This window comes from Pseudomonas sp. LARHCG127 (assembly GCF_052871455.1).
Genome location: NZ_JBIXJT010000004.1, coordinates 112,942 through 169,423, shown reverse-complemented (window position 1 = coordinate 169,423; position 56,482 = coordinate 112,942). Strand labels below are relative to the sequence as shown.

Genomic DNA, 56,482 nt, shown 5'->3' with positions numbered 1-56,482 from the left:
ACGCCCAGGATGGCGATGAAGACGATGACGGCGTGTTCGACCGCCGTGACCGTTGTCCCGATACCCCAGCCAATACACCGGTCGAGCATCACGGTTGCCCGGTGCCGCAATACCCGGCCAGCGTGCCACCGGTCGAACCGCAAGCGCCGACTAGCGAGGTCATTACCCTCAACGACGCGGGCAAGGTGCTGTTCGATTTCGACAAATCCGATCTCACCGCAGAGGCTCGAAGCCAGCTCGATGGGCTGATGGGCAAGCTCAGCCATGCCAATGTCGCCAGCATCCGGGTGGTGGGCCATACCGACAGCGTCGGCAGCGACGCCTATAACCAAGGGCTGTCCGAACGTCGCGCCAGTAGCGTCGTGGAGTATTTGCTGACCCAGGGGCTCGCCCCCGACAAACTCACCAGCGAAGGCAAGGGCGAAAGCGAGCCGGTGGCCGACAATGAGACCGACGAAGGGCGCGCGCAGAATCGCCGGGTCGAATTGCATCTCCAGCGCTGAGCGGCGGGCCAGAGCAGCCGGATCGTCGGGAGGGCGATCCGGCCGGCCGGGGCTTGGGTTGGATTAAATTTGCCTGGCCCTCTGGCTTATCCGGCGCGCAAGCCGTTACTGTGCGCGCAAAGAATAATTCTCCATCAGGGGGGCGTATGAAGGTGTTTTGGGGGCTGGGGCGCTTGCTGACCCTGCTGTTCTGGCTGGTGGTGCTGGTCAATCTGGTCGTGCCGTTCGTCCATCCGCTGCATCTGCTGGTCAATTTCGCCGGTGCTTTTTTGCTGGTGCTGCATGTGCTGGAACTGCTGTTGTTCCGGGCCAGTTTCCGTGGCCGCGCCGCCCCCGGCCGTGACCGCCTCAGAGTGCTGCTGTTCGGCATCTTCCATCTGCAAACCCTCCCGACCGCGCCAGAGGCTTCCCATGCGTAAATTGTGTCTGCTTGCCGCACTTGTATGCCCGTGGGCTTCGGCCCAGGTGCTCCAGGTCGAAAGCCATTCGTTGATGCGCCTGCCCAACACCACCAGCACACTGACCCTGGAACGTCTGGAGGTGGCCGATTACGGCACGCTGCTGGTGCCGTCCAATGTCGCTGAACTGTCCATCGACCAATTGCACCTGGGGCGTGAAGCGCGGATCGCCATCGTGCCGGCGCAGCAGGCATTGGAAATGAAAGTGGCCCGGGCTGAATTGGCTGAGGGCAGCCAGATCACTTCACGGGGCGCACCGGGTACCTACACCAAGGCCGCGCGGCCTGGGCGCGATCTCAACCTGCGTTTCAATGTGTTGAATGGGCCGTTGTTGTCGGTGGATGCCCGTGGCGGCACCGGTGCACCGGGTTTCGTGGGGCTCGACGGTGCCAATGGCCAGGCGCCGGGTTGCACCTGGGGCTCGGCCGGTCGCGGTGCCGACGGCAGCAGTGGCAGCGATGGCCAGCCGGGCGCCGCCGGTGCGCAGGTGCGCCTCGAACTGCCCCGGGCCTATCCTGCCGAGCAGATCAAGGTCACGGTGGATGGCGGTGCCGGTGGCCCGGCGGGACACGGCGGCAAGCCTGGGGCGGGCGGCAAGGCCAAGGGCTGCGTGGTCTATACCGCGGATGGCGGCAAGAGCGGTCGCCCTGGCGCCGACGGCCAGCCCGGGCCTGCCGGAGCGGCGGGGACGGTGACGGTGCAGCGGTTCTGAACCTGCCCCGAATCTAACCCGTGGGAGCGAGCCTGCTCGCGATGGGGGTGGATCAGTCGACCTTACTATGACTGACACACCGCTATCGCGAGCAGGCTCGCTCCCACAGGTGCTGGGTCCAACTGGAGATTTCTTCAGAACATCGGCCGCGCCGCGCCAAGCGCCACCACCAGCAACCCGATCAACAAATTGATCCCCACCAACCGCCGAATCTTGCCCAGTACCGCGGCACCCGCCGGCCAGTCCTGCGCCGTTACGGCGTTACGCAATGCCGGCAGTTGCAAGCCCTGGATGCGGATAAACAGTGCTGTCATCACTATGTACAGCCCCATCATTATCTGCACATAACGCGGCGCGGTTTCGAAGCCGGCGAAGCGCAGATGGATCAGGCCGACGCCGCTGATCGGCAAAAGCACCACCGCCACCCAGACCCAGACGAAAAAACGCTGAAACACTTCTACCCATAACTTGAGCCGGGTAGGGCCCTCAAGCGCCGTCATTGCGGCGGGTCGCAGGATCATCCAGGCGAAGAACATGCCGCCGACCCAGATCAGGGCCGCCAGTAAATGCAGGGTGTAGACGAGGGCAAAGGGTGTCATTGGGTTACTCCGTTCTGCGCAGGATTCATTAGCGGGGTATGATAGCCGCCGATCCGAACCACTGAAAATTTATCCAGCGTTTTTAGCGCCCGACCATCCATGATCAGCACCGAACTCAAAACCACGATCCAGGGCGCCTATTCGCGTTTTCTCGAAGCCAAGAGCCTCAAGCCGCGATATGGCCAGCGCCTGATGATTGCCGAAGTGGCAAAAGTCCTGGGTGACATCGACACCGACGACGAAGGCCGGCGCAGCGGCGAGCCTGCCATCGTGGCGGTGGAGGCCGGCACCGGTACCGGCAAGACCGTGGCCTACAGCCTGGCGGCGATTCCGACTGCCAAGGCCGCTGGCAAACGCCTGGTGATCGCCACGGCCACCGTCGCCCTGCAGGAGCAGATTGTCTACAAGGACCTGCCCGACCTGATGCGCAACAGCGGGCTGAACTTCACGTTCGCCCTGGCCAAGGGCCGCGGGCGCTACATGTGCCTGTCCAAGCTCGACATGTTGCTCCAGGAAGGCCACGCCCAGACCGCCACGGCCCAGTTGTTCGAAGAAGAAGGTTTCAAGATCGAGGTGGATGAAGCCAGCCAGAAGCTGTTTACCAGCATGATCGAAAAGCTGGCCGGCAATAAATGGGACGGCGACCGCGACAGCTGGTCCACGGCCCTGGAAGACGCCGACTGGTCTCGCCTGACGACCGACCATAGCCAGTGCACCAACCGCCATTGCCCGAACTTCGGCCAGTGCGCCTTCTACAAGGCCCGGGAAGGCATGGGCAAGGTCGACGTCATCGTCACCAACCACGACATGGTCCTGGCCGACCTGGCCCTGGGCGGCGGTGCGGTGCTGCCGGACCCGCGCGACACGATCTACGTGTTCGACGAAGGCCATCATCTGCCGGACAAGGCCATCGGCCATTTCGCCCATTACACCCGGCTGCGCTCCACCGCCGATTGGCTGGAAACCACCGCCAAGAACCTCACCAAGCTCTTGGCCCAGCATCCATTGCCGGGCGACCTGGGCAAGTTCATCGAGCAAGTGCCGGAGCTGGCGCGGGAAATCAAGACGAACCAGCAGTTCATGTTCACCGCGTGCGAGCAAGTGGCCGATTTCAAGCCCGGCGAAGACGTCGAGGGCCGCGAGCGGCCACGCCACCGGTTTGTCGGCGGGGTGATTCCTGAGCACATGCGCGAAATGGGCATCGAGCTCAAGAAAGGTTTCGCGCGCCTGACGGATCTGTTCACGCGGCTGACCGACCTGCTCAAGGAGGGCATGGATGGCGAGGTCAACATTGGTATCGCCAGTAACCAGGCCGAGGAGTGGTATCCGCTGTTCGGCAGCCTGCTGTCCCGCTCCCAAGGCAACTGGGAGCTGTGGACGGCCTTCACCGCCGAAGACCCGGAAGACAACCCGCCGATGGCGCGGTGGCTGACCCTGGCCGAAAGCGGTTCGCTGTTCGACATCGAGGTCAATGCCAGCCCGATCCTGGCGGCGGAAATGCTGCGGCGCAACCTGTGGAACGTGGCCTACGGCGCGCTGGTGACCTCCGCCACCCTGACCGCCCTCGGCACGTTCGACCGCTTCCGCATGCGCGCCGGCCTGCCGAAGAAGGCCGTGACCGCCGTGGTGCCAAGCCCCTTCCATCACGCCGACGCCGGTGTGCTGCGGGTGCCGGACCTCAAGGCCGACCCACGGGATGCGGCCGGCCATACCGCGGCGATCATCCGCGACCTGCCAGAATTGGTGGAAGGCTCACGGGGCACCCTGGTGCTGTTTTCCTCGCGCAAGCAGATGCAGGACGTATTCGATGGCCTGGACCGTGACTGGCGCAAGCAGGTGTTCATCCAGGGCAACCTGTCGAAGCAGGAAACCCTGAACAAGCACAAGGCACGAGTCGACGGTGGCGATTCCAGCGTGTTGTTCGGCCTGGCGAGCTTCGCTGAAGGCGTGGACTTGCCCGGTGCCTATTGCGAGCACGTGGTGATCGCCAAGATCCCCTTCTCGGTTCCCGACGATCCGGTAGAGGCCGCGCTGGCCGAGTGGATCGAAGCCCGCGGTGGCAATGCATTCATGGAAATCTCCGTGCCGGACGCTTCGCTGAAGCTGGTCCAGGCATGTGGCCGCTTGCTGCGCACCGAAGAAGACCGCGGCACCATCACCTTGCTCGACCGCAGGTTGGTGACCCAGCGCTATGGCAAGGCGATCCTCAATGCATTGCCGCCGTTTCGGCGGGAGATTTCCTGATACGTGTTGCTGTGGCAAGGGCGCTTTTGTGGCAAATGGACGCTTTTGTGGCGAGGGAGCTTGCTCCCGCTGGGGTCTGTAGGAGCTGCCGAAGGCTGCGATCTTTTGATTTTTGTCTTTCGCTTGAGATTTAAGTGTCTGGGGAAAGATCGCAGCCTCGTTTCACTCGGCAGCTCCTACATAGCTCCTACCACGCACCCCAGCGGGAGCAAGCTCCCTCGCCACAAAGGCCAGAACCAGTCCGGTCAGCCGTCTTGCGGCGGTTCCCAAAAGCCTGAATGGCTGAAACAATGCCAGCCACCTTAAAAGTGTTTGTTTCAAGGGAGTTACGGGTGCAAATTCAAGGCCATTACGAGCTTCAGTTCGAAGCGGTGCGTGAAGCGTTCGCGGCATTGTTCGATGACCCCCAGGAGCGCGGCGCGGCGTTGTGCATCCAGGTGGGGGGCCGTACGGTGATCGACCTGTGGGCCGGTACCGCCGACAAGGATGGCCATGAAGCCTGGCACAGCGACACCATCGCCAACCTGTTCTCCTGCACCAAGACGTTCACCGCCGTCACCGCCTTGCAACTGGTGGCCGAAGGCAAGTTGCAACTGGACGCCCCGGTGGCCCGCTATTGGCCTGAGTTCGCGGTGGCGGGCAAAGCTGGCATTACCCTGCGCCAACTGCTCTGCCATCAGGCCGGGCTTCCGGCGTTGCGTGAGCTATTGCCGCCCGAAGCACTGTATGACTGGCAAACCATGGTTGACGCCCTGGCGGCCGAAACGCCTTGGTGGACGCCGGGCGAGGGCCACGGTTATGCCGCGATCACTTACGGCTGGCTGGTAGGCGAGCTGTTGCGCCGGGCCGACGGGCGAGGCCCGGGGGAGTCCATCGTGGCCCGCGTCGCCAAGCCGTTGGGCCTGGATTTTCACGTGGGCCTGGTCGACGAGGAATTTCATCGCGTGGCCCACATCGCCCGTGGCAAAGGCAACGTCGGCGATGCGGCGGCCCAGCGCCTGTTGCAGGTGACGATGCGCGAGCCCACGGCCATGACCACCCGGGCGTTTATCAATCCGCCGTCGATCATGACCAGCACCAACAAACCGGAATGGCGACGCATGCAGCAACCGGCGGCCAACGGCCACGGCAATGCCCGTAGCCTGGCCGGGTTCTACGCGGGACTGCTCGATGGCAGCCTGCTGGAAGGTGAAATGCTCGACGAACTGACTCGCCAGCACAGCCTCGGCGAGGATAAGACGTTGTTGACCCAGACCCGTTTCGGCCTGGGCTGCATGCTTGACCAGCCGGAGGTGCCGAATGCGACCTACGGCCTCGGCCCGCGGGCGTTCGGTCATCCGGGGGCAGGGGGCTCCATCGGGTTTGCCGATCCCGAACATGATGTCGCGTTCGGCTTCGTGACCAACACGCTTGGACCTTACGTGTTGATGGACCCACGCGCGCAGAACCTTGCGCGGGTGCTTGCCACTTGTCTATAAAACGCCATTGAAGGCCATGGACACAGGAACCTCGTGTCCTTTTCAGTTTCCAAGCGTCTGTTTATGCGGCCAAAACATGGCCTTGTTTTTCATCTAGATCATTTTGTGGATATCCAATGTCATCGAATAAAACCCTCGCTCTGGCGCTGTGCTTCGCTATCACCGGTTGCGCACAAACCCCACAAAATGATGCCGAGGGCAGCAGTGGCTGGTGGCCATTCGGTTCTTCCGACAAGGTAGCGGCCAAGGAAGCGGCGCCCGTGGCGCCCGTGGCGCCCGTGGCGCCCCTGAAGCCGGCCGCCGTCGCACCGCAAGCCAAGGCTGAGGGCGCCAGCCATTGGTGGTGGCCGTTCTCTTCCGAGGAAACCGCCGCAGACGCCGCCAGAAAAGCCGAAGCAAAGGCCGAAGCCAAGGCCGAAGCCAAGCCTGAGGCCAAGGCGCCAACAGCGGTTGCCAAGGCCGAAGCCGAAAGCAACGGCAAGTGGTGGTGGCCGTTCGGCGGCAAGGATCAGGAAACCGCCAAGGCGGTGCCGATGCCCGATCCGAAAGTTACCCAGGCCTGGCTCGACGACTACGAGCCGAAGCTGCGCACCGCCATCAAGGACAGCAAGCTCGAACTTGAGCGCCGTGACAACGTGCTGGTGGTCACCGCGCCTGTGGACGGCTCGTTCAACCCGGATCGCCCGGCCATGCTGTTGCCTGTGACGCTCGGCCCGTTCACCCGCGTGGCGAAGATCCTCGAGGCCGATCCGAAGACCGCCGTGCTGATTCTCGGCCATGCCGATACCTCGGGCGCCGCCCCGGCCAACCTCAAGCTCAGCCAGGAGCGTGCCCAGTCCGTGGCGGCGATTTTCCGCCTCAGCGGCCTGCAACGCGATCGCCTGATGCTGCGCGGCATGGGCGCAGTGGCGCCACGTGCGGCCAACGACAGCGTCGAGGGTCGCGCCTTGAACCGTCGTGTGGAACTGCTGGTCACGCCGGCCAACACCATGGTTGCGCTGCTGAGCAAATACAACATGCCGGCGCCGGCCCCGGTGACCATGGTAGCCGCCCAGGATGTGAAGCCTGCTGCCCCGGCCCCTGCGCCTGCGGCTAAAAAAGCGGTGGCTTCGACCAAGAAAGCCTCGGCCAAGAAAGCGCCGGCCAAAAAAGCCGCGGCCAAGGCGCCTGCAAAGAAAGCCCCGGCCAAGCCCGCCACCCCGGCGAAGAAACCCCAACCGGCCAAAGCCGCCACCGATACCAAGAAAGTCGCGGCCGCCGAGACTCCGAAGCAGTGATGGGCTAACCATAAGGAATGCGCCATGACCCAACCGCTGGCTGATATGCGCCGCGACTACACCCGCGACGGCTTGACCGAGGCACAGGCCCCGGCCGAGCCGTTTGCATTGTTCCACCAATGGTTCGCTGACGCGGTGAAAACCGAACAGGCCCCGGTGGAGGCCAACGCCATGACCCTGGCGACGGTGGATGCAGACGGGCGCCCGCATTGCCGGATCCTGCTGCTCAAGGGGCTGGATGCCCTGGGCTTTACGTTCTTCACCAACTACGACAGCGCCAAGGGCCAACAACTGGCCGCGAATCCATTCGCGGCCATGACGTTTTTCTGGCCGGCCCTGGAACGCCAGGTGCGCATCGAAGGCAAAGTGGTCAAGGTCACGGCGCAAGAGTCGGACGCCTATTACCAGGTTCGCCCGCTGGGCAGCCGTCTCGGCGCCTGGGCTTCACCCCAGAGCCGGGTGATTTCAGGGCGCGCGGAGTTGGACGATTTGCTCAAGGCCACCGAGCAACGTTTCAGTGACAGCCAACCCCATTGCCCGGAGCATTGGGGCGGTTACCGCTTGCTGCCCGAGCGCATCGAGTTCTGGCAGGGCCGCCCGAGCCGCCTGCATGATCGCCTCAACTACCGCCTGCAAGGGGCGAACTGGACTCGCGAGCGCCTGGCGCCTTAGGCGGATAACCTGCCGCAGCGGTTTGCAACCATTGCGGCAGGTCTCGGCGCTTGATGCCTTGCTCCCGGGCGCGGGCCAATTGTTGCAGCATATAGGTCTTTTTCTGCTCGTCCTGCCCCGCCAACGACAGCGCCAGGTCGCGGTCCATCCAGCGTTTGATCCGCACGTACAGCCACCCGTGGAAGTACAGGCCGGCCACGGTGGTCACGACGATAATGAAATAATCCATGAAAAAATCCCTGGGTTGATGACGCAGGTTTCGTAAATTGGCGCTACTGTTTGGTGAATTTTTCCGGTGCGCCTGTATCCCACCTGAATGAAAACAATTTTATCCCGGCAAGGCCGTGACAGGCGTCAAGCCGGGGAGTTTAATGAATCCCTGTCTTTTGGAGTTGATGCTATGCGTAAGTCTGTTTTGCTGGTTGCTTCCTTTTCCACGATGGCGATGTTGCTCACTGGCTGTCAGTCGAGCCTGACCGGTGACTCCTACTCCCGTGACGAAGCGCGTCGCGTGCAGACGATTCGCATGGGGACCATCGAGTCCCTGCGTCCGGTCAAGATCGAAGGCACCAAGACCCCGATCGGCGGTGCGGCGGGTGCCGTGGTCGGTGGTGTGGGCGGCAGCGCCATTGGTGGTGGCCGTGGCAGCATCGTCGCTGCTGTGATCGGTGCCGTGGCCGGTGGCCTGATCGGTTCCGCCACTGAAGAAGGCCTGACCCGTACCCAGGGTGTGGAAATCACTGTGCGTGAAGATGACGGCAGTATGCGTGCCTATGTGCAGCAGGTTCAGGAGAACGAGGTGTTCCGTGTGGGTGAGCGGGTTCGTATTTCCACTGTGGATGGCACGAGTCGCGTATCGCACTAAGCGGAGTCAGGTCAGAAAAAACGGCGCTCATTCCTGGGAGGGAAGGCGCCGTTTTTTTATGGTTTTGTTTTGAGTGGTGGTGTGTATATCCGTTGCTGCGGTAACGGCGGCTTAGGGTTTCGCCTTACGGCGGGTCGCTTTTTTCAGACGCCACGAAGGCAGCGTGGTTAACGGGGCGCCCCAGATCAAAATCAAAAGCCGAGCGAGGCGGCCTTATAGCCGACCTGGTTCATGCTGGTGACCGCGTTCCTCCTGTGGGAGCGGGCTTGCTCGCGAAGGCGATGTCACAGTCGATGAAGATGCTGGATGGGCTGGCCTCTTCGCGAGCAAGCTCGCTCCCACAGTGGTTCTGTGTCGGACATGAGTTTTGTATTCACCGCAGATCCAGTGTGGGAGCGAGCTTGCTCGCGATAGCGGTGGCTCAGCCATATAAGTGCCGGCCTATGCCCCGCTTGCTCTTGCTCTTGCTCTTGCTCTTGCTCTTGCTCTTGCTCTTGCTTTGGATCTTGATTTTGATCTGGGCGCCCGGTTAAACCACGCTGGCCGAACGCAGGCATTGCGCAGTGGGCAACCCGGCATGGATGCCGGGTTAGCCGCGCTGGGCCATGGATGGCCCTTCGCGGCGGCCCACGGAGCAATGCCGGAGTGAGGGCACACCGAGCCTAGGCGAGGTGCCGAGTGGTGGGGCAAAGCGCTTTTGGTTACTTTTGGCTGGTCCGGCTCCCGGCTTTTCCAAAAGTGACCCGCTGTAAAAGCGGAACCGCCAGTGGCCGTTACCGCAGCAACGGATATACACACCGTCCGGAATGGCTTTAAAAAAGCTAGATCAGCTTGGCAATGCAGGCTTACGACTAGCCGCCGCCGTCACCGCATACCCCAACAACGCCGCCAGAATCGAACCCGTAAGAATCCCCATCCGATCCATGCCGGCGTAGTCACTCACACCCGGCTCGAACGCGAGGGAGCCAACGAACAGGCTCATGGTAAAGCCGATCCCGCAAAGGATCGCCACCCCCAGGATCTGCCCCCAATTGGCCCCGGCGGGCAGGCTGGCGATGCCGATTTTCACCGCCAGCCAGGTCAGGCCGAAGACGCCGACGGCCTTGCCCAGCAACAGGCCGATGGCGATACCCATCGGCACGTGATGGGTGAAGCTTTCGACGGTGACGCCGCTCAGGGACAGGCCAGCATTGGCGAAAGCGAACAGCGGCAGGATGCCGTAGGCCACCCAGGGATGCAGGGCATGTTCCAGGGTCAGCAGCGGCGAGGTCTCGGCGTTTCTCGTGCGCAACGGGATGCAGAACGCCAGGGTTACCCCGGCCAGGGTGGCATGGACACCGCTCTTGAGTACGCAGATCCAGAGGATCAGGCCCACGACCATGTAGGGCCCGAGCTTGACCACCCCCATCCGGTTCATCGCCACCAACGCGGCGATGCAGGCGGCCGCGAGCATGAGCGACAAGGTCGACAGGGCGCCGGAGTAGAAGATGGCGATGATGATAATGGCGCCCAGGTCGTCGATGATCGCCAGGGTCATCAGGAACAGCTTGAGCGACACCGGCACCCGCTTGCCAAGCAAGGCCAGCACACCGAGGGCGAACGCGATGTCGGTGGCGGTGGGAATTGCCCAGCCAGCGAGGGCGGGAGGATTGTCGCGGTTGAGAAACCAATAAATCAGGGCGGGCACCACCATACCGCCAATCGCCGCCGCCCCTGGCAGGACGATTTGCGAAGGTTTCGACAACTGCCCATCGAGGACCTCACGCTTGACCTCGAGACCGATGAGCAGGAAGAACATCGCCATCAGGCCATCGTTGATCCACAGCAGCAAGGGTTTGGCGATCTTCAGCGCGCCGACTTGGGCAACCACCGGCGTGTCGAGCAGGCCGTTGTACAGCCAGGACAGCGGCGAATTGTTGATGACCAGGGCCAGCACGGCGGCAGCGATCAGCAGCAGGCCGCTGGCAGCCTCCAATTGAAAAAAACGTGTCAGAGAATTGCGTAGAGCCACGATCGCTCTCCATTCATTGAATCAAAAAGATGGCACACCCTAACCGGTACTGTTAGTTGTTAAAACAAAAGTTATATTCTTTTTTGTTATATGCCGTTACAAGGCCTGCGCCACGCAGTCGGCAGTTACGGGCCATATTGGACCTTAGCTGTACCTGTGCGCGATGTCGGTTTTTTCCTAAGCTGGCGTCTGGTTTTTCCGAACGCCAGCCTTTGCCTGCACGACCGCGTGATTTCCCCGCGTCGAACCGATCAGTGAGAAAACACCATGAACGACCATCGCCAGTGGGCCCGCGAAGCGATCCGCATCATTGAGGCTGACTTCCAGCGCAGCGCCGATACCCACCTGATTCCGCTGCCGCTGCCTGGCCTGCCGGGCATCGAACTGTATTTCAAGGATGAGTCCAGCCATCCCACCGGCAGCCTCAAGCATCGGCTGGCGCGCTCGCTGTTTCTCTATGCGTTGTGTAACGGCTGGCTCAAGCCCGGTGCGCCAGTGATCGAGGCCTCCAGCGGTTCGACGGCGATTTCCGAGGCTTACTTCGCCAGGTTGCTGGGCCTGCCGTTCATTGCGGTGATGCCGGCGACCACCTCCAGGGAAAAAATCGCACAGATTGCGTTCTATGGCGGCCAGAGCCACCTGGTGGACGACCCTACGCAGATCTACGCCGAATCCGAACGCTTGGCCCGCGAGCATGATGGGCACTTCATCGACCAGTTCACCTATGCCGAGCGCGCCACGGACTGGCGGGCCAATAACAACATTGCCGAATCGATCTTCCAGCAGATGCGCTTCGAGCGGCATCCGGAGCCCGCTTGGCTGATTTCCAGTCCTGGCACCGGCGGCACCACGGCGACCCTGGGACGTTATGTCCGTTACCGCCAGCACGGCACCCGCGTGTTATGCGCCGACGCCGAGCGTTCCGTGTTCTTCGACTACTACCGCAGTGGCGATGCGAGCCTGCACCTGGACTGCGGTTCACGCATCGAGGGCATCGGCCGGCCGCGGGTCGAGGCGTCGTTCCTGCCGAAAGTCATCGATGCGATGGTCAAGGTTCCGGATGCCTTGTCACTGGCGGCCATGCACTACCTGGCCGAGCGCTTGGGACGACGGGTCGGTGGGTCCAGCGGCACCAACCTGATCGGCGCACTCATGGCGGCCCGGCAGATGGCAGATGCCGGGGAATCGGGATCGATCGTGGCGATCTTGTGTGACGGTGGCGAGCGTTATGCCACGACCTATTACGACCCGGCGTGGCTCAAGGCCCAGGGTTATGAGTTGAATGGGCTGATGGACATCGTGGCGGCGAGTGTGGAGCGGGGCGAGGCGCTGCCGGAGAGTATGTTGCGGGCGAATATCTGAATCTGAAAGCCCCCGAGATCCCTTGTGGGAGCGAGCTTGCTCGCGATAGCGGTGGATCAGTCAACAGCTGTGTTGAATGCCAGGCCGCCATCGCGAGCAAGCTCGTCCCACAGGGTGATGCTGTCTATTTAGGCAAGACGCTGCCTTGAGTGAACAGCATTGGCCCCTCAGCCCTCGAGACCCAGGATATCCCGCGCCACCGCCTCGGCAATCCGAATCCCGTCCACCCCCGCCGACAGGATCCCGCCCGCGTAGCCGGCGCCTTCACCCGCCGGGAACAGGCCCTTGACGTTCAGGCTCTGCAGCGACTCGTTTCGGGTGATGCGCAGGGGCGATGAGGTGCGGGTTTCGATGCCGGTCAGCACGGCGTCATGCAGCGAGTAGCCGCGGATCTGTTTCTCGAACGCCGGCAGGGCCTCGCGGATAGCTTCGATGGCGAAATCCGGCAGGGCCAAGGCCAAGTCACCGAGGGACACCCCTGGTTTGTAGGAAGGTTCGACGCTGCCCAGGGCTGTAGACGGCTTGCCGGCGATGAAGTCGCCCACCAGTTGCGCCGGAGCCTCGTAGTTGCTGCCGCCGAGCACGAACGCATGGGATTCCAGGCGTTCCTGCAATTCGATCCCGGCCAGTGGGCCACCTGGATAATCCACTTCCGGGGTAATGCCGACGACGATGCCGGAGTTGGCGTTGCGCTCATTGCGCGAATACTGGCTCATGCCGTTGGTCACGACGCGGTTCGGCTCGGACGTTGCCGCCACCACGGTGCCGCCCGGGCACATGCAGAAGCTGTACACCGAGCGACCATTCTTGGCGTGGTGCACCAGTTTGTAGTCGGCGGCGCCGAGTTTCGGATGGCCGGCGTATTTGCCCAGGCGCGCATTGTCGATCAGCGATTGCGGGTGTTCGATACGGAAACCCACCGAGAACGGCTTGGCTTCCATGTACACGCCCCGACCGTGGAGCATGCGGAACGTGTCCCGGGCGCTGTGGCCCAAGGCCAGGATTACGTGTTTGGAATGGATCTGCTCACCGCTGGCCAGCTCGACGCCAACCAGCTGACCGTCTTCGATCAAAACGTCAGTGACCCGCTGCCCGAAGCGCACTTCACCGCCCAGGGCGCGAATCTGCTCGCGCATGGTTTCCACCACGCCTGTCAGGCGGAAGGTGCCGATGTGCGGTTTGCTGACGTAGAGGATTTCTTCCGGCGCACCGGCCTTGACGAATTCGTGCAGGACCTTGCGACCGAGGAATTTCGGATCCTTGATCTGGCTGTAGAGCTTGCCGTCGGAAAACGTCCCCGCGCCACCTTCACCGAACTGCACGTTGGACTCGGGGTTGAGCACGCTTTTGCGCCACAGGCCCCAGGTGTCCTTGGTGCGCTGGCGCACTTCCGGGCCACGCTCGAGGATGATCGGCTTGAAGCCCATCTGTGCCAGCAACAGGGCGGCGAAGATCCCGCACGGGCCGAAGCCGACTACGATCGGCCGTTCGCTCAGGTCGGTCGGCGCCTGGCCCACCACTTTGTAACTGACATCCGGCGCTTCGTTGACGTTACGGTCATCGGCGAACTTGCGCAGCAGGCTGGCTTCATCGCGCACCGTCAGGTCGAGGGTGTAGATGAAGCACAGTTCCGAGGATTTCTTGCGCGCGTCGTAGCTGCGCTTGAACAAGGTGAAGTCGAGCAGGTCATCGCTGGCGATGCCCAGGCGCTGCAGGATGGCAGGGCGCAGGTCGTCTTCGGGGTGATCGATTGGCAGCTTGAGTTCGGTGATTCGTAACATGGCGGGGTCCGGTTCGCGGGATGCACAACTGCACCAGGGCGTGAACCGGCGATTATAAGCCAAAAGCGGTGAATCAGTCGTCGCGCGCGCCACCGAAGTAGGCGCAGCCGCGCTGGACTTGGCCGTTGACCCGCAATTCGGCGCTCATGTGCTGCACGCTGCCAGTGGCGCTGTCGACACAGCGTGCTGGTGTCACCCAGAGTTCGACCTTCTCGCCGTTGGCTTCGGTGCCGAGGTTGAAGCGGCCATCGCCCAATTGCTCTTCGACATAAGGCACTGCCAGTGGCGGCTGACCTACGCGATCCAGTACCAGGCCCTTGCCGCTGGCCGTGAGGGTCCATTCCGGACTGTGGCCCGTTGCGCGCAGAATCATGCGTTTGAAGTCAATGTTGTCGCAAATGGTCCCCGAAGGTTCCAGGCGATACAGTTGCTCGACGTCCAACTGGCTGTCGGTACCGGCCGATGCGCTGGAAACGATGCGGCCACGCAGGTCGGCAAACAATTTGCCGCTGTCGTCCGCCAGGGTGGCGGCTTGCTGCAGGACGCTGGTGCCGCCGGCGTCATTGACGATGTAGCGGCGCTGTTCCTGGCAGGGCTGGAACATCAGCTTGCCATCCGCCGCCGTCAGTTCGCCTTGCATACGCGTTTGCCCGGCATGGGACGCGCTCTGGCGCGGCGCTTCGAGCAACTGGCAGCCGGCGAAAAGCGGGAGGAGGGCGACAAACAACAGGGAACGAGCGGCACGCATCATTGGGTCTCCAGACAAGTGTCGCCACGTTACTCAGACTGATCCCACATCACAACCCATAGGAGCGGTGTAGGAGCGGTGTAGGAGCTGTGTAGGAGCTGTCGAGTGCAACGAGGCTGCGATCTTTCCCCCGGCAATTGAGTCTTGATTGAAAGACCAAAGATCAAAAGATCAAAAGATCGCAGCCTTCGGCAGCTCCTACACGAGTAGGTGATCGGTCAACCCACGTGAAACGTCTGACCGGTTTGCAAGCCTTCGACACTCTTGGCGTAGGCCAATGCCACATCCGCTGCGGGAACGGGTTTGAAGCCGCGGAAATAAGGCGCGTATTTGTCCATGGCTTCCAGTAGCACGTTCGGGCTCACCGAGTTGACCCGCATGCCCTGTGGCAACTCGATTGCCGCGGCGCGCACGAAGCTGTCCAGGGCCCCGTTGACCAGGGCCGCCGACGCACCACTCTTGATCGGATCGTGGCTGAGCACGCCGGTGGTGAAGGTGAAGGATGCGCCATCATTGGCGAATTCGCGGCCGATCAGCAGCAGGTTGACCTGGCCCATCAGTTTGTCTTTCAAACCCAGGGCAAAGCTGTCTTCGGTCATCTCGGCCAGGGGCGCAAAGGTGACGTTGCCGGCGGCGCAGACCAAGGCATCGAAACGGCCGGTCTTCTCGAACATAGCGCGAATCGAGGCGCTGTCGCTGATATCCACTTGCAGTTCACCGCTGTGACGGCCGATCCGAATGATTTCGTGGCGGGGCGACAGTTCGTTATCGATGGCCGAACCGATGGTGCCGTTGGCGCCGATCAACAGGATTTTCATGAGCTGTTCCTCAATGGGTTGAATGAGTTTTCAGTCTAGAGGGGTTCTTTCCATTGATAATCATGCTAATAGGCAACCTTTGGTTTTCATTTGGAAACAATCCAATGAGCGAAATGGATGACCTGGCGGCATTTGCCGTGTTGATAGAGGCCGGCAGTTTCACCTTGGCGGCCCAGCAGTTGGGGTGCAGCAAGGGCCAGTTGTCCAAGCGTATCAGCCTGTTGGAGAAGCGCTTTTCAGTGGTGCTGCTGCAACGCACCACTCGGCGCTTGAGCCTCACGGCGGCAGGGGCGGCGTTGTTGCCCCAGGCCCAGGCATTGTTGGTGCAGGTAGAAAGGGCGCGTCAGGCATTGGCGCGGTTGAAGGATGACATCTCCGGGCCGGTGCGTATGACGGTGCCGGTTTCGTTGGGCGAAACGTTCTTCGAGGGTTTGTTGACGGAGTTCGCTCGCACCTATCCCGACGTGCAGATCGAACTGGAGCTCAACAACGGTTACCGTGACTTGAGCCGCGATGGTTTCGACCTGGCGATCCGTTCCGACGCTGCCATCGATGAACGGCTGGTGGCCCGGCCACTGCTGGCGTGGCACGAAATGACCTGCGCCAGCCCGGCCTACTTGGAGCGTTACGGCGCACCCGGGACGCCCCAGGCCCTGGCCGAGCACCGTTGCTTGCTCAACAGCCACTACAGCGGTCGGGAAGAATGGCTTTACCACCAGCAACACGAATTGCTGAGGGTCCGCGTCTCGGGGCCGTTCGCCAGCAATCATTACAGCCTGCTGAAAAAAGCCGCCCTGGCTGATGCCGGAATCGCCCGGCTGCCGTCGTACCTGCTGCATGAAGAGTTGGCTGACGGACGCCTGCATTGGCTGCTGCGCGATTACCAGACCCGGCGCATGCCGATGTACCTGGTGCACCCGTACCAGGGCGGCCTGCCCAAACGCACCCAGGTGCTGGCCGACTACTTGATCGACTGGTTCAAGCGCAGCGGCGAGGCGTTGGATCGACTGCAGCGATAGTCCAGCCATTGGTCAGTCCCGGTGGGATGCCTGGATTTTTCGACCTGTCTAGTTCCCCTGTGGGAGCGAGCTTGCTCGCGATGGCGGTGGCCCATCCGGCATTTGTGCAAGCTGACCCACCGCTATCGCGAGCAAGCTCGCTCCCACAGGGGGGCTTCGACAGGGTCAGGCGTGGGCGTAGCGCTTGGCAATCAAGTGATCGATCGACAGCAGCCCCGGCCCACGGGCCATCAGGTAGAGCAAGACTGCTGCCCAGGTGCCATGGGTCGGGTAGGCGTCCGGGTAGACGAACAGCTGGATGGTCACGGTCATGCCGAGCAAGGCCAGCGCCGAAAAGCGTGTCGCCAGGCCAAGCAGGATCAGGATCGGGAACACATGCTCGGCTGAGGCCGCCAGGTACGCGGCCAGTTCCGGCGACAGCAGCGGCAGGGCGTATTCGCTTTTGAACAGGGGAATGGTCGAGTCCGCCAGGTGCGGCAGGCCGATCTGGAAGGTGCCATCGAGCAGGTCGATGGCCAGGCCTTCGATTTTGGTCTGGCCGGATTTCCAGAACACCGCGGCAATCGAGAAACGTGCAACGAAGGCGATCAGGCTGTGGGGGATTTTCTCCAGCCATTGAATGAAACCGGCAATCAGGGCGTTCATGGAGACACCTGTTCGGCGAGGAGGTGAGTGATGGCCTGGTGACGGATGAGGCCCGCCAGGGTGTGTTCCAGGTCGAGGTCGTTTGAGGCTTCAATGGCTGCAATCAGGGACACCCCCTGTTGCAGGGCCGTGATAAAGCCATGGGCAGCGTGACTGATCGCAAACACCTTCACGTCCAGGCCGTGGCGCAGCACCAAGGCGTTTTGCGCGGGGAACGCTTCGAACGGCACCGGCGTCTGGTGCTGATGGGCGGCCCAGATCGTCACCACGGCGAAGGGCGATTGCAGCAGGCGCAGTGACGGGTGGAGCCCAATCTTCAGGTGCCCCGCCAGCGTGGGGGACGACAGCGCCTTTACAATTTGTTCTTCCGCCATGGGCTCGGCGTCGGCGGCATGCCAAGCTTGTAGATGCAGTCGCTCCAGGCGAGCGACGTCCGTCAGGTACGGCACGCTGGCGGCGGGTTCGAAGTGTTTGATGAACTCGGCAAAGTCGTCCCCGTAGTCGCTCATCACCGGGCTTCGCGGCGCTGTCGATTGGACGTAGACCCCGGCCATGGCCCGAAAGAATTCCTCTCCCACCAGATGCACCACCACCGGATAGTTGTCGGCCAGGGCGTTGATCAATGAACCGAGCACGTTATTGCGGTACACCGCGAAACGGCTTTCCGGGGCCGCGCCGTTGGCGCTGACCAAGCCGGGCGGACACGCTTTGCGCGGGTCGAGCAGGGCGGCGGTGAAGGCGTGTTGGTTGCTCATGACCGCGCTCCTGCGGCGCTCAACAGACGATCGGCCTGGCGCGCTTCGGCCAGCAGCACCTCCCACGCAGGAACGTGATTGTCGCGCTCGATCAAGGTGGCCACCGGCCCGATCCGCTCCAGCACCTTGAGATACAGTTGCCAGACGGCGTGGTCGATGGGGGCGCCGTGATCATCTATCAGCAGGCGCTCGCCGAGGCTGTCGGTGTCTTCGGCAAAGCCTGCAAGGTGAATTTCGCCGGTCGCGTGCAAGGGCAGGGCATCGAGGTAGGCCAAGGGATCGCGGCAGTGGTTGATGCACGAAACGTAGACGTTGTTCACATCCAGCAGCAGGCCGCAGCCAGTACGGCGGATCACTTCGCTGATGAAGTGTGGCTCGTCGAGGGTCGAGGCTTCGAAGGCCAGGTAGGTGGCCGGGTTTTCCAGCAACAGCACGCGTTTGAGGCTGCTCTGGACCTGATCGATGTGCTGGCAGACGCGGTCGAGGGTTGCTTCGTCGTAGGCCAGGGGGAGCAGGTCATTGAGGAACACCGGGCCGTGGCTGGACCAGGCCAGGTGTTCGGAAAAAGACTGGGGCTGATAGCGTTCGATCAATGCGGCCAGGCGCTGCAGATGCGCAACATCCAGCGGCCCCTCCCCACCGATCGACAGACCGACACCATGCAATGACAGCGGGTACTGCTCGCGTATCCGCCCCAGGAAGTGATGAAGCGGCCCGCCCGCCACCATGTAGTTTTCCGCGTGCACTTCGAAAAAGCCCAGATCCGGTCGGGTCTGGAGCACTTCACGAAAATGCTCACTCTTGAGCCCCAGCCCCGCCCTGGGCGGCAGCCAGCTATCAGGGACGAGGGAAGGGGTCTTCAACATGGTGACGGGCCTCAGGCTGATGCGATCAGGATTTGGCTTTGAACGCTTCGAGCTGGCCGAAACCGGTCGGGGAAGTTTTGCTCTCCAGGGTGGTGCAAGTGCCTTTGGGCACCGATTTCCAGGCGTTGGCCTGATAGTCCATTTTTGCCGTACCGGCGCAGGTGGTGCCGGCACCGGCGGCGCAATCGTTCTTGCCTTTTAGGGCAACGCCGAAGCATTTCTCCATGGTGTCGTCGGCTGCGTGGACGGTCGAGACGGCTGTCATGCTCAGGGCAGAACCCAGGGCCAGGACCAGGGCGGTGGCGGACAGGGTGCGGGTCGAAGCAGTCATGGTGATTCTCCAGTCTTCAGGGAAATGAACCGGCGTTAGTGCCGGTCTACTGAACTAGAGGAGGGAGAGGGGAAAGCGTTACAGCGTCTGCAGATTTTTTTCGGTTTGCCCCACACCGGTGGGGCGGGTGGTGGCGCCCGCGGGGCTGCGCAGCGGCCCCAAGGTGTTGCGGTCGCTGCGCAACCGAGCGGGAGCAAGCTCCCTCGCCACAAAGGCACTCATTTTACGAAGGGCAAAAAAAAACGGCCCGAAGGCCGTTTTTTTCATTGCGCAGACTTAACCGCCCAAGTACGCCTCGCGCACTTTCGGGTCGGTCAGCAAGGCTTCACCGGTGCCTTGCATCACCACGCGACCATTCTCCAGCACGTACGCCCGGTCGGCGATTTTCAGCGCCTGGTTGGCGTTCTGCTCCACCAGGAACACCGTCACGCCATCCTTGCGCAGCTGTTCGATGATGTCGAAGATCTGCTGGATGATGATCGGTGCCAGGCCCAGGGACGGCTCGTCGAGCAGCAGAAGCTTGGGCTTGCTCATCAGCGCACGGCCGATGGCGAGCATTTGCTGTTCGCCGCCGGACATGGTGCCGCCGCGCTGGGTAAAGCGTTCTTTCAGGCGTGGGAAAAGGTGCAAGACCTTGTCCATCTGTTCCTGATAGTCGCCCTTGTCAGTGAAAAAACCGCCCATGGCGAGGTTTTCTTCCACGGTCAATCGGGCAAATACCCGACGGCCCTCAGGCACCACGGCGATGCTCTTGCGCATGATCTGCGCCGAGTCCTGGCCCACCAATTCCTCACCCATGTAGCGGATGCTGCCGCTGTGGGCCTGGGGCGAACCGCAGAGCGTCATCAACAACGTTGATTTGCCGGCGCCGTTGGCACCGATCAGCGTGACGATTTCGCCCTGGCGGACCTCGACGTTGACGCTGTGCAGGGCCTGGATCTTGCCGTAGAAGGTGGAAACGTTTTCGAACTGCAGCATTTACGCTTCCCCCAGGTAGGCTTTGATCACTTCAGGATTGTCGCGGATCTGCTCCGGCGTGCCGTCGGCCAGGGGCGTGCCCTGGTTGATCACGACGATGTGGTCGGAAATGCTCATGACCAGCTTCATGTCGTGCTCGATCAGCAGCACGGTGACGTTGTGCTCCTCGCGCAGCACGCCGATCAGCGCCTTGAGGTCTTCGGTTTCCTTCGGGTTCAGGCCGGCGGCCGGTTCGTCGAGCATGAGGATCCGCGGGCGGGTCATCATGCAGCGGGCGATTTCCAGGCGCCGTTGTTGACCGTAGGCCAGGGTCCCGGCGGTACGGTTGGCAAACTCGGTGAGGTTGACCTTGTCCAGCCAGTACTCGGCGTATTCCATGGCCTCGCGTTCGCTCTTGCGGAACGCCGGGGTCTTGAACAGGCCGGCAAAGAAGTTGGTGTTCAAGTGACGGTGCTGGGCGATCAACAGGTTCTCGACCGCTGTCATGTCCTTGAACAGCCGCACGTTCTGGAAGGTGCGCACCACGCCCTTGCGGGCGATGTGGTGACCGGGCAGGCCCTGGATGGGCTCGCCGTCCAGCAGGATGGTGCCGCCAGTTGGCTGGTAGAAGCCGGTCAGGCAGTTGAACACGGTGGTCTTGCCCGCGCCGTTCGGCCCGATGAGGGCAACCACTTGCTTCTCTTGCACGGTCAGGGCTACGCCGTTGACCGCCAGCAAACCGCCGAAGCGCATGCTCAGGTTTTCGACTTTCAGGATCTCGCGGCTCATTTGCGCAGCTCCATGTGGGGGCGTTGCATAGGCAGCAGACCTTGAGGACGCCAGATCATCATCAGCACCATCAAGGCGCCGAACATCAACATGCGGTATTCACTGAATTCACGCATCATTTCCGGCAGCAGGATCATCACGATTGCCGCCAGGATCACGCCCAGTTGCGAGCCCATCCCGCCCAGCACCACGATGGCGAGGATGATCGCCGACTCGATGAAGGTGAAGGATTCCGGCGTCACCAGGCCCTGGCGAGCAGCGAAGAAGCTGCCGGCAAAACCGGCGAACGCAGCGCCGAGGGTAAAGGCCGACAGTTTGATCACGGTGGGGTTGAGACCCAGGGCACGGCAGGCGATTTCGTCTTCACGCAGCGCTTCCCACGCACGGCCGATCGGCATGCGCAGCAGGCGGTTGATGACGAACAACGCGGCCAGGGCCAGCAACAGAGCAACCAGGTAGAGGAAGATCACCTTGTTGATCGAGCTGTATTCCAGGCCGAAGTACTCGTGGAAGGTCTGCAAGCCTTCGGCGGCTTTACGTTCGAAGGTCAGGCCGAAGAACGTCGGTTTCTCGATGTTGCTGATGCCGTTCGGGCCACCGGTGATGTCGGTCAGGTTGCGCAGGAACAGGCGGATGATCTCGCCAAAACCCAGGGTCACGATCGCCAGGTAGTCGCCGCGCAAGCGCAGGACCGGGAAACCCAGCAGGAAACCGAAGGTGGCGGCCATCATCCCGGCAATCGGCAGGCAGATCCAGAAGCTCAGGCCGAAGTAATGGGACAGCAGCGCATAGCTGTAGGCACCGACGGCGTAGAAACCGACGTAACCCAGGTCCAGCAGGCCGGCCAGGCCTACGACGATGTTCAGGCCCAGGCCCAGCATCACGTAGATCAGGATCAGCGTGGCGATGTCCACCGCGCCGCGCGAACCGAAGAACGGCCACACCAGGGCCACGACGATCAAGCCCAGCACGATCCAGCGCTGGGTGCTCGGCAGGGTCAGGAAGTTGCTGGCCTTGGCTGGCATCACCGGCAGGCCGGGCGAAGACTTCCACGCCGCGCTGATCTGCGTGCTGAACAACACGCGCACGAACATCAGCAGCGAGCACACGGCGATGGTCGCCAGGATGGCCGGGCTGGTGCCGTGCACCTCCAGGTTGATGCCGACGATGGTCAGTTTAAGACCCAGTACCGGGTAGGCCACGGCCCAGACCAGCAGGGCGCTGAAAAGCGCCGATTTGAGATGCCTAGTCATACTTTCTCAACCTCCGGGCGGCCCAGGATGCCGGTCGGCCGGAATAACAGAACCAGAACCAACAAGCCGAATGCCACGACGTCCTTGTACTGGTCGCCGAAGATGTCGGCGCCAAAGGCTTCGGCCACGCCCAGCACCAGCCCGCCGAGCATGGCGCCGGGGATGCTGCCGATGCCGCCCAGTACCGCGGCGGTGAAGGCTTTCAGGCCCACCAGGAAGCCGGCGTTGGGGTTGATCACGCCGTATTGCATGCTCAACAGCACCGCGGCGATGGCGGCCAGGGCCGCACCGATGACGAAGGTCAGCGCGATGATGTTGTTGGTGTTGATGCCCAGCAGGTTGGCCATCTTGATGTCCTCGGCACAGGCGCGGCAGGCGCGGCCCAGACGGGAACGGGAGATGAACAGCGTGAGGCCGAGCATGGCGACCAGGGTCACCACGAACACCACGATTTGCATGTAGGAAATCAGCACTTCATGTGCCCCGCCTGGCCCGATGGCGAAGTTGCCCGGGATCAGGTTGGGAATGGATTTGTCCTTGGAGTCTTGCGAAAGCAGTACCGTGTTCTGCAGGAAGATCGACATACCGATGGCGGAAATCAACGGGATCAGACGGTTGCTGCCGCGCAGGGGGCGGTAGGCGATCCGTTCGATGCTGTAGCCATAGGAACTGGTGACCACGATGCTCGCGATGAAAGCCGCGGTCATCAACAGCGGGACACTGTCGAGTCCCATCATGGCCAGCCCGGCGATGGCGATGAACGCCACGTAGGAGCCGATCATGTAGACCTCGCCGTGGGCGAAGTTGATCATTCCAATGATGCCGTAGACCATCGTATAGCCGATGGCGATCAGGGCATACGTGCTGCCAACGGTCAGGCCGTTAACCAGCTGCTGGAAGAAGTGATAGATGTCAGGCATTACAGCGCTCCTAAAAACCTGATACGCATTTCACTGGTGGAGTCATTTTCCCGCCCGGGCCCCATGGATCTGCATCCACTTCGGACTCGAGGTTTGCCAGCGAACCGCTGATGACGGTTTTGAGATTTTCAGGTGGGGAGACTGGCGGATCACGCCAGCGCGGCCCAATACATTTAAAACAAAGCCCACGGCACGCCGTGGGCTTTATTGGCAGTCAGTCAGGCCAGGCCTTACTGAGGCGAAGCTTCGGTTTTAGGTTTGCCGAAATGCCACTCGTAGACCACGAACTTGAAGTCCTTCAGGTCGCCGTTCTTGTCGAAGCTCAAGTCACCGGTAGGCGTCTTGAAGGTGCCGGCGTGGATGGCTTCAGCCACTTTGGTCGCGTCTTCGCTCTTGGCAGCCTTGATCGCGTCGGCGATCACGGTCACAGCGGAGTAGGACGGGAATACGAACGGACCGCTCGGGTCTTCTTTCTTGGCCTTGAACGCATCAGCCAGGGCAACGTTGGCCGGATCCTGGTCGAAGGATTTCGGCAGGGTCACCAGCAGGCCTTCGGAAGATTCCTTGGCGATTTGCGAGATGGAGTCGTTACCCACGCCTTCCGGACCCATGAACTTGGCCTTCAGGCCTTTTTCCTGGGATTGACGCAGGATCAGGCCCAGCTCCGGGTGGTAGCCGCCGTAGTAGACGAAGTCGACGTTGGCTTGCTTGAGCTTGGCGATCATCGAGGAGAAGTCTTTGTCGCCGGCGTTCACGCCTTCGAAGACGGCCACTTTCACGCCTTTGCCTTCGAGGGTTTTCTTCACGGCGCTGGCGATGCCTTCACCGTACTGCTGCTTGTCGTGCAGGACCGCAACGATCTTCGGCTTGACGTGGTCGGCGATGTAGTTGCCGGCCGCTGGGCCTTGGGCGCTGTCCAGGCCGATGGTACGGAAGATCATCTTGTAGCCGCGAGCGGTGATGTCCGGGCTGGTGGCCGCCGGAGTGATCATGATCACGCCTTCGTCTTCGTAGATGTCGGAAGCTGGCTGGGTGGAGCTGGAGCACAGGTGGCCGACCACGAACTTGATGCCGTCGTTGACGACTTTGTTCGCGACCGCGACCGCTTGTTTTGGATCACAGGCGTCATCGTATTCAACGGCGACCAGTTGCTTGCCGTCGACGCCGCCCTTGGCGTTGATCTGTTCGATGGCCATTTTCGCGCCACTGAACTGCATGTCGCCGTATTGGGCTACAGGGCCGGTTTTCGGGCCGGCGATGCCGATCTTGATGGTGTCGGCGGCAAACGAATGGCTGGCAACCCCGGCCAGAACCATAGCGGCAAACAGTTTGGAAATCTGCTTAGTAGCCTTAGTCATAGTGCTCCACTCATGCTGTTGTAGTTTTTATAGTCCTGGCGCCGTAGCAGCAGAACCGGGTCAGATATCTTGGATACCCTCGCGGAAAATGCCCCCGGCAACTGTACCGGTACAGTGTAGAGCGCCGATTGTTGGCAAGGGAAGCTGGCGCTTGGGGGCAAAACCTGGGGGTGTCGCTTAATTGAAAGAAAAAGACAGAATAGCGGCGGGGGTTGTCCGGTCGTTTCGGCAATCCTTGGCTTTCCTGCGCTTTTCAATCGGTGCTGCAATTGCTACCGGGTTTTTCTGCCAGACCACCGACGTTATCATTCGCGCCGATTTCTTTTCCGGACAGTTCCCATGAATCAAGAACCTAGCACCCTCTATGCCAAGCTGCTTGGTGAAACCGCATCCATCACTTGGAAAGAGCTGGAGCCGTTCTTTGCCAAGGGTGCCCTATTGTGGGTCGATCCGGCACTGGATCTGATCGCCGCCGCCGAGGCCGTTGCCCAGGACGAAGGTACCAAAGTCGCCGCCTGGCTGGCCGCCGACCAGCTCGCCAAGCTGTCTGAAACGCGGGCGCTGGATTTTTTGGAGCGTGATCCGCCGCTCTGGGCGGTAGTGGTTTCGCCCTGGATTATGATCCAGGAAAGGGCGTCGAATTGATCGATGCACCAAGTTGGTTCGCTCGTTGGCCTGATGGAAAGTGTGTAGGTGAGTAGCGTGATGCCAGCCTGCCGTGGCGAAACGCCACAGGGCAGGGTGACGTATACGTAACGGGAACAGTTCATTGAGCAGCCTTTGGGCTGCTTAATTGTTTCTGGATGTTGTTCAAGGTAGAGATTCAAGACCGCTATCGCGAGCAAGCTCGCTCCCACAATGAGCCTGTGCACAAAACCTGTGGGAGCGAGCTTGCTCGCGATTTGGGGCGAAACGGTTTCAAGCCAGCCTCAATAAGACCTGCCCGTATGGTTATTCAGGGAAATAACCTTGGTCTTGCCAATCCGGTGACGGTAAATCTCGCGCAGGTACTTGATCGACTTCTTAACGCAGTCCCGGGACAGGCGGATGTCGTTGATCGAGACAAACTTGTCCTTGTCGTTGATCAGCTCACGGTACTTCTTCTCATACATCGGCTTGATCGCGTACCAGTTGGTGTCGAGGATCTTCGCCGGGTTCTCGAACTCATTGAGCAACTCGTCGATGCGGGCTTCGTCGAAGTCTTCATTGATGATGAAGTCCAGGATCGAGTTGTCCAGGGTCTCGTCGAAGCGGTACGGGGTGCGGGCGAAGCAGCGCTTGATGAACGCCACGATCAGGGTCAGGAAGTCATCCGACAGGCACGGGCTCTTGGCGATCAGGGTGGTCAGCGACAGGTTGGCCGAGGCGCCGATCACCAGCGCGTAGCGCTTGAGCGTGGTATTGGGAAACAGGCTGTTGAGGTGGGTCTTGAGCCGGTTCAGGTCCATGTAGGACAGCTTGTAGTCCTTGGGCAAGGAGACAATGGACACCACCGACGAGCAATTCTTGAAGAAATGCAGGTCGTGCAACGCGGCGGCGTCGTAGCCGGAGTTCTTGTACTGCTCCAACGAGGCACGGTAGCGCTTGGATTCGATGGGCAACAGGCTGATGCCTTCGATGGCCTGGGTGACTTTGTTGAAGTGCGGCAAGTCGATGGAGCGGAAAAACAGGTCATCAATGTTCAGGCGTGGTGGCTCTTTCTCGAACACCTTGAACTTGTCGCCGCTCGGCGCCGGGGTTTCCGGGACGACGGACTCGGCGTAGGCAATCGCCACCGGGCCGGCCAGGCTCATGAACAGGTCGTTGGCGTCCAGGCGAATGGTTTCGCCGATGTCGATGCCGGCGCGACGGAAGTAGTTCTGGTCGTAGTCGGTGGTGACGGCCTGGGCCGTCAGGATGTTGAAGATCTGCTGGGAGATGTACTGGTTGGCGTGCTTCTCCATGGCATTGACATCAATGTTCTGGATGTTGCCGTCATCGCTTTCTTCGGCGTAGCGCATGATGTCGTTGGAGATCAGCATCATCGCGTTCCACGGGCGAATGCGCCCCATGACGCTGGCTTCGCTGCTGTCTTCGTTGGCGAAGTTGTACGAGAAATCCCATTCTTCCGACAGGTACTTGCACAGCAGGCGTCCGGCGTTGATGTGCAGCGCCTCGGACATTTCGCTGCGATGGTCGGAAATGTTCGGCAGCACGCAGATGCCGCTGGTGAAGATCGGCTCGAAGACGAAGGAATGACCGCTCTTGCTGTCGTGCTCGTCCATCGGTTTTGTGTCGAACGTCTTGTTCATGTACGAATATTGCTGGGCCAGGCCGAACTCCGAGGCCATGCCCGAACCGGTACCGCCGCCGGCGCTGAAGATCGAGAAATACAGGCGCGACTGGTTGGCCTTGATGCCGCAGCTGTCGATCAGGTACGAGTGGATCATTTTCCAGTCGGGGCTGGAGAAACGCTGGGTGTCCTTGTTCAGGATGATCTTGGCCAGGTACTGGCCGAGGATCGGCGCGTTACCGGCGCCACCGGCGTGGACTTCCGACAGGTCCATGATTTTCATTTTGCTGTAGTCGCGCAAAAAGCCGCTTTTCTCGCCCTTGCGCGAGAAACGGATGCGCCCGGCGATGTCCTTGTCCAAGTCGCCGAGCATGACCAGCGGTTCCACCAGGAATACCGGTTTGCTGGCCTTGCTGGTGCCCAGGCGCAGGTTGTTGCGGATCCACTGTGCGGGGCTGTAGCCCTTGTCGCTGTAGCCTTTGTCTTCGGCGTTGAACTCGTTGAGGTAGAACTTGCGGGCGTTGTACACCAGCTCGGCCACGTCCAGGGCGATGTTGGAGCCGCAGCGACCCAGGCCGATCAGGCACACCGACGGGAACTCCTGCTGGGCACGGTCGAATTCGTCGTCCACCAGGTGCGGTGGGCGCGGGAACACGGTGTCACGCAGACCATCGAGGTTGTCGAGGATACGGTCGGTATTGGTTTCGGTGAAATACAGGTACTGCTGGGTCGACAGAGGGCGCGGAGGGGGCGATGGCTTCGAGACTTCAGGGCCGTTGGCGGCCGGGCTCAAGGTCAGATCGGATACCGCAGTGGCTGTTTTTTTTGAGGTCATTGTGCGCCGTATGCCTGTAGTGGTCGGCTCGGCGACAAGCTGTCATCGAGTCATCACGGAATGGGATCGCGTCTTCCTGCTGCGCGAATGTGGCCCCAGCGTCAGGGGCTGGCCTGAACGTCCCTGGGGAGTCCTTCAATCATGTTGAATCGGCCAACATTCGTTGTTCTTTAATCAATGAAGGCTAAATGATGGCGGTGACGTTGTTCATGTGCGTGCGTTGATTGATTTCGGTCACCACTGCCGGCAATTCAGCCAGCGGTACCGGGCGGCTGAGCAGGTAGCCTTGAATGAAGTCACAGCCATGGCCTTCGAGAAAGTCATACTGCTCGAAGGTTTCGACGCCATCGGTGGCGACTTGTAAATGCAGGGCATGGGCCATGACGATAATAGCCTGGACGATTTCCATGTCCTGGGGCGTCGTGGCAATGTCCTGGATGAATGAACGGTCGATCTTCAACGTGTCCAGTGGCAGGCGCCTGAGGTAGGACAGGGATGAATAGCCGGTGCCGAAGTCGTCGATCGACAATGAGACCCCAAGGGCTCGAATCTGCCGCAGCAGAATGAGGGTCTTGGGAAGATCCCCCATCAGCGCGCTTTCGGTCACTTCCAATTCCAGTCGCTGTGGCGCCACCCCGCTGACGCGAAGGGTGTGTTCGATTTCGTCAGCCAGTTCTTCTCGCGCCAGGTTCAGGGGCGAGCAGTTCACGGCGATTCTGAGCGTTGCGCAATCGCAGTGGGACAATGCGCCCAAGTCTTCGCAGGCCTTGCGCAGCACCCAGTTGTCCAGTTCGGTCATCAGGTCGTTGGCTTGCGCGATGCCAACGAACCGATCCGGCGTCAGCAATCCATGTACCGGGTGCTGCCAGCGAACCAGTGCTTCAAGTTTGGTAACACGACCGACTCTCAAGTCATAGATCGGTTGGTAATACAGCATCAACCCGGTGCCTTTGCGCAGGGCGTAACGCAACTCTTCTTCGAGCTGCAGTTCCAGAGTGGCGCGGGTCGTAAGGTGTGGACTGAAAAAATGCAGCCCGTTACGGCCGCTGTCCTTGGACTGGTACAGCGCCAGGTCGGCATTCTTCAGCAGTTCTTCGCATGTCTTGCCATCTTCCGGAAACAGGCTGATGCCGATGCTGGTGGTCATGACCACGCGCCGTCCGGACAATTCGATGGGCTCTTTCATTTTGGACATGATTCGCTGAGCCATCAGCCGCGCTTCTTCACGGTCCTGCAAGCTGGTGAGGAGGCAGAATTCGTCGCCTCCGAAACGCGCCACCACGTCATCCTGGCTGCGCACCGAGGCCTTGATGTAGCTGGCCAGGGCTTTGAGCAGTTCATCGCCGGCATCATGGCCCAGGCTGTCATTGATTCGTTTAAAGTGGTCGATATCGAGAAACATCACCGCCAGCATGCCGCCTTTGCGGGTGTTCTCGATGAGCTTTTCGGCAAAGACCTGGTTGAAGCCGCGGCGGTTGAGCAGATTGGTCAAGGGGTCGTAGTGGGCCACCTGTTGCAGCGACAGACGTGCCTGATCCAGTTCACTGACCAGGGTGTTGACCCGCTGCAGATCGTGCTCCTTGTGTTGCAGCTTCTTGTCCGCCAGTGCGGCACCGATGCTGCTGCCGATGATCAGCAGCGTTATCAGCGCGACGGTCAGTCCGATTTGCTGGTGATTGTTGCCGCCGGACGGCGAATGAAGGTTGCCCTCGGGAAGCACTAGGCTGAGCGCCGCCATGCCGGTGAAATGCATGCTGACGATGCCGGCCCCGAGTACCAGGCTGGCAATGTATTTGAGCTGTTTATGGACGATGCCGGTGCCATCGCGCAGGTGACTGGCAATCAGCAGGGCGGCCAGGCTGGCACCGATGGCGATGATGACGGAGAGCGCGAAGAGGGCCGGTTGGTAGTAGATCATCGCATTGGATCGCAGGGCGGCCATGCCCACGTAGTGCATGATCGCAATGCCCAGGCCGATCCACACCGCGGCCTGCAGGTACTGCCGGAATTTCAGCTCAGGGTGGCTGAGGGTGTGCATGGCCAGCCACGAGGCGGTCAGGGCAAATAACAGCGAGAGCAGGGTGGTGGGCAGGTGATAATGGATTTCGATCGGTGCCTGGAACGCCAACATGCTGATGAAGTGCATGGACCAGATACCGCCCGCCAGACAGCCGGCGCCCACCCAGCGCCAGAGCCGGCGGGACGCGGTTTTTGTCACGTTCCCGACCCGTTCGGTCATATCCAGCGTGGCGAAACTGGCCGTGCAGGCCACCAGATAGGCCAGTAACACCAGGAAAGGGTTATGGCTGCAATCGAGTATGACCTGCCCGCTTGCGGGCAGTTCGGTCATGAAATGTAAACCAAGCCACTCCATAGCTCGTTCCATCCCTTGGTAATCCGGCCTTCGCGGTGGGCACTGGCCAGCACGGGTAATGTCAGTGGCGTTGCACGGTATCCAACGTAGCGTAGTAGCATTTTGGTTTCAGGGTTGGAAATAGCGGTTGGAACGCTTGAAAAAACATTGTTGGAGATAACCGCTGCCATGGATGGATATCAGCCCTGCGAATAGTTACAGACAGCGCTGGCGGGCATGACTAGATTGTCGGTTCCGGGCTCGAGCGCGTTGGCAATGAAGCCCCAAAACAATAAAAAGAGACGGACCCATGCAGAACTCGACCCAAGCGGCGAATGCCTGGCGCATTCTGTTCCTGTTGTTCCTGGCCAACCTGTTCAATTTCTTCGACCGCACCATCCCGGCGATCATCATTGAGCCGATCCGCATGGAATGGAGCCTCAGTGACTTCCAGATCGGCATCATCGGCACCGCGTTCACCATCGTTTATGCCATTGCCGGCCTGCCCCTGGGGCGCATGGCCGATAACGGTTCGCGCAGCAAATTGATGGGCTGGGGGCTTGCGGCTTGGAGCGGGCTGACGGCGGTGAACGGCCTGGTCGGCAGTTTCTGGGCGTTTTTGGTGGTGCGCATGGGCGTCGGCATCGGCGAGGCCAGCTACGCGCCGGCGGCCAACTCCTTGATTGGCGATCTGTTCCCGGCCCATCGTCGAGCGCGGGCCATGGGCATTTTCATGCTCGGGCTGCCGCTGGGGCTGCTGCTGGCGTTTTTCACCATCGGCGCGATGGTCAAGGCCTTCGACAGCTGGCGCGCGCCGTTCTTCATCGCGGCGGTGCCTGGGCTGGTGCTGGCGGTGTTCATGTTTTTCATCAAGGAGCCCAAGCGCGGCGCGGCGGAAACCGTGCAGGTGTCCCAGGAAAAGATCGACAAGCCGGTCCGCCGGGTGCTGGCGATTCCGACCTTTCTTTGGCTGGTGCTGGCGGGGCTGTGCTTCAACTTCGCCACCTATGCCTGCAACTCATTCCTGGTGCCGATGCTGCAGCGTTATTTCCTGATGCCGCTGCACGAGGCGGCCGTGGCGACCGGGATCATGGTGGGCGTGACGGGCTTGTTCGGGCTCACCCTGGGCGGCTGGGTCGCAGACAAGATCCACCAGCGCGTGCCCAACGGCCGCCTGCTGTTTGCCGCGTTCAGCCTGGCGATTTCGACGGTCACCACGGCGTGGGCCCTGCATGCCGGGCGCATAGAAATCGGTGTGTTCGTGGCGGTGTTCAGTGTGGGTTGGCTGTTTGCCTATAACTTTTACACCTGCGTCTACACCGCGATCCAGGACGTGGTGGAGCCGCGCCTGCGCGCCACGGCGATGGCGTTGTACTTTGCCGGGCTGTATTTGCTCGGCGGCGGCCTGGGGCCGGTGGTGGTGGGCGGCTTGTCCGACTACTTCGCCCGCACGGCCATGGCGACCGCAGGCGCCCCGCAGATGACCGAAGCCTTCAAGGCCATCGGCCTGCATGACGCGATGTACCTGATCCCGGTGGCACTGCTCCTGACCATGGTGTTCCTGTTCCTGGCGTCACGCTGCTTCGTGCGCGATGCCAAGCGGATGAAGGATGGGATGAGTGCAGTGGTGGTGCCGGAGGGGGTGGTGGCGACAGCCTAGTGAGATTTTGTGACAACGATGCTTTTGTGGCGAGGGAGCTTGCTCCCGCTCGGTTGCGCAGCGACCGCACCATTTTTGGGGCCGCTTCGCGGCCCAGCGGGAGCAAGCTCCCTCGCCACAGAGGTGGTGTGTTACAGGTTATCCAGCCTTGTCATCCCGCCCCCGCAACAGGCGATTAGGCATCGCCACCGCTGCGGCCAACCCCAGCAGCGACACCGCCGCGCTGATCAGCAGCAAATGCCGGAACGTCGCCTGCAACGCCTGGCGCAAGGCATGCTGCGCCTCGCCCGGGGCAGCATTGAGGCCGTCGAGCAAGACGTTGCCGGAATGCCCTTCGCCGAGCGGCGACGAACCGGTGAGCTGGGCGAAGCTTGAATCCTGCAGCAGGGCCAGCAGCAACGCCGACATCAGGGCCACGCCCACCGCGCCGCCGAGGGAGCGGAACAGGTTGGTGGTGCTGGTGGCGACGCCGATGTCCTGTTGCTGCACGGCGTTTTGCGAACCCACCAGCGATGTGGGGAATTGCATGCCGGAGGCGATGCCGCTGAGCAGCATGAACAGGCTGCTGAGCCAGAACGCGTCAGGCGCGGTGAAGGCCATGCCGAGGATCGCGAATGGAAAGAGCAGGGCGCCGCTGAGGATCATCGGTTTGTAGCGCCCCGTGACCGAGGTTCGGCGGCCGGCGAAATACGCGCCGATCGGCAGCCCCATCGCCAGCGGCAACAAGTGCAACGCCGCGCTGTCGGCACCGGCGCCGGTCACGCTCTGGAAGCGCAGCGGCACCAGCACCGTCAGGGAAATCGCCTGGAAACTGGTGAAGAACACCGTGCACCAGCACAGCACCGCGCTGCGGTTGGCGAACAGGTGCATCGGCAGCAACGGTTCCCGAGCCCGGCGCTCGTGCCAGGCGAACATCCCCAGCGCTACCCCCGCGCAACCCAGCAACCCCAGCACTTCAGGGCTGTGCCAGGCATGGCCTTGGCCGACCTGGGTTATCCCCAGCAACAATGCCGTCAGGCCGATGATCAGCAACACGGTGCCCAGGTAATCGATGATTGGCGTGCGTTGCGGTACTGGCAGCCCGACCAGGGTGCGCCGGGCCACCCACCAGGCCACGAGGCCCAGTGGCAGGTTGACCCAGAACACCCAGCGCCACGACAGGTATTCGGTCATGTAGCCACCGAGCACCGGCCCGGCCACGCTGGCCACCGCGTACATGCTGCTGAAATACCCCTGGTAGCGACCCCGCTCCCGGGGCGGGATGATGTCGCCGATGATCGCCTGGCTCACCGAAATCATCCCGCCGGCGCCGATGCCCTGGAGAATTCGCGCCAGTACCAGTTGTTCCATGTTTTGCGCCAGGCCACAGAACAGCGAGGCCAGGGTGAACAGGCCCATGCCGAACAACATCAGCGGTCGGCGGCCATAAAGGTCACCGAGCTTGCCGTAGATCGGCACCGCCACGGTCATGGCGACCATGTAGCCGGAAATCACCCAGGCCAGCAGGCTGACGTCGGCGAATTGTGCGGAGATGGCCGGCATCGAGACGGCGACGATGGTCTGGTCCAGGGCACCGAGGAAAATCGCCAGCATCAGGGCAACCAGTACGCTGCGGATGGCCGGTTTTGGGGCTTGGTGCGTATTGAGCTGAGTCACGACAGAACCTGCGGGCGTCGCGCCAAAGAGGCGAATGGGACGAAGCCCGCAGTTTAAGTCGATAGGCGGCTATTCGATAGCCTCGTAAGGAAGCCCGACGTAATTTTCCGCAATGGTTTTTCGACCGGCCTCGGAGTCGAGGAAATACTCCAGTTCGGCTTCGCTGATGCGCTGGTTGAAGGCGTCGTCGTCGAAGCGGTGCAGCATCGACGTCATCCACCAGGAGAACCGCTCGGCTTTCCACACGCGTCGCAGGCAGATGGCCGAATATTGTTCCAGCAAGTCCACACGGCCGTCGCGATAGACCTTGAGCAAGATGTTGAACAGCGTGCTGACATCGCTGGCCGCCAGGTTCAAGCCCTTGGCCCCCGTCGGTGGGACGATGTGGGCCGCATCGCCCACCAGGAACATCCGCCCATACTGCATCGGTTCGACCACGAAGCTACGCAGGGGCGCGATGCTTTTTTCGATGGAGGGGCCGGTCACTAGGGCGTCGGCCAGGTCGGCGGGCAGGCGGTTTTTCAGTTCACCCCAGAAGCGCTCGTCCGGCCAGTCGGCGACGTGTTCCTCGGCGGGGACTTGCAGGTAATAACGGGTGCGGGTCTTGGAGCGCATGCTGCACAGGGCAAAACCGCGGTCGTGCCGCGCGTAGACCAGCTCCTCGTGCACCGGCGGGGTGTCGGCCAGTACGCCGAGCCAGCCAAACGGGTAGACGCGCTCGAAGACCTTGAGCTTTTCCGCTGGAATGGACTGGCGGGCCACGCCGTGGAAACCGTCGCAACCGGCAATGTAGTCGCAGTCCAGGCGCCAGGCTTGCCCTTCATGTTCGAAGGTCACGAAGGGGTGTTCGGTTTGCATGTCGTGGGGCTGGGCGTCGCTGGCCAGGTACAGGGTGCGGGCGCCGGCGGCTTCGCGGGCGGCCATCAAGTCACGGGTGACTTCGGTCTGGCCGTAGACCATGACGTTTTTACCGCCGGTCAGGCCCTTGAGGTCGATGTGTACCCGCCGATCGTTGAGCACCAGTTCAAAGCCGTCATGGGGCAGGCCTTCGGCGTCCATGCGCTGGCCAACGCCGGCCTGGCGCAGCAGCTCGACCATGCCTTGCTCCAGCACACCGGCGCGGATGCGACCCAAGACATAGTCCGGGGCCTGGCGTTCGAGGATGACAGTGTCGATCCCGGCGTTGTGCAACAACTGGCCGAGCAGCAGGCCAGAGGGGCCGGCGCCGATGATAGCGACTTGGGTCTTGAGGGTTTTCATTGTTCTTATGACTCGCACGAAGCACGCGACCAGGGTCGGTGTTGATTGTTATGGACCGAGTGCCTGCATTTTTCGCTTGCGGACCTGTCAGTTGAAGGGGAAAACTGAGCCGATACCTGTTCTTTTCGCCAATTGGTGCGATTATCGCCCGCAACCCCAGGCCCGGATCCACGTTATGAAAAAACCTGACCTGCCTTCGATCCCGGTGTTCAAGCTCTACGGTGAGAGCCAGGAATGGCCGACGCCGGATCTGCTGCATTGCGAGACCATCTCCAAGCGCAGCCGCGAGCATCAATGGGAAATCAAGCCCCATCGGCACGCCGACCTGTGCCAGTTGCTGTTTGTCTTCAAGGGCCAGGCGGAACTGGAAATCGAAGGCCGGCGCACGCAACTCACCGAGCCGGCCGTGCAGATCCTGCCGCCGCTGTCGGTCCATGGCTTTCGTTTTTCCGAGGATGTGGAAGGTTACGTGGTGACGCTGGCGGCGCCGCTGGTCACGCACCTGCAAGCGCAGCTGGGGCATTCGGTCAATGTGCTGGCCCAGGCCGAAAGCTACCCGGCCCTTGAGAATGCCGAGTACCTCAACAGCCTGTTCAGCGCCTTGCAGAATGAGTACATGGGGCATCAACCGGCCCGGGAAATGCTGATGCATGCGCTGGTCAGCGTGATCATGGTCTGGGTCAGCCGCCAGGTGATGCAGCGCCACACCCAGGCCCAGCGCCCGCAACGGGCCCGGGAGTACCTCAACGGTTTCATTCAGTTGGTGGAAGAAACCTATCGCGAGCACGTCAAGGTCGAAGACCTGGCCCATCGCCTGGGCATTTCCGTGTCGCACCTCAACGGCACCTGTCGCGAACTGGCGGGGCAGCCAGCGTTGCAGATCATGCATGAGCGCCAGTTGCTGGAAGCCAAGCGCCTGCTCACCTACACGGGCATGACCATCTACGAGATTTCCGAACTGCTCGGGTTTTCCGACCCGACCAACTTCACTCGGCTGTTCCGTCGGCGCGTCGGTATCTCGCCCAAGGCGTTCCGGGACCGGCTCAAGACCGATCAACAGGACGACTGACCACGCCTCAGCGCAGGGCGTTCAGGGTTGCGCTATGGGGGATGCAGCGTTCGAAATTGCAGCTGGCATATTCACGGGGCAGTTGCCTGGCCTGCTCGACCCGGTAGGCCGCAGTGCCATACAGCGCAAGCGTAGCGGCGCAAGTGACGAAAATGGCGAGGCGTCTTCTTGTTTTGATGTTCATGGCGGTGACCTCTGAACGAATACCCGGGGGTACTGTATTCAGCATAGGTCAGCTATAGCGAGTTGCCAGCCAGGCAGGTCTTGTAAGTGACTCGGTATTCAGAATGCTGATATCCCTTGTGGGAGCGAGCTTGCTCGCGATGAGGGCGGGTCAGTCCCCTGTATGTCGACTGATCTACCGCTATCGCGAGCAAGCTCGCTCCCACAGGGAATTGGAGTGGACTTTTAACCGGGTTATTCCAGGTGCTCCGGCTTCATCGGGTCGCCCGGCTTGACGTCCAGTTGATGGCGCACGTCTTCGAACATTTCGTCGTAGTACTTGTGCATCGAACCGATGCTGGCAGCCTTGGGCAGGCCGTATTTCTGGGCGATGCGCGTGGCATGGCGGGCGAAGTCGAAGGCTTGGTCCTTGGCCAGGAAAAAGGTCTCGTCCAGGGTTTTTTCTTCCACCGTGCCGTGCAGTTGGAACGACATGCCCGTCTCGCCCTTGTCGTTCTGATCGAGCTTGTAGTCGATGCACAGGTTGTAGCTGAAATCATCCTTGTTCAGCGCATGGCGTTCCATGTGCAGGTGACCGGGTTTGAACGTGGCCATAAACGACTCTCCTTCGAAGGCATGGAGAACGGCAGACACCGTGCCTGCCGCATAAGTTTTCCCGTTAGCGATAAACAATGCCCGGCGTCGCCGTGCTGATGCGCGTGCCGGCGGTGCCCTGGACGATAGCATCGATGTCCGACAGCGACCCGATCACCGCGACCTTGCCGGTGTTGCGCGCGAATTCACAGGCGGCCTGCACCTTCGGCCCCATGGAACCGGCGGCGAAGCCGAGCCGTTCCAGTTCGTCGGGATGGGCCTGGGCGATGGCTTTCTGGGTCGGCTTGCCAAAGTCGATGAACGCGGCGTTGACGTCGGTGGCGATCACCAGCAGATCGCTTTCCAGCTGTTCGGCCAGCAGCGCCGAGCACAGGTCCTTGTCGATCACCGCTTCCACGCCTTGCAGCTTGCCGTCGGCGTCGTATATCGTCGGGATGCCGCCACCGCCGGCGCAGATCACGATACTGCCTTTTTCCAGCAACCATTTGATCGGGCGGATTTCAAAGATGCGCTTGGGCCTGGGGCTGGCGACCACGCGACGGAACTTGTCGCCGTCCGGGGCGATGGCCCAGCCTTTTTCAGCGGCCAGTGCCTGTGCTTCTTCCCGGCTGTAGACCGGGCCGATGGGCTTGGTGGGGGTTTGGAAGGCCGGGTCGTTGGCGTCCACTTCAACCTGGGTCAGGAGCGTGGCGAAGGGGACTTCGAAATCCAGCAGATTGCCCAGTTCCTGTTCGATGATGTAGCCGATCATGCCCTCGGTTTCGGCGCCGAGCACGTCCAGCGGATACGGCGTGACCGAGGTGTAGGCCGCCGCCTGCAGCGACAGCAGGCCGACTTGCGGGCCGTTGCCGTGGGCGATGACCAGTTGGTTGCCGGGGTGGATCTTGGCGATCTGTTCGGTCGCGGTGCGGATGTTGCTGCGTTGATTGGCTGCGGTCATGGGTTCACCCCGACGCAGGAGGGCGTTACCGCCCAGGGCAACGACGATGCGCATGGTGCTGTCCTTTAAAAAATGGATCGAACAACCTGATTCCCTTGTGGGAGCGAGCTTGCTCGCGATGACAGCGGCACATCCAACATCAATGCAAGCTGACACTTCGCCATCGCGAGCAAGCTCGCTCCCACAGTGGGTTCTAGATATCCGCCAACGCCGCCACCAGGATCGCCTTGATGGTGTGCATGCGATTTTCCGCCTGCTCGAAGGCGATGTTGGCCGGGGATTCGAACACCTCCTCGGTCACTTCCACGCCGTTGGCCAGGTTCGGGTAGCGTGCGGCGATGTCCTTGCCGACCTTGGTTTCACTGTTATGGAACGCCGGCAGGCAGTGCATGAATTTCACCCGTGGGTTGCCCGACGCCTTCATCATCTGCGCGTTGACCTGGTAGGGCAGCAATTGCTCGATGCGCTCATCCCAGGCTTCAACCGGCTCGCCCATGGACACCCAGATGTCGGTGTGGATGAAGTCCACGCCCTTGACGGCTTCCCTCGGGTCTTCGGTGATGGTCAGGCGGGCGCCACTTTCGGCGGCGAAGGCCTGGCACTGGTCGATGAAATCCTGGTGCGGCCACAAGGCTTTTGGCGCGCCGATGCGCACGTCCATGCCCAGCTTCGCGCCGATCATCAGCAACGAATTGCCCATGTTGTAGCGGGCATCGCCCAGGTAGGCGTAGCTGATGTCATGCAGCGGCTTGTCGCTGTGTTCGCGCATGGTCAGGGTGTCGGCGATCATTTGGGTGGGATGGAATTCGGCGGTCAGGCCGTTGAACACCGGCACCCCGGCGAACGTGGCCAACTCCTCGACGATCTCCTGTTCGAAGCCACGGTATTCGATGGCGTCGAACATCCGCCCCAGGACTCGGGCGGTGTCTTTCATGCTTTCCTTGTGGCCGATCTGCGACGACACCGGGTCGATGTAGGTGACGTGGGCGCCCTGGTCGTGGGCGGCGACTTCGAAGGCGCAGCGGGTGCGGGTCGAGGTTTTCTCGAAGATCAGCGCGATGTTCTTGCCCTTGAGGTGCGGCTGTTCGGTGCCGGTGTACTTGGCACGCTTGAGGTCGCGGGACAGGTCCAGCAGAAAGTGCAGCTCGCGGTGGGTGTGGTGCATCAGGCTCAGCAGGCTGCGGTTGCGCATGTTGAACGCCATGGTGTGGATCTCCTCTGGTGTAGGTTATCCCCAAGACCGATTCCGGATAAGGAACGGCCTCGGCTCGAAGTCAGTAATCGATCGGGTCGCGGATGATCGGGCAGGTCATGCAATGGCCACCGCCCCGGCCCCGGCCCAGTTCGCTGGCGCTGATGGTGATGACTTCCACGCCGGCCTTGCGCAGGAGGGTATTGGTGTAGGTGTTGCGGTCATAGCCGATCACCACGCCCGGTTCCACCGCCACGACGTTGTTGCCGTCGTCCCACTGCTCGCGTTCGGCGGCGAAGCTGTTGCCGCCGGTTTCCACGACTCGCAACGCGGGTAGCTTGAGGGCGGCGGCCACGGTGTCGAGGAAGCTGCCGTCCTCGCGGCGCACGTCGATGCCGCCAGGCTTGCTCTCGTCAGGGCGCAGGGAGAAGGCGACGATCTGGCTCACCACTTCGGGGAATACCGTGACCAGGTCGCGGTCGCAGAAACTGAACACGGTATCCAGGTGCATGGCGGCCCGGGATTTCGGCAAGCCGGCGACAATCACCCGTTCCACCGCGTTGTGCTTGAACAGGTTCAGCGCCAACTGGCCGATGGCTTGGCGGGACGAGCGCTCGCCCATGCCGATCAACACCACGCCGTTGCCAATGGGCATGACATCGCCGCCTTCAAGAGTGGCGTTGCCGTGGTCCTGGTCCGGGTCCCCATACCAGACTTGGAAGTCCGCGTGGGTGAACTCCGGATGGAATTTATAGATGGCGCTGGCCAGCAGGGTTTCCTGTCGGCGCGCCGGCCAGTACATCGGGTTCAAGGTCACGCCGCCGTAGATCCAGCACGTGGTGTCGCGGGTGAACTGGGTATTGGGCAACGGCGGCAGGATAAAGCTGGAGTGTCCGAGAAAGTCGCGGAACATCTGGATAGTCTTGCCACCGAAGCTGTCCGGCAGGTCATCGGCCGAGACGCCGCCGATGAGGAATTCGGCGATGTGGCGCGGTTCCAGGCTGCGCAGCCACGAACCGACTTCATTCACCAGGCCCAGGCCCACCGAGTTGGCGCTGATCTTGCGCTGGAGGATCCAGTCCAGGGCTTCGGGGATGGCGACGATGTCGGTCAGCAGGTTGTGCATTTCCAGCACATCGATATCACGCTCGCGCAGCTTGGTGACGAAATCGAAATGGTCGCGCTTGGCCTGGTTGACCCAGATCACATCGTCGAACAGCAGCTCGTCGCAGTTGTTCGGGGTCAGCCGCTGGTGGGCCAGGCCCGGGGAACAGACCATGACTTTACGCAGTTTGCCGGCTTCGGAATGAACGCCGTACTTCACTTTTTCCGTGGTCATTACACATCCTCCCGTTAAAACAATCAGCCAACTACAAGGTCAGGAAGCCGTCGTAGAGCCCGTAGGCGGCCACGAGGGCGCCTGCGACCACCGCGGCGAAAATCAGCTTCTCGACAGAGGTGAAAATCGGTTTGCCCAACTCGCGCTTGGCCTTGGCGAACAGGATCGCGCCGGGGGCGTAGAGTAGGGCAGAGAGCAGCAGGTACTTGATGCCGCCGGCATACAGCAGCCACACCGCATAGATCAGGGCGATGGCCCCGATGACCAGGTCCTTGCGCCGCTCGGCCGCGAAGCCTTCATAGGTCTCGCCACGCACCGCCAGCAGCAGCGCATAGGCCGCCGACCAGAGGTACGGCACGAGGATCATCGAGGTGGCGAGGTAGATCAGTGACAGGTAGGTGCTGGCCGAGAACAGGGTTATGACCAGAAACAGCTGGACCATCGCATTGGTCAGCCACAGGGCGTTGGCCGGTACGTGGTTGGCGTTCTCCCGGCGCAGGAACTCGGGCATGGTGTGGTCTTTGGCGGCGGCAAACATGATCTCGGCGCACAGCAATACCCAGGACAGCAGGGCGCCGAGCAGCGAGATGATCAGGCCGACGCTGATCAGCACCGCCCCCCAATGCCCGACGACATGTTCCAGCACGGCGGCCATGGACGGGTTCTGCAACTTCGCCAGTTCAGGCTGGGTCATGATGCCCAGGGACAGCACGTTCACCAGCACCAGGAACAGCAGCACGGTGATAAAACCGATGACGGTGGCCTTGCCGACGTCGCTGCGTTTCTCGGCCCGGGCGGAAAAAATGCTCGCGCCCTCGATGCCGATGAACACCCACACGGTGACCAGCATCATCTTGCGCACCTGGTTCATCACGCTGCCCAGGTCCGGGTTCATCGTGCCCCAGATGTCCCGGGTGAAGATCTCGAGCTTGAAAGCGAACAGGGCGATCAGCACGAACAGCACCAGCGGCACGATCTTGGCGACGGTGGTGACCAGGTTGATGAACGCGGCTTCCTTGATGCCGCGCAGCACCAGGAAATGCACTGCCCACAGCAGCACGGAGGCGCCGATTACCGCCGCGACGGTATTGCCCTCACCAAAGATCGGGAAGAAGTAGCCCAAGGTGCTGAACAGCAGCACGAAGTAACCGACGTTGCCCAGCCAGGCGCTGATCCAGTAGCCCCAGGCCGACGAAAAACCCATGTAGTCGCCGAACCCGGCCTTGGCGTAGGCATACACGCCGCCGTCCAGATCAGGCTTGCGGTTGGCCAGGGTCTGGAACACGAAGGCCAGGGTCAGCATGCCGACGGCGGTGATGGCCCAACCGATCAGCACCGCGCCGACATCGGCACTGGCTGCCATGTTTTGTGGCAGGGAAAAGATTCCCCCGCCGATCATTGAGCCGACGACCAATGCAACCAACGCACCCAATCGAAGTTTTCCGGGCGTATCAGACATGTACGAGACTCCAATGCAGGAGAAGAGAGTCAACAGGCTAAGTCGATTTGAAGTTTGAATAGCTGATCTGGATCAGTGCATGACAACATTCCGTTGTTAATGAAGGAGTTGAAGCGTCCATTAGGGGTTTTAATTGCTCGAGAGGCCCATTCCAGGTGGTCTTGGCAAAAATGGCGATAATCTGCGCTCTCACAGGATTATTCACGCTAGTTGATTTCCGCTGAGTCGCAACTATTTTGTAGTTGGCTGTTCTGGCACTTTTTATTTAGCGCGATTGAATAAGGGCCAGTAAATAAGGCAACGGAATTTGCACGGTAGGCGTTATTCAAAAGCGCTATTGGGCTTTTATTTAATTATTAAATAGCGAGGCGAAATGTCGCCACCGATTGAAAAATTGCCGCTGGGCGCGTTGGTCGCACTGGTGGTGGGGTCGATGATCGGTGGTGGGATCTTTTCCCTGCCGCAAAACGTCGCGGCTCAGGCCGATGTCGGGGCGGTGTTGATCGGTTGGGCCATCACCGCCGTCGGCATGCTGACCCTGGCCTTCGTGTTCCAGACCCTGGCCAATCGCAAACCGGCATTGGACTCGGGCGTGTATGCCTACGCCAAGGCCGGGTTCGGTGACTATATGGGCTTCTCGTCCGCCTGGGGTTACTGGATCAGCGCCTGGATGGGCAATGTCGGTTACTTCGTGCTGCTGTTCAGCACGTTGGGGTATTTCTTCCCGGTGTTTGGCCAGGGCAATACGCCGGTGGCCATCGGCTGTGCATCGTTGCTGTTGTGGGCCGTGCATTTCCTGGTGTTGCGGGGCATCAAGGAGGCGGCGTTCATCAACCTGGTGACCACCGTGGCCAAGGTCGTGCCGCTGTTGATGTTCATTGTCCTGGCGGCCGTGGCCTTCAAGGCCGAGGTGTTCACCCGCGATATCTGGGGCACGATGAGCCCGGACCTGGGCAGCGTGATGGACCAGGTGCGGCACATGATGCTGGTCACGGTGTTCGTGTTCATCGGTATCGAGGGCGCCAGCGTGTATTCGGCGCGGGCCCGGAAACGTGCGGACGTAGGGCGGGCGACGGTGATCGGTTTCCTCGGTGTCCTGGCGTTGCTGGTGCTGGTGAATGTGTTGTCCCTGGGCGTCATGAGCCAGCCGGAATTGGCGCAGTTGCAGAACCCGTCACTGGCAGGCGTGCTCGAGCACATTGTCGGGCCTTGGGGCGCATTGGCGATCAGCCTGGGCTTGGCGGTGTCATTACTGGGGGCGCTGCTGTCCTGGGCGCTGCTGTGCGCCGAGATCCTCTACGCCACCGCCCGGGACAAGACCATGCCGGCATTCCTGACCAAGGAAAATGCCAACCATGCGCCGGTCAATGCGCTGTGGTTGACCAATGGCATGATCCAACTGTTTTTGCTGATCACTCTGTTTTCCGCCGGCACCTACACCAGCCTGATTTATCTGGCCTCATCGATGATCCTGGTGCCCTACTTGTGGTCGGCCGCTTATGCGGTGCTGCTGTGCGTCCGGGGGGAAACCTACGAACGAGCCTCGGCCCAGCGCATGAAGGATCTGTGCATCGGTGGCGTAGCCCTGTGCTATGCGGTGTGGCTGTTGTACGCCGGCGGGTTGAAATACCTGCTGCTGTCGGCGTTGTTGTATGCACCCGGAGTGATCCTGTTCGCCCAGGCCAAGCGGGAACAGGGACAGCCCTTATTCACCGCTGTGGAAAAAGGTGTTTTTGCCTGTGTGCTGTTTGGCGCGGGTGTAGCGGCGTATGGGTTGTACAGTGGATTTTTGGCGTTGTGAGGTTCACCGCAATGCCAAGGCGAACCCCCTGTGGCGAGGGAGCTTGCTCCCGCTGGGGCGCGTAGCGGCCCTGTTTTTCTGGGGCTGCTGCGCAGCCCAGCGGGAGCAAGCTCCCTCGCCACAGGGGCAGTTTTAACCGGTAGCGAGCGTCACCACCGTGCCCGATGCGCCCCCAGCTCAGCCGCCGGCAAAGTCCATTGCAGCGGCGTCCCGGTGATCTTCAAGGGCACCTGCAGGCGATGGGCTGGCCCCCATGGCGTCTGTTCGACGACCAACCCGTGATCATCTTCGGCCTCGGCCCGCAATGGGGTCGGGTCGCCGGCGCCACGTTCGATCAGCAGCTTCGCCGTGCGCGCTAGTGACAAGCGTGCCGAACCGCCGCGACCATTTTCCAAGCGCCGGGACAGCAGCACCAAGGCGCTGGCCGCCAGCAGATAGCCGGTGCCATGGTCCAGTGCTTGCACCGGCAGCGGTGTCGGTTTGTCGGTGTGTTTCCAAGCCATGCCGGCTTCGGCAATGCCACTGCTCATCTGCACCAGGCTGTCGAAGCCGCGCCGGTTCTGCCAGGGGCCGCTCCAGCCGTAGGCGTTGAGGCTGACGTCGATCAGGCCCGGAGCCAGTTTACTGCGCTGTTCGGCGTCGTAGCCCAGGCGTTCCAGAGCGTCGGCACGGTAGCCGTGCAGGAGGATGTCGGTGTCCTTGAGCAATGCCTCGAACGCCGCGCGATCATCGGCTCGATGCAGGTCGAGGCGGGCGCAGCGTTTGCCCAGGGTGACTTCCGGGACCACGCCGGGTTCGTTCCAGGTTGGCGGGTCGATGCGCAGCACGTCGGCCCCGAGGCCGGCGAGGAAGCGGCTGGCGACGGGGCCGGCCAGTACGCGGGTCAGGTCCAGGACCTTGAGGCCCGCCAGTGGCTGGGTCACGGAGCCAGGCCAGGGTTTGTGCTGTCCTGCAGTGGTTTCACTCAGATGCACCAGCGGCTCGGCATGCACCGCCATGCCTTGAGGGTGAGTTTGCCAGGCCTGCCACGAACGCATCTGGGCAGCGCAACCGCCGGCGTCGACCACGGCTTGCTCCAGCTCGGCCTTGTTCCAGCGGGCGACCCTGGCCGCCATGTCGGTGCGGTCGGTGCAGGTGCCGAGGACTTTTTCCGCCGCCAGGCGATGATGCAGCGCGTTGGTGTGCAGGCGAATCCAGCCGTCGGCGCAGGCATAGTCGCCGGCCACCGGGTCCCACATCGGCGGCACACTCCAGCCGATGGGGCGCAGGGAAGTGGCGAACCAGAACGATGCCAGGCGTCGGTCGACCTCGACGGGGGGCTGGCGGCCGGTGTGATGGTGGATGAGCGCGGCGGTCGCCTGGCCGGCCACGGCGATGCTGGCGCTGGCCAGCTCCGTGACGGCGAATGCCGAGGGCAGGGCGCCTTCGCCGCTGAAGGTGATCGGGGTCGTGGGCAAGCCGAGCGCGGCTTGCATGGATGTGAGTAGATCTGCCATCGAAAGCCCCTCCTGAACCAGAGGGCGAGCATAGATCAAAAATCCGTTGGGGGCCGCTTTGCGGCCCAGCGGGAGCAAGCTCCCTCGCCACGAATACCTCGCGCTTGTTCCGGCCGCGACCAGATCCACAGGTTGCCCAGGACCATGCCGGCGAGCGCCAGGTAGACCGGCCAGCCGTGGTCGAGCAGCACCAGCATCAGCCCGGCACACAGCAGCATGCTGGCGCTGGCACCGACCTTGGCCCGGCGCGGGATAACCTTGCCGTTGCGCCAGTTGTGCAGCATCGGCCCGAACAGCCGATGGTTCTCCAGCCAGGCGCTCAGGCGCGGCGAACTGCGGGTCGCGGCCCAGGCGGCCAAGAGGATGAACTCGGTGGTCGGCAGTCCCGGCACGACGATGGCGACCAGGCCGATGGCCAGGCTGGTGTAGGCGAGCAGGGCGAAGAGCAGTTGGGTGAGTTTCGAGGGCGTGCGGCTCATCTATTGATATCCAACATGCGCTTTACCTTGTGGGAGCGAGCTTGCTCGCGATAGCGGTGTGTCAGGCGCATGTAGGTCGACTGATCTGACGCCATCGCGAGCAAGCTCGCTCCCACACGGGTTTATGCATTGACCATGAATCTCCTGTGGGAGTGGTGTGAATCAGGCCAACTCGGTCGCGTAAGCCTGTTCCAACAGCACCGTGAAGCGGTTAAAGGCATCCAGCGCGCCTTTGTCCGCCTCGGCTTCCTGTTGTGCGGTGAAGGTCAGGCCATCGAGGGTGCGGGTGAAGGTTTTCCAGCCTTCGGCGCGTCCGCCGGCGGGTTCGGCCAGGTGCCGGGCGCCGAAGGTTTCGCTCAGCCCCAGGCCTACGGCACGCTTGATCAGGAAGGCGGCGCCGAGCTTGGAGCCTTCGGAGACGAACAGCCAGCCCAGGGCTTCGGCCTGGGTCGGGTTTTTCACCGCACCGGCCACCGGCCCAGGGACTTCGGTGTCCAGGTCGGCGAGATCCGCCTTGGCTGCGTCGGCACGGCAGCGGGACGGCAGGTCGGGAATCAAGGCGGCCAGTTCGGCGTCGTTGTACAGCGCCACCAGTTCCGACTGGAACAGGTACTGGGCGACGACGAAACGGGCGAAGCTGGCCGGGGTGTCGAACGGGGCGTGGGCCTTGACCAGCGCATCGAGCTTGCCGTGGGGCTCGTGGGTGATCTGGTTCAGGCGTTGGGAACGTGAAGCGGGACGTTGTGTGGTCATGAAAAAATTCCTTCGAGTTGGAACATTGTGGCGAGGCAGCTTGCTCCCGCTCGGTTGCGCAGCGACCGCAAGTTCTTGGGACTGCTGCGCAGTCCAGCGGGAGCAAGCTCCCTCGCCACAGGGCATTTGGCTTGCCGACAAAAATCTTGGTCAGATATCCCAGATCAGGTTCACCGCGAAGTTACGCCCGGGCGCCGTCAGGCGATCGAGGTTGGCGGGGCTCAGCACGGCCGCTTCGCCGACGCTGTCGTAGCCGCGCACGTCATCCCACAGCCAGTATTTCTTGTTGGTGAGGTTGTAGAGGCCGCCGCTGACGGTCACGTCGCCGGTCACCTTGTAGTAACCCGTCAGGTCGAGGATGCCGAAGCCTGGTGTCTTGAATTGGCTGCTCACGCCATCAGGCGAGTTGAAGTTGCTGTCGTCGACGCGGTCCTTTTTCTTGACCAGGGTCCAGCTGAGCAAGGTGCCGAACTGCTCTTGGTCGTAGCCCAGGCCGAACACGCCGGTGAGCGGGTTGATGCTGTTGAGCGGTTCGCCCGTGTCGTTGTTGCGACCGTAGAGGTAGGCCACCGAACCCTGGGTGTAAAGGCCTTTTGGCGCACCCAGCACATCAAGGTCCAGGCGCCCCTTGGCTTCGACGCCCTTGATGGTGGCGTGCTTGATGTTGTTGCTCTGGAAGGTCAACTGGTCGTCGCCGGGGGTGATGGCGTCCTCGTTGATGAAGTCGCGGTACTTGTTGTAGAACACCGCCACGTCGAACGAACCGGAATCGAAACGGCCACGCAGGCCGGTCTCGTAGCCCTGGCTTTTTTCCGGTTCCAGATCGGGGTTGGGTTCTACGCTATAGCCGGCGCCGGGGTTGTCGAAACGACCATACAAAGCCTTGGCGGTCGGGGTACGAAAGCCTTCGGCGTACTGGCCGTACCAGGTGTACTCATCGCTCAGGGCGTAGGTCACGCCGAACTTGGGCGAGACGCGATGCCAGGTCTTGTTCTTGCCGCTGACTGTGCCGCCGCCGGTAGGGTCCACGGTACTGAGGAATTCCTCGGTCAGGTGCGGCTTGAGCCGGGTGTAGTCGTAGCGCAGGCCGGGGGTGAAGGTCCATTTGTCCCAACTGATCTGGTCCTGGGCGAACAGGCTGTAGGTGTTGATGGTCGGGTCGGGGAAGTCACTGGCTTTTGCCAGCACGTCCCGGGTGCTGATGGCGCCCACCGCCGAGCAACCGACGCCGACCGCCAGGCACACGCCATTGCCGCTACGCGAGCCGGTGACTTTCTGTTGCTTGAGGGTGGTGCCGTAGGTCAAGGCGTGGTCGGTGTCGGCGACGCTGAAGGCCTTGTCCAGTTGCGCATCGAAGACCCACTGCTTCTCTTCGTAGAGGGTCTCCCGGGTGCGCAGGACCTGGCGGGTGATCGGGAAATAGAACTCGGCGGTGCTCTGGTCGGTCTTGGCGACCTGGTGATTCAAGCTCCACTTGACGTGATCGGCCAGCGGGCTGTCGAGGGCGAAGCTGTGTTCCAGGCCGAAACGCTCGCGGGTGATGGTGTCGTTGCCGGTGCGCCACTGGTACATGCCACCGGGCAGTACGAAGTCGGGAATCGCCGGCTGGCCGTTGGCGTAGGGGCCGCCATAGGCGCTTTTCAGGTCGCTGTCGCGGTCGTCCTTGTATTTCTCGTAGACCAGGCCAAGGCGTGCGTCATCGCGATAGTTCCAGCCGAGCTTGGCCAGCACGTTGTAGGTGCGCACGTCTTCAGGGTTGGCGGCGGTGCGGTCCAGGCCGGTGCCGTTGTGGCTGCCGTAGGACTCGGTTTCGTGGCCGTCACGCTGGCTATAGTGCAGCAAGCCATCGACTGGGCCGCTACGGCCGGCGACGGTGGCGGACTTGAGCCAGCTCTCGTCGGCGGAGCTGTAGCCGGTCTTCAGGCGCGCGCCGACGTCCTCGCCCGGCTTGATGATGTCGTCCGGATCGAGGGTGAAGTAGCTGACGGCACCGCCAATGGCATTGCTGCCGTACAGCACCGAGGCCGGGCCGCGGAGGATTTCCACGCGCTTGATGATTTCCGGGTCGACGTAGTTGCGCTGGGTCTTGGCGTAGGGGCCGTTGAAGAACCCGCCGGGTATTTCCACGCCGTCGACCTGGGTCAGGATCCGATTGCCATCGATGCCGCGGATGTTGTAGCCGCTGATGCCGCCGCGCTGGCCCGCGCCACCCACCGATACGCCCGGTTCATAGCGCACCAGGTCCTTGAGGGTATTGACGTTGTTGCGGTCCAGCACCTGGCGGTCGTGGACGGTGACCGTGCTCGGTACGCTGGTGATGTCCTGTTCCTGGCGGGTGGCACTGATGGTCACCTGCTGCAGTTCCAGCGCGCTGCCGCGGCTGCGTTTTTCCAGGACGATGCTGTTGTCGCCCAGCTTGCGATAGCTCAGTTGGGTCCCCGCCAGCAGGCGTTCCAGGGCTTTTTCCGGCGGCAGCGAGCCGTTCACCCCTGGCGATGCGACGCCTTCGGCCAGTTCCGCCGGCAGGCCGACCTGCCAGCCGGTGACCGCGGTGAATGCATTCAGGGCCGAGACCAGGGGTTGCCGGGCGATGGCAAAGGTGTAGTCGCCCATGTTGCGTGCAGGGGGCTGCACGGTGGTGGCGGCCAGGGCGAGCGGCGCGGTGCCGGCCATCAGGATGGCGGCGGTGAGCAGTGACAGCGTGCAAGAAGGGGCAAGAAACCGGCAAGTAAGGCGAGAGGACATCGATAGCGCTCCGTGTCGCATCTGTTATAGGTGCAGATTCGCATGGCTAGATGCGAATCAATTGCATTGGCTATAACGAGACGAACCAGCGAAGCCTATCGAGTAAAAATAATTCTCATTTAGTTCAGAATCACCAGCGCCGGGAATTCCTGTAGGCGCGCGGAGGTGATGTGGGCCAAGGAACGGACCACGTCCAGCGGCTGATCGAGGCGGTAATTGCCGGTCACCGCGACGTTGGCCAACTGTTCGTTGCTGTTGATGATCCAGCCGGGGTAGTAGCGGCGCAGCTCGGCCAGTACCTGGCTCAGCGGCCGGTTCTCGAACACCAGTCGACCCTGGACCCAGGCCAGCTCGGTGCTGGCATCGAGCCGGGCCGGGTGGTCGAAGCCGTTGGGGCCGATGCGGATGCTTTCCCCGGCCGACAGCCGCACATGGGTGTCGTTGCGGTTGGCCCGCAGGTCCACATCGCCGCGCTGCACCTGGACCTGGGCCACACCGTCGAGGTAACGCACGGCGAAGGTGGTGTCGCTGACGCTGGCGGTGACCGGGCCGGCATCGATTTCCAGCGGCAGGGTGCGGTTGCCCGGGACTTCGAAGAAGGCCTCGCCTTTGTACAGGCGCGCCACGTGCCGTTGTTCGTTGAACGTGCTGGAGAAGGCCGAATCGGTGTTGAGCAGGACCTTGGAACCGTCCTCCAATTGCAGGCGCTGGCGCTCACCGACCACGGTCAGGTGATCGGCCTGGAGATGCAGAGGCAGGTCGCTGAAGTTGAACAGGCCGAGAAACAGAACAGCGGCGGTGGCCAGGGGTTTCCAATGGGCACGCAGGCGCGACAGCGCGGTGACCTTGGGCGCGGTTTCCAGCCGGCGGGCACTTTCCAGCACCTGCGGGCCGTTCCAGATCGCCTGGGCCCGGGCAAACGCTTCGCCGTGACGTGGATCGGCCGCCAGCCAGGCCTGGAACTGCCGCGTCTGTTCCGCGCTGGGGCTGTCCAGCAGGATCAGCCAGTCCAGCGCCTGCTCCATGGCATGGGCGGTTTCCGGCGTCGGCTCAGGAGAAGGGGAGTAGTCCGTCACGGTGGGTTCTCTTATTAGCGGCCCGCACAAGCTACAAGCCGCAGGCAGTAGGAGGCAAGCCTGTACGCAGCGTGAAGTTCATAGGTTGCGTTCCGCCACACCCACACAGATCGCCATGATCAGCTTCAGTTCCTTCTGCACGGTGCTCAGGGATACACCGAGCCGTTCGGCGATTTCCTGGTAACTGTGGCCATGCAGGCGACTGAGAATGAAGATCTGCTGTTGTCGCGGGCTCAGGGCTTGCAAGCTGACGTCCAGGCGCTCGAGCAGTTGCTGGGCATGGGCGGCGTCCTCGGCACTGCTCTGGGGGGCGACGACGTTGTGGACGACTTCCAGCGGTACGTCGTCCAACAGCGTTCGGGATTGGATGCGCCGGGCACGCAGATGGTCCAGCGCCAGGTTGCGGGCGGTTTGGAAAACAAAGGGTTCGAGGTGCTCGACCGTACGTTCGGCCAATGCTCGGGTGACGCGCAGGTAGGTTTCCTGAAGCAGGTCTTCGGCGGTACTGGGGTTGCTGACCATGCGCTCGAGGGTGCGTAGCAGCGGCGTGCGCTGGGCGAGGAAGACATGATGAAAGCGCGATTGACTCACGGTAGGGCCCGATCCGGTTCTAGCAGATGATAATGCTTATCATCTGCGTGACGGGTCAAGCCTTCATTTCATCGATGTTGTAACCCTGTGGGAGCGAGCTTGCTCGCGATGACGGAGTGTCAGTCGCCATTGATGTTGGCTGATACACCGCTTTCGCGAGCAAGCTCGCTCCCACAGAAAAGCGCCCACAGAAAAGCTCAAGAACTACCGTGGCAGTTACTCGGCGTTACACAACGCCAGGCAGTTATCCAGCATGCGGTTGGAGAAGCCCCATTCGTTGTCATACCAGGCCAGCACCTTGAGCAGCTTGCCGCTGGCCTTGGTGTGGTTGGCGTCGAAGATCGACGACAGCGGGTTGTGGTTGAAATCGCTGGAGACCAGCGGCAGGGTGTTGTAGCCGAGGATCTTCGAATGCTGGCTGGCATGGCGCAGCAGTTCGTTGACTTCTTCGGCCGAGGCTTCGCGCTTGAGCTGCACGGTGAGGTCGACCAGGGAGACGTTGATCACCGGTACGCGCACGGCCATGCCGGTCAGCTTGCCTGCCAGTTCCGGCAGCACCAGGCCCACCGCTTCGGCGGCGCCGGTCTTGCTCGGGATCATGTTCTGGGTGGCCGAACGGGCGCGGTACGGGTCGCTGTGGTAGACGTCGGTCAGGTTCTGGTCGTTGGTGTAGGCATGGATAGTGGTCATCAGGCCGCTTTCGATGCCCAGCTCGCGGTGCAGCACCTGGGCCACCGGGGCCAGGCAGTTGGTGGTGCACGACGCGTTGGAGATGATCTGGTGGGACTGGCGCAGGATGTCATGGTTCACGCCATACACGACGGTGGCATCGGCGCCCTTGGCCGGGGCCGAGATGATCACCTTGCGGGCGCCGGCGCTGATGTGCGCGGCTGCCTTGGCACGGTCGGTAAACAGACCGGTGCATTCGAACACGACGTCGATTTTCTCGGCGGCCCAGGGCAGTTCGGCCGGGTTGCGGATGGCGCTGACCGAGATGCGGTCGCCATTGACCGTCAGGCTTTCGTGATCGTGCTGGACGTCGGCATCGAAGGTGCCATGCACGGTGTCGAACTTGAGCAGATGGGCATTGATTGCACTGTCACCCAGGTCGTTGATGGCGACGATCTGCAGGTCGCGACGGTAGCCTTGGGTATACAGTGCACGGAGGACGTTGCGGCCGATGCGGCCAAAACCATTGATTGCGATTCGAAGAGTCATTAACTGCGCCGCCGTCGATTTGTTGTTGGAATTACAAGATTATTCGCATAAAAATAGAAAACAAGCCTTTTTAGTGGCAATATTTTGTTTTATCTACAACGAGTGACCTGAATCAACTGGTCCGAATGGTCAAAAACCGTCTGTCGCCTCGCCTTCCACACGGCGTGCAGCGGGCTTTTGACCAGCATAGACAATCAGGTCGCCACATCCGTTAGCCTGGAGTTCTACACATGCATCCCCGCGTTCTTGAGGTCACCGAACGGCTTATCGCCCGCAGCCGCGCCACGCGTGAGGCTTACCTTGCATTGATCCGTGGTGCCGCCAGCGACGGTCCGATGCGTGGCAAGCTGCAATGCGCCAACTTCGCTCATGGCGTGGCCGGTTGCGGCACCGAAGACAAGCACCATCTGCGGATGATGAACGCCGCCAACATCGCCATCGTGTCGTCCTATAACGACATGCTCTCGGCTCACCAGCCCTACGAAACCTTCCCGGAACAGATCAAGAAAGCCCTGCGCGAAATCGGCTCGGTCGGCCAGTTCGCCGGTGGCACGCCGGCGATGTGCGACGGCGTGACCCAGGGCGAGGCGGGGATGGAACTGAGCCTGCCGAGCCGCGAAGTGATCGCGCTGTCCACGGCGGTGGCGTTGTCCCACAACATGTTCGACGGCGCACTGATGCTCGGCATCTGTGACAAGATCGTTCCGGGCCTGATGATGGGCGCGCTGCGCTTCGGTCACTTGCCGACGATCTTCGTGCCCGGCGGGCCGATGGTCTCGGGCATTTCCAACAAGGAAAAAGCCGACGTGCGCCAGCGTTACGCCGAAGGCAAGGCCACCCGCGAAGAGCTGCTGGAATCGGAGATGAAGTCCTACCACAGCCCCGGCACCTGCACCTTCTACGGCACCGCCAACACCAACCAGTTGTTGATGGAAGTGATGGGCCTGCACTTGCCGGGCGCCTCGTTCGTCAACCCGAACACGCCGCTGCGCGATGCCCTGACCCGTGAAGCGGCGTTCCAGGTGACGCGCCTGACCAAGCAAAGCGGCAATTTCATGCCCATCGGCGAAATCGTTGACGAGCGCTCGCTGGTCAACTCCATCGTCGCGCTGCATGCCACCGGCGGCTCCACCAACCACACCCTGCACATGCCGGCCATTGCCATGGCGGCGGGTATCCAGCTGACCTGGCAGGACATGGCCGACCTCTCCGAGGTGGTGCCGACCCTGAGTCACGTCTACCCGAACGGCAAGGCCGACATCAACCACTTCCAGGCGGCGGGCGGCATGTCGTTCCTGATCCGTGAGTTGCTGGAAGCCGGTTTGCTTCACGAAAACGTCAACACCGTGCTCGGTCACGGCCTGAGCCGCTACACCCAGGAGCCGTTCCTCGAGGACGGCGAGCTGGTATGGCGCGACGGTCCGATCGAAAGCCTCGACGAAAACATCCTGCGCCCGGTGGCCCGCGCCTTCTCGCCAGAAGGCGGGTTGCGGGTGATGGAAGGCAACCTCGGCCGCGGCGTGATGAAAGTCTCGGCCGTGGCCTTGGAAAACCAGGTGGTCGAGGCCCCGGCCATGGTCTTCCAGGACCAACAGGACCTGGCGGACGCCTTCAAGGCCGGCCTGCTGGAAAAAGATTTTGTCGCGGTGATGCGCTTCCAGGGCCCGCGCTCCAACGGCATGCCGGAGCTGCACAAGATGACGCCATTCCTCGGTGTGCTGCAGGATCGCGGCTTCAAAGTGGCGCTGGTGACCGACGGGCGCATGTCCGGCGCATCGGGGAAAATCCCGGCGGCCATCCATGTCAGCCCGGAAGCTTATGTCGGTGGTGCGTTGGCCCGGGTGCAGGAGGGCGATATCATCCGTGTCGATGGCGTCAAAGGTACCTTGGAACTGAAGGTGGACGCCGAGGAATTTGCCGCGCGCACGCCGGCCAAGGGCCTGTTGGGCAACAACATCGGCACTGGTCGCGAGCTGTTCGGTTTCATGCGCATGGCCTTCAGCTCGGCGGAGCAGGGCGCCAGCGCCTTCACTTCTGCCCTGGAGACGCTTAATTGAAACTGGCTTTGGTCGGTGACATCGGTGGGACCAACGCACGCTTCGCGCTGTGGAAAAATCACACCCTGGAAAACATCCAGGTGCTGGCCACGGCGGATTACGCCTGCCCGGAAGATGCCATCGAGGTTTACTTGAGTGGCATGGGCCTGAAGCCGGGCGCCATCGGTTCGGTGTGCCTGTCGGTGGCGGGTCCGGTGAGCGGCGATGAGTTTCGTTTTACCAACAATCACTGGCGCTTGAGCAACCTGGCGTTCTGCGAAAGGTTGCAGGTGGAGAAGCTGTTGCTGGTCAACGATTTCTCGGCCATGGCCCTGGGCATGACTCGCTTGCGTCCCGATGAATACCGGGTCGTGTGCGAAGGCACCCCGGAGCCGATGCGCCCGGCGGTGGTGATCGGGCCGGGCACCGGGCTGGGCGTCGGTACGCTGTTGGATCTGGGTGAGGGCCGGTTCGCCGCGTTGCCGGGGGAGGGCGGCCATGTCGACCTGCCCATGAGCAGCCCGCGGGAAACCCAGTTGTGGCAGCACATCTACAACGAGATCGGCCACGTCAGCGCCGAAACCGCTTTGAGCGGCAGCGGTTTGCCTCGGGTGTACCGGGCCATTTGCGCCGTGGACGGCCATGTGCCAGTGCTCGATACCCCCGAATCCATCACCGCGGCCGGCCTGGCTGGCGACCCAATCGCTTTGGAAGTATTGGAGCAGTTCTGTCGCTGGCTGGGGCGCGTGGCGGGCAACAATGTGTTGACGCTGGGCGGACGCGGCGGCGTCTACATCGTCGGTGGCGTGGTCCCGCGCTTTGCCGATTTCTTCCTCGAAAGCGGTTTCGCCAAGTGCTTCGCCGACAAGGGTTGCATGAGCGATTATTTCAAGGGCATTCCGGTCTGGCTGGTGACCGCGCCATACTCCGGCCTGATGGGCGCGGGCGTGGCGTTGGAGCAATCCGCCGCAGCTTGAAGTTTGAAAATGTCCCCCCCTGTGGGAGCGAGCTTGCTCGCGATAGCGGCCTATCAGCCAACATCAAGGTGACTGGCACTCCGCTATCGCGAGCAAGCTCGCTCCCACAAGGTTTTGCAGTGTGTTTGTAGAACCCGTCCATCAGGCATAATCGCCCCCATCCAAACAACAAGGACGAGGCCCGTGAGTTCAGTAAACAAATCGATTTTGTTGGTCGACGACGACCAGGAGATTCGCGAGCTGCTGGACACCTACCTCAGCCGTGCGGGTTTCCACGTGCGGACCACGCCCGACGGCGCCGGGTTTCGCCAGGCGTTGAACGATGCACCGAGCGACCTGGTGATCCTCGATGTCATGCTGCCCGATGAAGACGGCTTCAGCCTTTGCCGCTGGGTTCGCCAACATCCACGCCAGGCGCATGTGCCGATCATCATGCTCACCGCCAGTTCCGACGAGGCCGACCGGGTCATCGGTCTTGAGCTGGGCGCCGATGATTACCTGGGCAAACCCTTCAGCCCGCGTGAACTGCAGGCGCGCATCAAGGCGCTGCTGCGCCGGGCGCAATTCGGCCAGGAACGCGCCGGCGGCGAAGTGCTGGCCTTCGATGAATGGCGGCTGGACATGGTCAGCCATCGGCTGTTCCATACCGACGGTGAAGAAGTGATTCTCTCCGGTGCCGACTTCGCTTTGCTCAAGTTGTTTCTCGACCATCCCCAGGAAATCCTCGACCGCGACACCATTGGCAACGCGACCCGTGGCCGTGAGCTGATGCCCCTGGACCGGATCGTCGACATGGCGGTCAGCCGCCTGCGCCAGCGCCTGCGTGACACCGACAAGCCGCCGCGGCTGATTCGTACGGTGCGGGGCAGCGGTTACCAGCTGGCGGCCAGTGTGGTTGCCAGCAATGGTCATTGACGGGATCAAGAAAATCGCCCGGCGGGTACCGGTGCCACGCTCGTTGCTGGGCCGGATGTTGTTGCTGACCTTGCTCGTGGTGCTGTTCGCCCAGACCCTGTCCAGCCTGATCTGGGTTTCGCAATTGCGCGCGACTCAGCTCGAAGGCCTGGTCACCAGCGCCCGCAGCCTGGCCCATTCGATGACCGCCAGCGTCAGTTATTTGCGCTCGCTGCCCGTGGCGTACCGGCCGTTGGTGCTGGACCAGTTGCGCAGCATGGGCGGCACGCGGTTCGTCGTCACCCTCAACGACAAACCCCTGGGCATGGACGTGCTGCCAGTGACGCCGCGCAAGCAGGCGGTGCTCACGGCCGTGGATGAAGTGCTGCGCCGCTCCTTGGGTCATAACGCCGACATCTCGGTGACGTTCGTCAGCCCCGACGACCTGCGGATTTTCAATGCCGGGCTCAAGCTCGATGAACTGCCTCGTTCGTGGGCCCACTATGCCCTGACCCTGGAGCCGGTAAATCCACCGGTGCTGGTCACGCAAATCCAGATGGCGCCGGGTGAGTGGCTGTACATCGCCTCGCTGCTGCCCGAACCCTACACCAGCCTCGAAGAACAAGACCTGCCCAAGCAACAGGTCGGTTTCATCGTGCTCACCAGCAGCCTGTTGTTGCTGTTCATCGGCTTGCTGGTGCACTGGCAGAGCCGGCCCCTCAAGCGATTGGCCCGGGCCGCGCGGGACATGTCCCTGGGTGCCGAGGTGGAGCCGGTGGCCGAGGGCGGCGGCAGCGAAGTGGTGGAAGTGGGGCGGGCGTTCAATGCCATGCGCGAACGCATCAGCCGTTACCTGACGGAGCGCAGCCAGTTGTTCAGCGCGATTTCCCACGACTTGCGTACACCGATCACCCGATTGCGGCTGCGGGTCGAGCTGCTGGAGGACGAAAACCTGCAAGCCAAGTTCGGCCGTGACCTGGATGAACTGGAGCTGCTGGTCAAAGGCGCGCTGCAATGCGTCAAGGACACCGACATCCACGAGAACATCGAGCCGGTGGACCTCAATCATGTGCTCGATTGCCTGGTCGAGCCGTACCTGGCGCCCAACGGCAATGGCCGGGTGACCCAGGATGGCCGGGCGCTGGCGCCGTATCCCGGCAAGCCGCTGGCCCTCAAGCGCTGC

Annotated in this window: 52 protein-coding genes (2 of these 52 running past the window's edge); 19 read left to right on the top strand and 33 right to left on the bottom strand. The window is 61.9% G+C overall.

Annotation, left to right across the window (positions count from 1 at the left end; translation table 11 throughout):
- The 3 genes from ACIPQ1_RS08895 to ACIPQ1_RS08885 form a co-directional block, all read left to right on the top strand.
- Nucleotides 1-503 carry the 3' portion of an OmpA family protein gene (locus ACIPQ1_RS08895; protein WP_434705183.1) on the top strand. 223 nt of this gene lie to the left of the window's left edge, so 503 of the gene's 726 nt are visible here — the last part of the coding sequence; its start codon lies beyond the left edge, outside the window; the stop codon is at nt 501-503.
- 146 nt (nt 504-649) lie between these two features.
- Entirely contained in the window at nt 650-922 is a 273-nt protein-coding gene (locus tag ACIPQ1_RS08890; protein WP_186708429.1) for a DUF1145 domain-containing protein, read from the top strand.
- Nucleotides 915-1,673: a collagen-like protein gene (locus ACIPQ1_RS08885; protein WP_446533961.1), complete on the top strand. Its 759-nt coding sequence runs from the start codon at nt 915-917 to the stop codon at nt 1,671-1,673. The genes ACIPQ1_RS08890 and ACIPQ1_RS08885 overlap by 8 nt, the downstream gene beginning before the upstream one ends.
- 134 nt (nt 1,674-1,807) lie before the next feature.
- On the opposite strand, the gene ACIPQ1_RS08880 is transcribed toward ACIPQ1_RS08885, so the two are convergent.
- Nucleotides 1,808-2,272: a CopD family protein gene (locus tag ACIPQ1_RS08880; RefSeq protein ID WP_411386665.1), complete on the bottom strand. Its 465-nt coding sequence runs from the start codon at nt 2,270-2,272 to the stop codon at nt 1,808-1,810.
- A 99-nt stretch (nt 2,273-2,371) separates the two neighbouring features.
- Between ACIPQ1_RS08880 and dinG the strand changes: the two genes are divergently transcribed.
- The 4 genes from dinG to pdxH all read left to right on the top strand — a co-directional run bounded on the left by dinG (nt 2,372) and on the right by pdxH (nt 7,943).
- The gene (gene dinG / locus ACIPQ1_RS08875) at nt 2,372-4,516 is read left to right on the top strand and encodes an ATP-dependent DNA helicase DinG (protein WP_250965796.1); all 2,145 of its coding nucleotides are present in this window, start codon (nt 2,372-2,374) and stop codon (nt 4,514-4,516) included.
- A 332-nt stretch (nt 4,517-4,848) separates the two neighbouring features.
- A complete protein-coding gene (locus ACIPQ1_RS08870) occupies nt 4,849-5,994 on the top strand; it encodes a serine hydrolase domain-containing protein (protein ID WP_446533960.1) in 1,146 nt (381 codons plus the stop codon).
- A gap of 116 nt (nt 5,995-6,110) precedes the next feature.
- Nucleotides 6,111-7,271, top strand: coding sequence for an OmpA family protein (locus tag ACIPQ1_RS08865; RefSeq protein WP_446533959.1), 1,161 nt, complete (start codon nt 6,111-6,113; stop codon nt 7,269-7,271).
- Nucleotides 7,272-7,295: 24 nt separating this feature from the next.
- Nucleotides 7,296-7,943: a pyridoxamine 5'-phosphate oxidase gene (gene pdxH, locus ACIPQ1_RS08860; RefSeq protein WP_411386667.1), complete on the top strand. Its 648-nt coding sequence runs from the start codon at nt 7,296-7,298 to the stop codon at nt 7,941-7,943.
- Here the strand turns inward: pdxH and ACIPQ1_RS08855 are convergent.
- Entirely contained in the window at nt 7,891-8,172 is a 282-nt protein-coding gene (locus tag ACIPQ1_RS08855; protein WP_250965800.1) for a hypothetical protein, read from the bottom strand. The genes pdxH and ACIPQ1_RS08855 overlap by 53 nt on opposite strands.
- Before the next feature lie 171 nt (nt 8,173-8,343).
- Between ACIPQ1_RS08855 and ACIPQ1_RS08850 the strand changes: the two genes are divergently transcribed.
- Nucleotides 8,344-8,808 carry a glycine zipper 2TM domain-containing protein gene (locus ACIPQ1_RS08850; protein ID WP_003184697.1) on the top strand — a complete coding sequence of 155 codons (465 nt, stop codon included), beginning with the start codon at nt 8,344-8,346 and terminating at the stop codon, nt 8,806-8,808.
- A gap of 826 nt (nt 8,809-9,634) precedes the next feature.
- On the opposite strand, the gene nhaA is transcribed toward ACIPQ1_RS08850, so the two are convergent.
- Nucleotides 9,635-10,819: a Na+/H+ antiporter NhaA gene (gene nhaA, locus ACIPQ1_RS08845; protein ID WP_411386668.1), complete on the bottom strand. Its 1,185-nt coding sequence runs from the start codon at nt 10,817-10,819 to the stop codon at nt 9,635-9,637.
- A 267-nt stretch (nt 10,820-11,086) separates the two neighbouring features.
- Between nhaA and ACIPQ1_RS08840 the strand changes: the two genes are divergently transcribed.
- Entirely contained in the window at nt 11,087-12,181 is a 1,095-nt protein-coding gene (locus tag ACIPQ1_RS08840; RefSeq protein WP_446533958.1) for a PLP-dependent cysteine synthase family protein, read from the top strand.
- 167 nt (nt 12,182-12,348) lie between these two features.
- Here the strand turns inward: ACIPQ1_RS08840 and ACIPQ1_RS08835 are convergent, their stop codons facing one another.
- From ACIPQ1_RS08835 to ACIPQ1_RS08825, 3 genes are all read right to left on the bottom strand, one after another.
- Entirely contained in the window at nt 12,349-13,962 is a 1,614-nt protein-coding gene (locus tag ACIPQ1_RS08835; protein WP_446533957.1) for an NAD(P)/FAD-dependent oxidoreductase, read from the bottom strand.
- A gap of 73 nt (nt 13,963-14,035) precedes the next feature.
- Nucleotides 14,036-14,710 (bottom strand): COG3650 family protein, encoded by a 675-nt coding sequence (locus tag ACIPQ1_RS08830; RefSeq protein WP_411387471.1) that lies wholly within the window; start codon nt 14,708-14,710, stop codon nt 14,036-14,038.
- A 218-nt stretch (nt 14,711-14,928) separates the two neighbouring features.
- Nucleotides 14,929-15,528: a short chain dehydrogenase gene (locus ACIPQ1_RS08825; protein ID WP_446533956.1), complete on the bottom strand. Its 600-nt coding sequence runs from the start codon at nt 15,526-15,528 to the stop codon at nt 14,929-14,931.
- A 104-nt stretch (nt 15,529-15,632) separates the two neighbouring features.
- Here ACIPQ1_RS08825 and ACIPQ1_RS08820 point away from each other — a divergent pair, with 104 nt between their 5' ends.
- Complete coding sequence (locus ACIPQ1_RS08820) at nt 15,633-16,547, top strand: LysR family transcriptional regulator (protein ID WP_411386672.1); 915 nt, start codon at nt 15,633-15,635, stop codon at nt 16,545-16,547.
- Nucleotides 16,548-16,712: 165 nt separating this feature from the next.
- Here ACIPQ1_RS08820 and ACIPQ1_RS08815 read toward each other — a convergent pair whose 3' ends face one another.
- The 10 genes from ACIPQ1_RS08815 to ACIPQ1_RS08770 form a co-directional block, all read right to left on the bottom strand.
- On the bottom strand, nt 16,713-17,192 hold the full coding sequence (locus ACIPQ1_RS08815; RefSeq protein WP_446533955.1) for a DoxX family protein: 480 nt from the start codon (nt 17,190-17,192) through the stop codon (nt 16,713-16,715).
- Nucleotides 17,189-17,947, bottom strand: coding sequence for an HvfC/BufC N-terminal domain-containing protein (locus ACIPQ1_RS08810; protein ID WP_411386674.1), 759 nt, complete (start codon nt 17,945-17,947; stop codon nt 17,189-17,191). The genes ACIPQ1_RS08815 and ACIPQ1_RS08810 overlap by 4 nt, the downstream gene beginning before the upstream one ends.
- A complete protein-coding gene (bufB, locus tag ACIPQ1_RS08805; protein ID WP_250963255.1) occupies nt 17,944-18,813 on the bottom strand; it encodes an MNIO family bufferin maturase in 870 nt (289 codons plus the stop codon). Before bufB ends, ACIPQ1_RS08810 begins: the two co-directional genes overlap by 4 nt.
- Before the next feature lie 25 nt (nt 18,814-18,838).
- Nucleotides 18,839-19,144 (bottom strand): BufA1 family periplasmic bufferin-type metallophore, encoded by a 306-nt coding sequence (locus ACIPQ1_RS08800; RefSeq protein WP_250963254.1) that lies wholly within the window; start codon nt 19,142-19,144, stop codon nt 18,839-18,841.
- A 78-nt stretch (nt 19,145-19,222) separates the two neighbouring features.
- The gene (locus ACIPQ1_RS08795; protein WP_446533954.1) at nt 19,223-19,411 is read right to left on the bottom strand and encodes a hypothetical protein; all 189 of its coding nucleotides are present in this window, start codon (nt 19,409-19,411) and stop codon (nt 19,223-19,225) included.
- A gap of 9 nt (nt 19,412-19,420) precedes the next feature.
- The gene (locus ACIPQ1_RS08790) at nt 19,421-20,122 is read right to left on the bottom strand and encodes an ABC transporter ATP-binding protein (RefSeq protein ID WP_053119042.1); all 702 of its coding nucleotides are present in this window, start codon (nt 20,120-20,122) and stop codon (nt 19,421-19,423) included.
- Nucleotides 20,123-20,890 carry a high-affinity branched-chain amino acid ABC transporter ATP-binding protein LivG gene (livG, locus tag ACIPQ1_RS08785; protein WP_053119044.1) on the bottom strand — a complete coding sequence of 256 codons (768 nt, stop codon included), beginning with the start codon at nt 20,888-20,890 and terminating at the stop codon, nt 20,123-20,125. It abuts the gene before it with no gap.
- Nucleotides 20,887-22,143 carry a high-affinity branched-chain amino acid ABC transporter permease LivM gene (locus ACIPQ1_RS08780; RefSeq protein WP_186708461.1) on the bottom strand — a complete coding sequence of 419 codons (1,257 nt, stop codon included), beginning with the start codon at nt 22,141-22,143 and terminating at the stop codon, nt 20,887-20,889. Before ACIPQ1_RS08780 ends, livG begins: the two co-directional genes overlap by 4 nt.
- Entirely contained in the window at nt 22,140-23,063 is a 924-nt protein-coding gene (gene livH, locus ACIPQ1_RS08775; RefSeq protein WP_014336891.1) for a high-affinity branched-chain amino acid ABC transporter permease LivH, read from the bottom strand. The genes ACIPQ1_RS08780 and livH overlap by 4 nt, the downstream gene beginning before the upstream one ends.
- Nucleotides 23,064-23,293: 230 nt before the next feature.
- Nucleotides 23,294-24,421: a branched-chain amino acid ABC transporter substrate-binding protein gene (locus ACIPQ1_RS08770; RefSeq protein ID WP_250963251.1), complete on the bottom strand. Its 1,128-nt coding sequence runs from the start codon at nt 24,419-24,421 to the stop codon at nt 23,294-23,296.
- Between the two features lie 181 nt (nt 24,422-24,602).
- Between ACIPQ1_RS08770 and ACIPQ1_RS08765 the strand changes: the two genes are divergently transcribed.
- On the top strand, nt 24,603-24,764 hold the full coding sequence (locus ACIPQ1_RS08765) for a hypothetical protein (protein ID WP_250963250.1): 162 nt from the start codon (nt 24,603-24,605) through the stop codon (nt 24,762-24,764).
- Complete coding sequence (locus tag ACIPQ1_RS08760) at nt 24,761-25,066, top strand: DUF2288 domain-containing protein (protein WP_014336893.1); 306 nt, start codon at nt 24,761-24,763, stop codon at nt 25,064-25,066. The genes ACIPQ1_RS08765 and ACIPQ1_RS08760 overlap by 4 nt, the downstream gene beginning before the upstream one ends.
- Before the next feature lie 284 nt (nt 25,067-25,350).
- Here ACIPQ1_RS08760 and ACIPQ1_RS08755 read toward each other — a convergent pair whose 3' ends face one another.
- Together ACIPQ1_RS08755 and ACIPQ1_RS08750 are read right to left on the bottom strand one after the other, a co-directional pair.
- Nucleotides 25,351-27,528 (bottom strand): hypothetical protein, encoded by a 2,178-nt coding sequence (locus ACIPQ1_RS08755; protein ID WP_186708465.1) that lies wholly within the window; start codon nt 27,526-27,528, stop codon nt 25,351-25,353.
- A 184-nt stretch (nt 27,529-27,712) separates the two neighbouring features.
- Complete coding sequence (locus tag ACIPQ1_RS08750) at nt 27,713-29,902, bottom strand: putative bifunctional diguanylate cyclase/phosphodiesterase (RefSeq protein ID WP_446533953.1); 2,190 nt, start codon at nt 29,900-29,902, stop codon at nt 27,713-27,715.
- 289 nt (nt 29,903-30,191) lie between these two features.
- Between ACIPQ1_RS08750 and ACIPQ1_RS08745 the strand changes: the two genes are divergently transcribed.
- A complete protein-coding gene (locus ACIPQ1_RS08745; RefSeq protein WP_053119054.1) occupies nt 30,192-31,541 on the top strand; it encodes a spinster family MFS transporter in 1,350 nt (449 codons plus the stop codon).
- A gap of 138 nt (nt 31,542-31,679) precedes the next feature.
- Here the strand turns inward: ACIPQ1_RS08745 and ACIPQ1_RS08740 are convergent, their stop codons facing one another.
- Both ACIPQ1_RS08740 and pobA read right to left on the bottom strand, forming a co-directional pair.
- Nucleotides 31,680-33,197, bottom strand: coding sequence for an MDR family MFS transporter (locus ACIPQ1_RS08740; RefSeq protein ID WP_446533952.1), 1,518 nt, complete (start codon nt 33,195-33,197; stop codon nt 31,680-31,682).
- A gap of 69 nt (nt 33,198-33,266) precedes the next feature.
- Complete coding sequence (pobA, locus tag ACIPQ1_RS08735) at nt 33,267-34,457, bottom strand: 4-hydroxybenzoate 3-monooxygenase (protein WP_411386679.1); 1,191 nt, start codon at nt 34,455-34,457, stop codon at nt 33,267-33,269.
- Between the two features lie 175 nt (nt 34,458-34,632).
- On the opposite strand from pobA, the gene ACIPQ1_RS08730 reads away from it, so the two are divergent.
- Nucleotides 34,633-35,526 carry a helix-turn-helix domain-containing protein gene (locus tag ACIPQ1_RS08730; RefSeq protein ID WP_305482870.1) on the top strand — a complete coding sequence of 298 codons (894 nt, stop codon included), beginning with the start codon at nt 34,633-34,635 and terminating at the stop codon, nt 35,524-35,526.
- 7 nt (nt 35,527-35,533) lie between these two features.
- Here ACIPQ1_RS08730 and ACIPQ1_RS08725 read toward each other — a convergent pair whose 3' ends face one another.
- From ACIPQ1_RS08725 to arcD (ACIPQ1_RS08700), 6 genes are all read right to left on the bottom strand, one after another.
- Nucleotides 35,534-35,710, bottom strand: coding sequence for a hypothetical protein (locus ACIPQ1_RS08725; protein WP_162843733.1), 177 nt, complete (start codon nt 35,708-35,710; stop codon nt 35,534-35,536).
- 233 nt (nt 35,711-35,943) lie between these two features.
- Nucleotides 35,944-36,303, bottom strand: a complete 360-nt coding sequence (locus ACIPQ1_RS08720) for a DUF5064 family protein (protein ID WP_250963244.1) — start codon at nt 36,301-36,303, stop codon at nt 35,944-35,946.
- A gap of 64 nt (nt 36,304-36,367) precedes the next feature.
- Nucleotides 36,368-37,297: a carbamate kinase gene (gene arcC / locus ACIPQ1_RS08715; protein WP_446533951.1), complete on the bottom strand. Its 930-nt coding sequence runs from the start codon at nt 37,295-37,297 to the stop codon at nt 36,368-36,370.
- A 139-nt stretch (nt 37,298-37,436) separates the two neighbouring features.
- Nucleotides 37,437-38,447 (bottom strand): ornithine carbamoyltransferase, encoded by a 1,011-nt coding sequence (locus ACIPQ1_RS08710; RefSeq protein WP_446533950.1) that lies wholly within the window; start codon nt 38,445-38,447, stop codon nt 37,437-37,439.
- A gap of 70 nt (nt 38,448-38,517) precedes the next feature.
- Complete coding sequence (arcA, locus tag ACIPQ1_RS08705) at nt 38,518-39,774, bottom strand: arginine deiminase (RefSeq protein WP_411386683.1); 1,257 nt, start codon at nt 39,772-39,774, stop codon at nt 38,518-38,520.
- A gap of 31 nt (nt 39,775-39,805) precedes the next feature.
- Nucleotides 39,806-41,233: an arginine-ornithine antiporter gene (gene arcD / locus ACIPQ1_RS08700; RefSeq protein WP_217884302.1), complete on the bottom strand. Its 1,428-nt coding sequence runs from the start codon at nt 41,231-41,233 to the stop codon at nt 39,806-39,808.
- Nucleotides 41,234-41,606: 373 nt separating this feature from the next.
- On the opposite strand from arcD (ACIPQ1_RS08700), the gene arcD (ACIPQ1_RS08695) reads away from it, so the two are divergent.
- On the top strand, nt 41,607-43,034 hold the full coding sequence (arcD, locus tag ACIPQ1_RS08695) for an arginine-ornithine antiporter (protein ID WP_250963239.1): 1,428 nt from the start codon (nt 41,607-41,609) through the stop codon (nt 43,032-43,034).
- A 149-nt stretch (nt 43,035-43,183) separates the two neighbouring features.
- Here arcD (ACIPQ1_RS08695) and ACIPQ1_RS08690 read toward each other — a convergent pair whose 3' ends face one another.
- The 7 genes from ACIPQ1_RS08690 to gap form a co-directional block, all read right to left on the bottom strand.
- Nucleotides 43,184-44,530 carry a CoA transferase gene (locus tag ACIPQ1_RS08690; RefSeq protein WP_446533949.1) on the bottom strand — a complete coding sequence of 449 codons (1,347 nt, stop codon included), beginning with the start codon at nt 44,528-44,530 and terminating at the stop codon, nt 43,184-43,186.
- Nucleotides 44,531-44,565: 35 nt separating this feature from the next.
- Nucleotides 44,566-45,009 carry a YbaN family protein gene (locus tag ACIPQ1_RS08685; protein ID WP_446533948.1) on the bottom strand — a complete coding sequence of 148 codons (444 nt, stop codon included), beginning with the start codon at nt 45,007-45,009 and terminating at the stop codon, nt 44,566-44,568.
- Nucleotides 45,010-45,171: 162 nt separating this feature from the next.
- Nucleotides 45,172-45,762, bottom strand: a complete 591-nt coding sequence (locus ACIPQ1_RS08680; RefSeq protein ID WP_446533947.1) for a biliverdin-producing heme oxygenase — start codon at nt 45,760-45,762, stop codon at nt 45,172-45,174.
- A gap of 150 nt (nt 45,763-45,912) precedes the next feature.
- Nucleotides 45,913-48,507 carry a TonB-dependent receptor gene (locus ACIPQ1_RS08675; protein ID WP_446533946.1) on the bottom strand — a complete coding sequence of 865 codons (2,595 nt, stop codon included), beginning with the start codon at nt 48,505-48,507 and terminating at the stop codon, nt 45,913-45,915.
- A 119-nt stretch (nt 48,508-48,626) separates the two neighbouring features.
- Nucleotides 48,627-49,532 carry a FecR family protein gene (locus ACIPQ1_RS08670; RefSeq protein ID WP_446534043.1) on the bottom strand — a complete coding sequence of 302 codons (906 nt, stop codon included), beginning with the start codon at nt 49,530-49,532 and terminating at the stop codon, nt 48,627-48,629.
- Nucleotides 49,533-49,661: 129 nt separating this feature from the next.
- A complete protein-coding gene (locus tag ACIPQ1_RS08665; RefSeq protein ID WP_053119086.1) occupies nt 49,662-50,174 on the bottom strand; it encodes an RNA polymerase sigma factor in 513 nt (170 codons plus the stop codon).
- Between the two features lie 216 nt (nt 50,175-50,390).
- Nucleotides 50,391-51,392, bottom strand: a complete 1,002-nt coding sequence (gene gap / locus ACIPQ1_RS08660; protein ID WP_003184623.1) for a type I glyceraldehyde-3-phosphate dehydrogenase — start codon at nt 51,390-51,392, stop codon at nt 50,391-50,393.
- A 230-nt stretch (nt 51,393-51,622) separates the two neighbouring features.
- On the opposite strand from gap, the gene edd reads away from it, so the two are divergent.
- From edd to ACIPQ1_RS08640, 4 genes are all read left to right on the top strand, one after another.
- Nucleotides 51,623-53,449 carry a phosphogluconate dehydratase gene (gene edd, locus ACIPQ1_RS08655; RefSeq protein WP_186709232.1) on the top strand — a complete coding sequence of 609 codons (1,827 nt, stop codon included), beginning with the start codon at nt 51,623-51,625 and terminating at the stop codon, nt 53,447-53,449.
- Nucleotides 53,446-54,405: a glucokinase gene (locus ACIPQ1_RS08650; RefSeq protein ID WP_250963233.1), complete on the top strand. Its 960-nt coding sequence runs from the start codon at nt 53,446-53,448 to the stop codon at nt 54,403-54,405. Before edd ends, ACIPQ1_RS08650 begins: the two co-directional genes overlap by 4 nt.
- A gap of 183 nt (nt 54,406-54,588) precedes the next feature.
- Nucleotides 54,589-55,320: a response regulator gene (locus tag ACIPQ1_RS08645; RefSeq protein WP_186709230.1), complete on the top strand. Its 732-nt coding sequence runs from the start codon at nt 54,589-54,591 to the stop codon at nt 55,318-55,320.
- Nucleotides 55,310-56,482, top strand: partial view of an ATP-binding protein gene (locus tag ACIPQ1_RS08640; RefSeq protein ID WP_186709229.1) — the 5' portion only. It continues 297 nt past the right edge of the window; the window shows 1,173 of its 1,470 coding nt (coding positions 1-1,173); it begins with the start codon at nt 55,310-55,312; its stop codon lies off the right edge, out of view. Before ACIPQ1_RS08645 ends, ACIPQ1_RS08640 begins: the two co-directional genes overlap by 11 nt.

Bases quoted from the DNA above. Each gene is read 5' to 3' on its own strand.
- ACIPQ1_RS08795 (WP_446533954.1), bottom strand. From the start codon at position 19,411: ATGAAAAAAACGGCCTTCGGGCCGTTTTTTTTTGCCCTTCGTAAAATG.
- pdxH (WP_411386667.1), top strand. From the start codon at position 7,296: ATGACCCAACCGCTGGCTGATATGCGCCGCGACTACACCCGCGACGGC.
- ACIPQ1_RS08885 (WP_446533961.1), top strand. From the start codon at position 915: ATGCGTAAATTGTGTCTGCTTGCCGCACTTGTATGCCCGTGGGCTTCG.
- ACIPQ1_RS08755 (WP_186708465.1), bottom strand. From the start codon at position 27,528: ATGACCTCAAAAAAAACAGCCACTGCGGTATCCGATCTGACCTTGAGC.
- ACIPQ1_RS08685 (WP_446533948.1), bottom strand. From the start codon at position 45,009: ATGAGCCGCACGCCCTCGAAACTCACCCAACTGCTCTTCGCCCTGCTC.
- arcD (WP_250963239.1), top strand. From the start codon at position 41,607: ATGTCGCCACCGATTGAAAAATTGCCGCTGGGCGCGTTGGTCGCACTG.
- ACIPQ1_RS08745 (WP_053119054.1), top strand. From the start codon at position 30,192: ATGCAGAACTCGACCCAAGCGGCGAATGCCTGGCGCATTCTGTTCCTG.
- ACIPQ1_RS08770 (WP_250963251.1), bottom strand. From the start codon at position 24,421: ATGACTAAGGCTACTAAGCAGATTTCCAAACTGTTTGCCGCTATGGTT.
- ACIPQ1_RS08670 (WP_446534043.1), bottom strand. From the start codon at position 49,532: ATGGAGCAGGCGCTGGACTGGCTGATCCTGCTGGACAGCCCCAGCGCG.
- ACIPQ1_RS08855 (WP_250965800.1), bottom strand. From the start codon at position 8,172: ATGGATTATTTCATTATCGTCGTGACCACCGTGGCCGGCCTGTACTTC.
- gap (WP_003184623.1), bottom strand. From the start codon at position 51,392: ATGACTCTTCGAATCGCAATCAATGGTTTTGGCCGCATCGGCCGCAAC.
- ACIPQ1_RS08820 (WP_411386672.1), top strand. From the start codon at position 15,633: ATGAGCGAAATGGATGACCTGGCGGCATTTGCCGTGTTGATAGAGGCC.
- ACIPQ1_RS08815 (WP_446533955.1), bottom strand. From the start codon at position 17,192: ATGAACGCCCTGATTGCCGGTTTCATTCAATGGCTGGAGAAAATCCCC.
- arcD (WP_217884302.1), bottom strand. From the start codon at position 41,233: ATGTCTGATACGCCCGGAAAACTTCGATTGGGTGCGTTGGTTGCATTG.
- livG (WP_053119044.1), bottom strand. From the start codon at position 20,890: ATGAGCCGCGAGATCCTGAAAGTCGAAAACCTGAGCATGCGCTTCGGC.
- ACIPQ1_RS08835 (WP_446533957.1), bottom strand. From the start codon at position 13,962: ATGTTACGAATCACCGAACTCAAGCTGCCAATCGATCACCCCGAAGAC.
- ACIPQ1_RS08790 (WP_053119042.1), bottom strand. From the start codon at position 20,122: ATGCTGCAGTTCGAAAACGTTTCCACCTTCTACGGCAAGATCCAGGCC.
- ACIPQ1_RS08710 (WP_446533950.1), bottom strand. From the start codon at position 38,447: ATGGCGTTCAACATGCGCAACCGCAGCCTGCTGAGCCTGATGCACCAC.
- ACIPQ1_RS08890 (WP_186708429.1), top strand. From the start codon at position 650: ATGAAGGTGTTTTGGGGGCTGGGGCGCTTGCTGACCCTGCTGTTCTGG.
- ACIPQ1_RS08750 (WP_446533953.1), bottom strand. From the start codon at position 29,902: ATGGAGTGGCTTGGTTTACATTTCATGACCGAACTGCCCGCAAGCGGG.
- ACIPQ1_RS08850 (WP_003184697.1), top strand. From the start codon at position 8,344: ATGCGTAAGTCTGTTTTGCTGGTTGCTTCCTTTTCCACGATGGCGATG.
- ACIPQ1_RS08865 (WP_446533959.1), top strand. From the start codon at position 6,111: ATGTCATCGAATAAAACCCTCGCTCTGGCGCTGTGCTTCGCTATCACC.
- arcA (WP_411386683.1), bottom strand. From the start codon at position 39,774: ATGACCACGGAAAAAGTGAAGTACGGCGTTCATTCCGAAGCCGGCAAA.
- livH (WP_014336891.1), bottom strand. From the start codon at position 23,063: ATGCCTGACATCTATCACTTCTTCCAGCAGCTGGTTAACGGCCTGACC.
- ACIPQ1_RS08810 (WP_411386674.1), bottom strand. From the start codon at position 17,947: ATGAGCAACCAACACGCCTTCACCGCCGCCCTGCTCGACCCGCGCAAA.
- ACIPQ1_RS08880 (WP_411386665.1), bottom strand. From the start codon at position 2,272: ATGACACCCTTTGCCCTCGTCTACACCCTGCATTTACTGGCGGCCCTG.
- dinG (WP_250965796.1), top strand. From the start codon at position 2,372: ATGATCAGCACCGAACTCAAAACCACGATCCAGGGCGCCTATTCGCGT.
- ACIPQ1_RS08690 (WP_446533949.1), bottom strand. From the start codon at position 44,530: ATGGCAGATCTACTCACATCCATGCAAGCCGCGCTCGGCTTGCCCACG.
- ACIPQ1_RS08725 (WP_162843733.1), bottom strand. From the start codon at position 35,710: ATGAACATCAAAACAAGAAGACGCCTCGCCATTTTCGTCACTTGCGCC.
- ACIPQ1_RS08675 (WP_446533946.1), bottom strand. From the start codon at position 48,507: ATGTCCTCTCGCCTTACTTGCCGGTTTCTTGCCCCTTCTTGCACGCTG.
- ACIPQ1_RS08780 (WP_186708461.1), bottom strand. From the start codon at position 22,143: ATGACTAGGCATCTCAAATCGGCGCTTTTCAGCGCCCTGCTGGTCTGG.
- ACIPQ1_RS08840 (WP_446533958.1), top strand. From the start codon at position 11,087: ATGAACGACCATCGCCAGTGGGCCCGCGAAGCGATCCGCATCATTGAG.
- bufB (WP_250963255.1), bottom strand. From the start codon at position 18,813: ATGTTGAAGACCCCTTCCCTCGTCCCTGATAGCTGGCTGCCGCCCAGG.
- ACIPQ1_RS08825 (WP_446533956.1), bottom strand. From the start codon at position 15,528: ATGAAAATCCTGTTGATCGGCGCCAACGGCACCATCGGTTCGGCCATC.
- edd (WP_186709232.1), top strand. From the start codon at position 51,623: ATGCATCCCCGCGTTCTTGAGGTCACCGAACGGCTTATCGCCCGCAGC.
- ACIPQ1_RS08760 (WP_014336893.1), top strand. From the start codon at position 24,761: ATGAATCAAGAACCTAGCACCCTCTATGCCAAGCTGCTTGGTGAAACC.
- ACIPQ1_RS08830 (WP_411387471.1), bottom strand. From the start codon at position 14,710: ATGCGTGCCGCTCGTTCCCTGTTGTTTGTCGCCCTCCTCCCGCTTTTC.
- pobA (WP_411386679.1), bottom strand. From the start codon at position 34,457: ATGAAAACCCTCAAGACCCAAGTCGCTATCATCGGCGCCGGCCCCTCT.
- ACIPQ1_RS08800 (WP_250963254.1), bottom strand. From the start codon at position 19,144: ATGACTGCTTCGACCCGCACCCTGTCCGCCACCGCCCTGGTCCTGGCC.
- ACIPQ1_RS08680 (WP_446533947.1), bottom strand. From the start codon at position 45,762: ATGACCACACAACGTCCCGCTTCACGTTCCCAACGCCTGAACCAGATC.
- arcC (WP_446533951.1), bottom strand. From the start codon at position 37,297: ATGCGCATCGTCGTTGCCCTGGGCGGTAACGCCCTCCTGCGTCGGGGT.
- ACIPQ1_RS08720 (WP_250963244.1), bottom strand. From the start codon at position 36,303: ATGGCCACGTTCAAACCCGGTCACCTGCACATGGAACGCCATGCGCTG.
- ACIPQ1_RS08730 (WP_305482870.1), top strand. From the start codon at position 34,633: ATGAAAAAACCTGACCTGCCTTCGATCCCGGTGTTCAAGCTCTACGGT.